This is a genomic window from uncultured Sunxiuqinia sp., from assembly GCF_947495665.1.
GTDB classification, from domain to species: Bacteria; Bacteroidota; Bacteroidia; order Bacteroidales; family Prolixibacteraceae; genus Sunxiuqinia; species Sunxiuqinia rutila.
The window spans coordinates 518,792-571,237 of the sequence record NZ_CANLZV010000002.1; the positions used below are offsets into that span (position 1 = coordinate 518,792).

47 protein-coding genes and 2 tRNA genes (1 of these 49 running past the window's edge) are annotated in these 52,446 nt (G+C 44.6%); 26 read left to right on the top strand and 23 right to left on the bottom strand.

Features of this window, described 5'->3' with window-relative positions:
- The 10 genes from Q1A18_RS04940 to Q1A18_RS04985 all read right to left on the bottom strand — a co-directional run.
- Positions 1-1,039, bottom strand: the 5' portion of a protein-coding gene (locus tag Q1A18_RS04940) for a PQQ-binding-like beta-propeller repeat protein (protein ID WP_299577816.1). Its footprint begins 836 nt before the window's first position; 1,039 of the gene's 1,875 nt are visible here — the first part of the coding sequence; its start codon is at positions 1,037-1,039; its stop codon lies beyond the left edge, outside the window.
- 10 nt (positions 1,040-1,049) lie between these two features.
- Entirely contained in the window at positions 1,050-2,303 is a 1,254-nt protein-coding gene (locus Q1A18_RS04945; protein ID WP_299577817.1) for a 4Fe-4S binding protein, read from the bottom strand.
- Between the two features lie 14 nt (positions 2,304-2,317).
- Entirely contained in the window at positions 2,318-2,914 is a 597-nt protein-coding gene (locus Q1A18_RS04950; RefSeq protein WP_299577818.1) for a hypothetical protein, read from the bottom strand.
- A 180-nt stretch (positions 2,915-3,094) separates the two neighbouring features.
- On the bottom strand, positions 3,095-4,066 hold the full coding sequence (locus Q1A18_RS04955; RefSeq protein ID WP_299577819.1) for a hypothetical protein: 972 nt from the start codon (positions 4,064-4,066) through the stop codon (positions 3,095-3,097).
- A gap of 42 nt (positions 4,067-4,108) precedes the next feature.
- Positions 4,109-5,530, bottom strand: coding sequence for a PQQ-binding-like beta-propeller repeat protein (locus Q1A18_RS04960; RefSeq protein ID WP_299577820.1), 1,422 nt, complete (start codon positions 5,528-5,530; stop codon positions 4,109-4,111).
- A gap of 1 nt (position 5,531) precedes the next feature.
- On the bottom strand, positions 5,532-6,773 hold the full coding sequence (locus tag Q1A18_RS04965) for a PQQ-binding-like beta-propeller repeat protein (protein ID WP_299577821.1): 1,242 nt from the start codon (positions 6,771-6,773) through the stop codon (positions 5,532-5,534).
- Between the two features lie 50 nt (positions 6,774-6,823).
- Positions 6,824-8,038: a PQQ-binding-like beta-propeller repeat protein gene (locus Q1A18_RS04970; protein ID WP_299577822.1), complete on the bottom strand. Its 1,215-nt coding sequence runs from the start codon at positions 8,036-8,038 to the stop codon at positions 6,824-6,826.
- 401 nt (positions 8,039-8,439) lie between these two features.
- Entirely contained in the window at positions 8,440-9,786 is a 1,347-nt protein-coding gene (locus Q1A18_RS04975) for a Gfo/Idh/MocA family oxidoreductase (RefSeq protein ID WP_299577823.1), read from the bottom strand.
- 27 nt (positions 9,787-9,813) lie between these two features.
- The gene (locus Q1A18_RS04980; RefSeq protein ID WP_299577824.1) at positions 9,814-10,653 is read right to left on the bottom strand and encodes a sugar phosphate isomerase/epimerase; all 840 of its coding nucleotides are present in this window, start codon (positions 10,651-10,653) and stop codon (positions 9,814-9,816) included.
- Positions 10,654-10,665: 12 nt separating this feature from the next.
- A complete protein-coding gene (locus Q1A18_RS04985) occupies positions 10,666-12,000 on the bottom strand; it encodes a DUF1080 domain-containing protein (RefSeq protein ID WP_299577825.1) in 1,335 nt (444 codons plus the stop codon).
- A gap of 134 nt (positions 12,001-12,134) precedes the next feature.
- Between Q1A18_RS04985 and Q1A18_RS04990 the strand changes: the two genes are divergently transcribed.
- From Q1A18_RS04990 to Q1A18_RS05015, 6 genes are all read left to right on the top strand, one after another.
- Positions 12,135-13,307 (top strand): hypothetical protein, encoded by a 1,173-nt coding sequence (locus Q1A18_RS04990; RefSeq protein ID WP_299577826.1) that lies wholly within the window; start codon positions 12,135-12,137, stop codon positions 13,305-13,307.
- A 2-nt stretch (positions 13,308-13,309) separates the two neighbouring features.
- Positions 13,310-14,659, top strand: coding sequence for a sodium:solute symporter family protein (locus Q1A18_RS04995; protein WP_299577827.1), 1,350 nt, complete (start codon positions 13,310-13,312; stop codon positions 14,657-14,659).
- Positions 14,660-14,964: 305 nt separating this feature from the next.
- Complete coding sequence (gene dapB / locus Q1A18_RS05000) at positions 14,965-15,681, top strand: 4-hydroxy-tetrahydrodipicolinate reductase (RefSeq protein WP_299577828.1); 717 nt, start codon at positions 14,965-14,967, stop codon at positions 15,679-15,681.
- A gap of 15 nt (positions 15,682-15,696) precedes the next feature.
- Positions 15,697-17,037 carry a signal peptidase I gene (gene lepB, locus Q1A18_RS05005; protein ID WP_299577829.1) on the top strand — a complete coding sequence of 447 codons (1,341 nt, stop codon included), beginning with the start codon at positions 15,697-15,699 and terminating at the stop codon, positions 17,035-17,037.
- Positions 17,038-17,120: 83 nt separating this feature from the next.
- Positions 17,121-17,450: a LapA family protein gene (locus Q1A18_RS05010; protein ID WP_299577830.1), complete on the top strand. Its 330-nt coding sequence runs from the start codon at positions 17,121-17,123 to the stop codon at positions 17,448-17,450.
- Positions 17,451-17,455: 5 nt separating this feature from the next.
- Positions 17,456-18,100 (top strand): WbqC family protein, encoded by a 645-nt coding sequence (locus Q1A18_RS05015; RefSeq protein WP_299577831.1) that lies wholly within the window; start codon positions 17,456-17,458, stop codon positions 18,098-18,100.
- On the opposite strand, the gene Q1A18_RS05020 is transcribed toward Q1A18_RS05015, so the two are convergent.
- Together Q1A18_RS05020 and Q1A18_RS05025 are read right to left on the bottom strand one after the other, a co-directional pair.
- Positions 18,088-18,525 (bottom strand): NUDIX hydrolase, encoded by a 438-nt coding sequence (locus tag Q1A18_RS05020; protein ID WP_299577832.1) that lies wholly within the window; start codon positions 18,523-18,525, stop codon positions 18,088-18,090. The genes Q1A18_RS05015 and Q1A18_RS05020 overlap by 13 nt on opposite strands.
- Before the next feature lie 51 nt (positions 18,526-18,576).
- Entirely contained in the window at positions 18,577-19,383 is an 807-nt protein-coding gene (locus Q1A18_RS05025; RefSeq protein ID WP_299577833.1) for a C40 family peptidase, read from the bottom strand.
- 163 nt (positions 19,384-19,546) lie between these two features.
- On the opposite strand from Q1A18_RS05025, the gene Q1A18_RS05030 reads away from it, so the two are divergent.
- The 12 genes from Q1A18_RS05030 to Q1A18_RS05075 all read left to right on the top strand — a co-directional run bounded on the left by Q1A18_RS05030 (position 19,547) and on the right by Q1A18_RS05075 (position 33,007).
- A complete protein-coding gene (locus tag Q1A18_RS05030) occupies positions 19,547-21,613 on the top strand; it encodes an HDIG domain-containing metalloprotein (protein ID WP_299577834.1) in 2,067 nt (688 codons plus the stop codon).
- 32 nt (positions 21,614-21,645) lie between these two features.
- Positions 21,646-22,020, top strand: a complete 375-nt coding sequence (locus tag Q1A18_RS05035; RefSeq protein WP_299577835.1) for a sigma-70 family RNA polymerase sigma factor — start codon at positions 21,646-21,648, stop codon at positions 22,018-22,020.
- A 12-nt stretch (positions 22,021-22,032) separates the two neighbouring features.
- Positions 22,033-22,239 carry a sigma factor-like helix-turn-helix DNA-binding protein gene (locus tag Q1A18_RS19095; protein ID WP_363322877.1) on the top strand — a complete coding sequence of 69 codons (207 nt, stop codon included), beginning with the start codon at positions 22,033-22,035 and terminating at the stop codon, positions 22,237-22,239.
- Positions 22,240-22,362: 123 nt separating this feature from the next.
- Entirely contained in the window at positions 22,363-22,488 is a 126-nt protein-coding gene (locus Q1A18_RS19100) for a RagB/SusD family nutrient uptake outer membrane protein (protein WP_363322874.1), read from the top strand.
- 89 nt (positions 22,489-22,577) lie between these two features.
- On the top strand, positions 22,578-24,290 hold the full coding sequence (locus Q1A18_RS05040) for an FAD-dependent oxidoreductase (RefSeq protein ID WP_299577836.1): 1,713 nt from the start codon (positions 22,578-22,580) through the stop codon (positions 24,288-24,290).
- 118 nt (positions 24,291-24,408) lie between these two features.
- On the top strand, positions 24,409-26,061 hold the full coding sequence (locus Q1A18_RS05045) for an FAD-dependent oxidoreductase (protein WP_299577837.1): 1,653 nt from the start codon (positions 24,409-24,411) through the stop codon (positions 26,059-26,061).
- A gap of 130 nt (positions 26,062-26,191) precedes the next feature.
- Positions 26,192-27,646 carry a carbon starvation protein A gene (locus Q1A18_RS05050; RefSeq protein WP_299577838.1) on the top strand — a complete coding sequence of 485 codons (1,455 nt, stop codon included), beginning with the start codon at positions 26,192-26,194 and terminating at the stop codon, positions 27,644-27,646.
- Positions 27,647-27,718: 72 nt separating this feature from the next.
- Positions 27,719-28,390: a DUF1080 domain-containing protein gene (locus tag Q1A18_RS05055; protein ID WP_299577839.1), complete on the top strand. Its 672-nt coding sequence runs from the start codon at positions 27,719-27,721 to the stop codon at positions 28,388-28,390.
- Between the two features lie 501 nt (positions 28,391-28,891).
- The gene (locus Q1A18_RS05060; RefSeq protein WP_299577840.1) at positions 28,892-30,082 is read left to right on the top strand and encodes a hypothetical protein; all 1,191 of its coding nucleotides are present in this window, start codon (positions 28,892-28,894) and stop codon (positions 30,080-30,082) included.
- Between the two features lie 9 nt (positions 30,083-30,091).
- Positions 30,092-31,318: a glycine betaine/L-proline ABC transporter ATP-binding protein gene (locus Q1A18_RS05065; RefSeq protein ID WP_299577841.1), complete on the top strand. Its 1,227-nt coding sequence runs from the start codon at positions 30,092-30,094 to the stop codon at positions 31,316-31,318.
- Entirely contained in the window at positions 31,315-32,136 is an 822-nt protein-coding gene (locus Q1A18_RS05070) for a proline/glycine betaine ABC transporter permease (RefSeq protein WP_299577842.1), read from the top strand. The genes Q1A18_RS05065 and Q1A18_RS05070 overlap by 4 nt, the downstream gene beginning before the upstream one ends.
- A gap of 1 nt (position 32,137) precedes the next feature.
- The gene (locus Q1A18_RS05075) at positions 32,138-33,007 is read left to right on the top strand and encodes a glycine betaine ABC transporter substrate-binding protein (RefSeq protein WP_299577843.1); all 870 of its coding nucleotides are present in this window, start codon (positions 32,138-32,140) and stop codon (positions 33,005-33,007) included.
- 89 nt (positions 33,008-33,096) lie between these two features.
- On the opposite strand, the gene Q1A18_RS05080 is transcribed toward Q1A18_RS05075, so the two are convergent.
- The gene (locus Q1A18_RS05080) at positions 33,097-33,279 is read right to left on the bottom strand and encodes a hypothetical protein (RefSeq protein ID WP_299577844.1); all 183 of its coding nucleotides are present in this window, start codon (positions 33,277-33,279) and stop codon (positions 33,097-33,099) included.
- 376 nt (positions 33,280-33,655) lie between these two features.
- On the opposite strand from Q1A18_RS05080, the gene Q1A18_RS05085 reads away from it, so the two are divergent.
- Both Q1A18_RS05085 and Q1A18_RS05090 read left to right on the top strand, forming a co-directional pair.
- The gene (locus Q1A18_RS05085) at positions 33,656-33,817 is read left to right on the top strand and encodes a hypothetical protein (RefSeq protein WP_299577845.1); all 162 of its coding nucleotides are present in this window, start codon (positions 33,656-33,658) and stop codon (positions 33,815-33,817) included.
- A 127-nt stretch (positions 33,818-33,944) separates the two neighbouring features.
- Positions 33,945-34,661: a DUF6261 family protein gene (locus Q1A18_RS05090; protein WP_299577846.1), complete on the top strand. Its 717-nt coding sequence runs from the start codon at positions 33,945-33,947 to the stop codon at positions 34,659-34,661.
- Positions 34,662-35,166: 505 nt separating this feature from the next.
- Here the strand turns inward: Q1A18_RS05090 and Q1A18_RS05095 are convergent.
- The 5 genes from Q1A18_RS05095 to Q1A18_RS05115 form a co-directional block, all read right to left on the bottom strand.
- Positions 35,167-35,718 (bottom strand): 1-acyl-sn-glycerol-3-phosphate acyltransferase, encoded by a 552-nt coding sequence (locus Q1A18_RS05095; RefSeq protein ID WP_299577847.1) that lies wholly within the window; start codon positions 35,716-35,718, stop codon positions 35,167-35,169.
- A 1-nt stretch (position 35,719) separates the two neighbouring features.
- The gene (locus Q1A18_RS05100; protein ID WP_299577848.1) at positions 35,720-36,385 is read right to left on the bottom strand and encodes a phenylalanine--tRNA ligase beta subunit-related protein; all 666 of its coding nucleotides are present in this window, start codon (positions 36,383-36,385) and stop codon (positions 35,720-35,722) included.
- Positions 36,386-36,476: 91 nt separating this feature from the next.
- The gene (locus tag Q1A18_RS05105) at positions 36,477-37,127 is read right to left on the bottom strand and encodes an FAD-binding oxidoreductase (protein ID WP_299577849.1); all 651 of its coding nucleotides are present in this window, start codon (positions 37,125-37,127) and stop codon (positions 36,477-36,479) included.
- 11 nt (positions 37,128-37,138) lie between these two features.
- Complete coding sequence (gene lipA / locus Q1A18_RS05110) at positions 37,139-38,002, bottom strand: lipoyl synthase (RefSeq protein ID WP_299577850.1); 864 nt, start codon at positions 38,000-38,002, stop codon at positions 37,139-37,141.
- A 202-nt stretch (positions 38,003-38,204) separates the two neighbouring features.
- A complete protein-coding gene (locus Q1A18_RS05115; RefSeq protein ID WP_299577851.1) occupies positions 38,205-39,494 on the bottom strand; it encodes a hypothetical protein in 1,290 nt (429 codons plus the stop codon).
- 238 nt (positions 39,495-39,732) lie between these two features.
- Between Q1A18_RS05115 and Q1A18_RS05120 the strand changes: the two genes are divergently transcribed.
- The 6 genes from Q1A18_RS05120 (at position 39,733) to nspC (ending at position 47,383) form a co-directional block, all read left to right on the top strand.
- Complete coding sequence (locus tag Q1A18_RS05120) at positions 39,733-40,578, top strand: DUF4349 domain-containing protein (protein ID WP_299577852.1); 846 nt, start codon at positions 39,733-39,735, stop codon at positions 40,576-40,578.
- Between the two features lie 209 nt (positions 40,579-40,787).
- Complete coding sequence (locus Q1A18_RS05125) at positions 40,788-42,269, top strand: alpha-L-fucosidase (protein WP_299577853.1); 1,482 nt, start codon at positions 40,788-40,790, stop codon at positions 42,267-42,269.
- Between the two features lie 199 nt (positions 42,270-42,468).
- The gene (locus Q1A18_RS05130; RefSeq protein ID WP_299577854.1) at positions 42,469-43,299 is read left to right on the top strand and encodes an EFR1 family ferrodoxin; all 831 of its coding nucleotides are present in this window, start codon (positions 42,469-42,471) and stop codon (positions 43,297-43,299) included.
- Between the two features lie 544 nt (positions 43,300-43,843).
- Positions 43,844-45,541, top strand: coding sequence for an arylsulfatase (locus Q1A18_RS05135; RefSeq protein ID WP_299577855.1), 1,698 nt, complete (start codon positions 43,844-43,846; stop codon positions 45,539-45,541).
- Between the two features lie 73 nt (positions 45,542-45,614).
- Positions 45,615-46,052 (top strand): VanZ family protein, encoded by a 438-nt coding sequence (locus tag Q1A18_RS05140; RefSeq protein ID WP_299577856.1) that lies wholly within the window; start codon positions 45,615-45,617, stop codon positions 46,050-46,052.
- 188 nt (positions 46,053-46,240) lie between these two features.
- Entirely contained in the window at positions 46,241-47,383 is a 1,143-nt protein-coding gene (gene nspC, locus Q1A18_RS05145; RefSeq protein ID WP_299577857.1) for a carboxynorspermidine decarboxylase, read from the top strand.
- An 86-nt stretch (positions 47,384-47,469) separates the two neighbouring features.
- Here the strand turns inward: nspC and Q1A18_RS05150 are convergent, their stop codons facing one another.
- The 5 genes from Q1A18_RS05150 to Q1A18_RS05170 all read right to left on the bottom strand — a co-directional run bounded on the left by Q1A18_RS05150 (position 47,470) and on the right by Q1A18_RS05170 (position 52,446).
- The gene (locus tag Q1A18_RS05150) at positions 47,470-49,086 is read right to left on the bottom strand and encodes an ATP-binding cassette domain-containing protein (protein WP_299577858.1); all 1,617 of its coding nucleotides are present in this window, start codon (positions 49,084-49,086) and stop codon (positions 47,470-47,472) included.
- 272 nt (positions 49,087-49,358) lie between these two features.
- Positions 49,359-50,213 (bottom strand): pirin family protein, encoded by an 855-nt coding sequence (locus Q1A18_RS05155; protein WP_299577859.1) that lies wholly within the window; start codon positions 50,211-50,213, stop codon positions 49,359-49,361.
- A gap of 152 nt (positions 50,214-50,365) precedes the next feature.
- Entirely contained in the window at positions 50,366-51,895 is a 1,530-nt protein-coding gene (locus Q1A18_RS05160; protein ID WP_299577860.1) for a SulP family inorganic anion transporter, read from the bottom strand.
- 330 nt (positions 51,896-52,225) lie between these two features.
- Positions 52,226-52,299 (bottom strand) — tRNA-Asp (locus Q1A18_RS05165).
- Between the two features lie 73 nt (positions 52,300-52,372).
- Positions 52,373-52,446, bottom strand: a tRNA-Asp gene (locus Q1A18_RS05170).

The window sequence follows — 52,446 nt, forward strand, 5'->3', positions numbered from 1 at the left end:
CTGCCAGTCCGGTATCTTCTGTCACTTTAGGCAATTTCGCGGGTGAACCCGGAATCTGGTCGGCTTTGGCTTGCCAGAGTAATTCTCCTGTTGATGCCTGATAGCAATAAACTTCCCGGGCCTCATTGTCAGCTCCGGAAACAAACAGCTTGTCATTCCACACAATGGGTGAATTATAGCCATGCTTGGGTATTTTCACTTGCCACAATACACCATTTCCCGAAGCGATGTCGAACTGTTCAGGCGTGTTTGCTTTAAAGGCAATGCCATCGGCTTGTGGCCCTCTGAAAAACGGGTAATTGGCCCGCCACTGCTCCTGACTGGGAATAGCCGCATTGGCTTTGGCCGGAGCCTTAACCGGCTCTGTTTTTGGTTCGTCCACTTTTTCAGCCGCAGGTTCCGTTTTCTGAATATCTTCAGAAGCTGCTTGCTCTTTCGTATTCAGGTCTTCCGGACTTGTGTTTTCAACAGCCACTTCTGCCGGTTTTTCAGCAACGGGAAGCACTTCAATCACTTCAACATCGGATGGTGACTGGGTTTCGGCAACGACAGCCGGCTCATAGCTATCCAGTACATTATTCGACAAAAAACCTGCACCCAAAGCCAGAATAAACAGGCCCATTCCGGAGTAAACAAGCCACTTTCGTGCCAGCTGCTTATCCAGAAAAGCATCCTTTTCAATGCTCTCCATTTCCTCCAGCCCCGGACGAAGTGATTTCAGGTAGCGAACAGCCAGCACAAATAGCAGTAAACCAAAAATCAACAAATACGCACCGGTTCGAATTTGCCACTGGCTGGTGAAATACGCTTTCCGAATCAACAAATCGAGCGAACGAATATTTTCTTTCAGCACCTCATCATTCGGATTGTCGTGCAAGCGCTCGACCAACGATTGCAAGGCCGGACTTTCCAGCGGATCAACTGATTTTAGCTGCAAATAGTTCGCAATCAGCATCACACTAACAATCAGGCTAAAAAGGGCAGCAAACCAGGCCAAGCCTCTGGCCAGACTCATTTTATCTTTTAGGGTCAGGTTCATCTTTTTCATTTTATTTCTTCACCGGACAATAATCCATGCATCGTCCGCAGCTTAAACAGTTCGTTTTATCAGGTTCGTAATCGTTTCGGGTTCGGTGCGATGCCAGTTTCAGCAAGGTCAGGCCAACCACCAGGCCCATGAAACCTCCCAGTATCCAGCCTCCCCAGTAAAACTGACTCCGGATTTCTTTGGCTTCAGTAACCAGTTGATCCATCGACTTCCCGGACTGCATGAATGCCCGGGCATCAATGTGTTCGGTATCTTGTTTTAGTTCCGGATGTGCGACCAATTGTTCGGCCAGGTAAACCGTTTTATTGAACTTAGCCAAAGGCACATGCAGCATTGAACCGGCCAAACCCCCAATACCAATCCACAAGGGAATGAAAATCAAATAAGTCATCAGGCGTTGTACATTCGAACGCCGGCTTCCCTGCTCTTCTACAGGCTCATCAATAGCCCCAAACGGACAGGAGTTGGCACACAGTTTACATTGAATGCAATTGCTGGGTGTAATTTTCATGTGCTTGGTTGAGAAGGCAGACATCCACCCCAACAAAACACCGTAAGGGCAAAAGAAGCGGCAATATGGCCGTGCTACAAAAATGCCGACCAGCAGAAATAAACCGCCCAACAACAACATTTGAAATTCGGCATCGAAGCGGAACAGCCCAACAAACGGATCGTAGCGACAAATCAGAAATTCCGACTTGGTGGCTGCGTACAACACGGCTAAAGCCAAATACAGGTAAGGAATCATTCCCAGTACCTTTTGCAGCCATTTGGGGATTTCGATGGGGCGAAAGGCAACCAAGTCCTGAATAGCGCCCAGGGGACAAACTCCGGCACAAAAAGTCCGTCCGTAGAAAAGAGTTACCACCAAAGGGATAACGAAGAAAGCCAGTGCAGTAAATGGCAACACATAAGCAGGGTCGAACAACGCTAAAGTAATATTCTGAATGGAGCCGATAGCACAAATGCAGCCCTCGCGGAAAAACCCAAAATAAAGCAAGGCAAACACAGAGGTCCACATCACCCCTCGGCGCGAGCGCTTTTTCACCACAAACCACGTGGCGATCGCCAAGGTGGCAATAAGCATAAAAACATCCAGGTATTCTAAAAACAAGGCACGCGGTGCAGCTTGCAAAGTGATTGGCTGCAAATAACCCGTTTCAAATTCAGGCTTGGGAAACCGCTGTTGTGCCCAGGCAGGCAGGCTGAGCAGCAAAGCTGTAAGAGTAAATAGTATTTTAGAGATTCGGTTCATTGGTTTTTCATTCTTTAGGCCGGGTTGGACGAGGCTGTTCCTTGCGAAAAATCGCCCTTAATTTTATAGGGATTACTTGCCGGCACGCGTTCAAAAGCATCTGCCGGACAAACGCGTGCGATGGAACATTCGTTGCAATTCACACACAAATCATGGCGTACCTGCAGGTGCAAGGAGCCGTTGCCAAAAGAGGTACAGCCTTCCACACATTTCGCGCATCCGAAACATAATTCTTCGTCAATTTCATATTCGAAATAAGGATCTTCAACAAACTTTCGTTTGATGGCTGCTGTGGGGCACAATTGGTTCTCTGCCGCAGTTGACCGGGCATTCGCATCGGGTTTGAGGTAACCACCACACAAATCGCAGTACCCGCACAGATCGTAGGCATGCACACATTTTACAGCCGAAGGTGTTACCACACAATAGTCGGCACAACGCCCACAGTACACACACTTGAACGGATCGAGCTGCCATACGTAATCATCGGCACTAACCTTGAGGGCAGCAAAACCGGCAACACCTGCCAACGACGCGCCCAAAGTCAGTCTCATCCCTTTTTGGATGAACTCACGCCGATTCGGTTTCTGATGTTCTTGCTTATCGCTCATCGTTTTTGCTTTGTTTGGCTTTATCTAAATCACACCCATTATACAAGGAGCAAGATTTGCACCCGCCCTCTGCAGAACAGCTAAAATCGACCTTGTTGCGTTTAACTAGAAACAGCGTTCCTCCAACCATCCCGATTAATATCCCCAGCTGTAACCCCTTTGTTATAAACTCTTTTCGATTCATTCCTCGTTTTCTTTAGGTTGAAAGATACGCACTTGTTTGCGACTGAAGTCCAGTAAGATCACTCGTCCGTTGTCATCCACACATACGTCCGGAGCCGGAGAATCTTCATCAAACTGGTTGGGAGCAGCCACCACACCAAGGTATTCCCCGTGCTGATCGTAAACTTTTACCCGCACAATTCCTTTTTCGCTGGTAACAAACCGATCTTCGGTCATCATGGCCATATGTGCCGGATTGCAACATCCGCTAAACCCCTCGGTTTGAACCGATGAAACGGTCCATGAGCTGCGCATGGAGCCATCAGCATTGAAATTTTCCAGACTATGCCTTCCCGGGTCAACCGCCCACAGGTAATCTTCTTCATTCAGGTCAATGTCGAAATACGGGCTTGGAATAACGAATCCGGGCACTGCTTTCTGCTCGTTTTCAGCCCCAATTTCCTGAATCAACTCACCCGTTGGCGAACATTGGTAAATAAGCCGGTTTCCGGCATCAGCCACATACACATACCGGGGTGAAACAGCTAGCGAGGTAATTACCGAGCGGTCATTGTATGCCGGCCAGCGTTGGAGCTCCTGTCCTTTCTGATCTAGGGAAACAACTTGATTGTTCAAGGCCAGCCAAAGCTGATCTGCCACCGCAATGGCAGTAGGTTCAGCATCCAGCTGTATATTTTGCAGTAGTTGCCCCTGTTCATTCAGAAGAATCAGGCTGCTGTCGGCAATCACATAAATAACCCCATCTTTATAAGCAATTCCTTTGGGCTGATTGACCTTGAGTTGCAAAACTTTTTGTTCCTTGTAAATAATTGCCGAAGGATCAACGGTTGTGTATTCACTAACATCAAAGGCATAGGGATTCTCAATGTGCTTGCCACTTCGATTAACCACAAAATCACGCGCAATAATAATCGCAATGCCTGCAGCCATCAACACTAAAATCAAATTAACCAGCTTTTTGTATTTCATGTGTCCTTAGTTGTTTCAATTTCTAAATCCCCCAACCCCTTATTATTTACTAATATCCAGGCAAACCATCTTTTTTGAATCACGCATCAAAAGCCGCCCGTCGGCAATAGCCAAGGGGCCCCAGGCATCGTGTCCATCCAGTATCTTTTTTTGTGCCAACTGGATGTATCTGTTCGTATCCGGTTTGATCATTGTCAAGGTGCCATCATCATCCAATATGTACATTTTATCATCTGCAATGATATAGGGTCCCAGGCCAAAACGGGCCTCCTTTCCCGATGTCCAAACCATCGTCTGCACATCATCCGGACTGACGCAAACCAACTGGTTCCGGTTGGCTCCCCCATCCTTGGGCAAAATACCAAACAGGTGTCCTTTCCAGAAAATGGGTGTTTGTTGTTCACAAGCCAATCCCTCCTTGGGTTTATACTCTGTCAGCACTTCAACAGCAAATCCATCATCTTCCGGCACCAGTTGAATCATCATGCTACCGGCCCCGTAGCCCGCCGTTAGAAAGACTCGTCCATCGTCGAAAATAACCGGCGAAGGGGCCACCACTGAATGGTTCCAGGCATTGGATTCCCAAAGCACTTTGCCCTCGTTTTCCCCATCGGCAGCTATTCCACAAACGCCGCCATCGGCACTATACACATACATTTTACGTCCATTGAAATCCATAGGCAAAATGGACGAATGCGACATTTTCCACTGCATGGTGTTGGGGCATTCCCATAAAATCTCACCCGAATGAATGTCGACCGCCATCATGATTGTACTTCCGCCCGGCGCTAAAATTACCTTGTCGCCATCCACCAAGGGGCATTGTGCGGTGTACCACTGCGGAATTTCCGTTCCATAGTTTTTTACCATATCCAGCCCCCACACCAAATCGCCGGATTTGCGTTCGACACACATCACATGACAACGCGGACCAATAGAAACCACATAATCTTCGGTAACTGTTGGAACTGTTCGCGACATCCCATGATTCCGCTTAACATGTACGCCATACGACCGACGCCAGATTTCCTGTCCATCGATCAGTGAAAAGCAGCGCAAAGCATCTTCACGGGTCTCTTCGTCGTAATCAAGCACATACACCTCACCCTTGTAGATCGCAGGGCCGGCGTGCCCTTCGCCCAATTCTACCGACCATAAAATCTCCGGCTCATTGGGCGTCCAACTGTCTTTCAGGTTTTGTTTTTCAGAAACAATGTTGTCAAAATTCTCCCCCCGAAACCGGGACCAGGTTCCCTCCATTTCCGGAGCCTGATGATCAAATAAATTGAAGTTTTCACCAATCTGAATGATCTCCTGCACCAGGTTTCCCTCCTGCCGGTTGTCGGCCCCTGGTAAGCTTACCTGCAAGTTTTCGGTTGGGTCTTTCGACAACCAAAAAAACAGAGCGGCCAATCCCGCAAGAACAGCTAATCCAACAACTGAATGTATAAGCGATTTCTTCACACTAAGCCTTTATATTATATACCATCAGCACATCGCCATGCCTTAGGAATAGTTTGCCATCATAAATGTATGGGTGCGCCCAGTGCGGACCTGCCCCTTTTTCAATTCGGAATGAGCTGATCACCTCGAAGCCTGCAGGATCGGGTTTTACCAAAGCAACATTTCCACGTTGCTCCTCATAGATGTAAAATAGTCCGTCAGCATAAACCATTGCTCCCTTGGTATTCCAAGGCGTATCGTAAGCAATTTCGCCTGTTTCCCAATTTTTACACAGCCAGTTTCCTTTGCGATTGTTTTCCCAGTTCGATCCATAGATGTAACCATCCAATTCAATCATTCCATGGTGGTGATTGTCAAAAACAGTGTCGGTATACACTTCTTCAAAAGCCATTTTATCACCGTTTATCTTCAGCATTTTGGCCGGATAATCATATCCCATCGACAAGAATATTTCGTCGTCCTTGCACAAGGGCACGTTGGTCCAGATCAGGCCGGGCTGGTCCGACCACTTGTCATGCTCATAGTATTGATAAGTCATTTTTACTTCGCCGTTTGCCGGGTCCAGCGCAATGAGATGGGTGGCTGTAACCGCCAAAACATAGTGTTTCCCTTGGTAATTGAGGGTTGTTGCCGAAGCATAAGCCCGTTGTCCGCCAACGCTTGTTGTTTTCCAGATTTCTTCACCGGTTAGCTTATCAAAGGCCACCACGGAAGTTTCCTGGCCGCCAGGCGTGCAAATCACCTTGTTATCAACAATCAGTGGCGATTCTGAAACACCCCAAATATGCCACTCCGATTTGTAATCCCGATCGACATTCACTTTCCAGTTAATCGCTCCGGTCTCCGCATTCAAACAAACCAATTCTCCAATTCCGCTGATGATGTAAATCCGGTCATTTTCAATGGTTGGCGTGCTTCGGGTGTCCGGAAACGACTTTTTCCAGGATTCGCCATAAGCCACTTGCCATTTCTGATTGCCTTCAAAATCGAAGCAAGTCAGGTAATCCAAGGTATCAATCATACCCGATGCGTAAATGTAATCGCCATTGGTAATTACCGATGAATAGCCTTTCCCAATACCTTCAAGCTGCAACAAGAGCTCAGGTCCGGTTTCGGGCCATTCCTTTAATAAACCGGATTCCGGAAACTTGCCATCGCGATTGGGCCCACGAAATTGGTAAACTTGTGCTTCAACAAACACACTTAAACATAGCGCCAGCTGGAGAATCAGTATCTTTTTCATTTGTTAGTTTTTTATTGGGTTTAGGCCAGATCTTCCGTATATTTTGAAAACTAAGCGGATATTTTGTAAGCAATCAGAGACTTTCCATGACGGACATACAGCACGCCGTTATGAACTACCGGATGTGCCCAGTGCTGAGCCGTTCCGTATTGCACTTTGGTTGCTGAGATAATATCCAGTTTCTCCGGATTTGGATTCACCAAAACCAACTCTCCCCGATCGGAATAAATGATAAACTTATCTGCTGCCATGATGATTGCGCCATTGCCAATTTCTTTCGAGTTCCACATTTCCTGTCCGGTTGCATAATCGAAGCAAAACCAGCCACGTGACTTGTGACCAGAGGCGTAAACGTAACCGTCAACAATTTCGGCTCCTCCCATTTGGTTGTCCATTTTTTCGGTACTCCAAACTTTTGTTATTGCCGAACCATCCTCGTTTAAAGCCAGTTTCACGCATCCCTGCCCGTAACCGGTAATGAAGAACAAGGCACCATCTTCAAAAATGGGCGTATTGGGATGAATGTTGTATTGATTTGGAAAGGGATAATTCCATAGCAGCTTTCCATCTTCGGTGTCTACAGCAATAATCTGATCGCCCGTGTGTGTTACCAGCAGCTGGCGCTGAGGCAGTTTAACCAGCTTTGGAGTACAATATGCTGAAAGTTGTCCTTTACCGGCACTCTTCCAAATTAAGTCTCCATTCATGCGGTTCAAAGCCACAACATTGTATTCCTTACCCCCTGGCGTAAAATATACTTTCTCGCCGTCAACAACCACCGACTCGGTAAAGCCAAAGCGAATGTTCTCGGCACCAAAATCAGCTCCCAGTTCTTTATTCCATAAAATTTTTCCGGTTTGCCAGTTCAAGCAAACCAATTCGCCATACCCGGTTGAGATATAGACCAAATCTCCGACAATCGTTGGCGTTGGTCGTGCTCCGGGATAGCTGACTTCAAACTCTTTTCCATATTGAACCTTCTTTTCAAAGTTTCCTTTTTCATCGAAAATGTTCAGATACCCCATTTCATCCTCCATGCCTGTGCAGTAGATTTTACTGTTGGCAAAGGCCGGTGTGGAGTAACCAGTGCCCAGCGCATCATAGTGCCAAAGCACTTCAGGGCCATCAGCAGGCCATGATGCCAGTAAATTGGGGGCAGGGTATTTGGCTTCCGAGTTTTCGCCCCGCCATTGAGTAGGTTGTTGGGCAAGGGCACTTAAGGAAAAAAGTACACAAAAGAGTAAGGTTGTCAAGCGGTTTCTCATGGTTTTTCTGTTAGTTAAATCAAACGCTCTCAAATTTATTAAGGAAAGACCAAACCGCATAGCCACCTTGCAAATTTAACAAGGTTCTAAATAGTTACATTTATTAACAAGTATTATGATACCTAAAGAATCAACAAAAGACTGGAATACTGACAAGTACGAAAAAATCATTTCTGCAAAAAAGTAGATAACAAACGATTCTTACACCCTGTTTGAGAAACATCAACGACTCAACTTCTGTAAAACCAGGAGGGAAGGTGCCCATCCGCTATCTTTCTGAAATGAAAAAAGCAGCCAGAATATAAACTATAGTTATTCGGAAATTCAATAACTCTTTTTCAGCAAGACACAAAAAAAGCTCCCGGATAACCGGAAGCTTTCAAAACAATTCGTTTTTCTATTTATAATTTGGGTTCCCAACCAGGCTGGTATTCCCGATCCCATAATTTCATGGCATCACGGTCATAAATATGTCCGTTTTGCGTGTTGACATCAAATGATTTTCCAGTGCGATAAGCAATATTGGCGTAGTGAGTCAGCATTTGGCTTTTCGCTCCCATATCAATCGGTGAATTTAACAAGCTGGATTTTCCCCGGATGTTATCGAAAAAATTAAGAATATGCATGTCAGTCATGTCGCCTCCGCCACCAAGGGCTGTACCGGCTTCATTACTGGCCGATTTGCTGTCGCGCACCAGTTTGCCGCCACGATCAAACAATTTGTAGCCACCACGATCGACATAAACAGAACCTTCAGTACCGTAAATGATGGTTCCGCGCCCTGAGCCATAGGTGCTGTAGCTATTACGACTTTTGCCATCCCACACAATTATCTTGTTTCCGGGGAAACGGAAGCTGGCATCCATGGTATCATACATTTCCCAGCCATCGTTCAGGAAATGACGTTTGGCTGCCTGCACATCAACATGCTCAGGATAGTCAACCTGCAACGCCCAGCGGGCAATATCCAATTCGTGAGTGGCATTGTTCCCCGTTTCAGCTGTTCCCCAGTTCCATCCGTACCAGTGCCAGTTATAGTCCCAGGTGTCGTGTCGATAAGCTTCATGCGGTGCCGGTCCTTGCCACAAATCCCAATCCAACCCTTCGGGAACGGGAGCTTTTTTAGGAACCGGAACTTCGCCCCGCTGGTTCGAATAGAAAGCAACAGCGCGGTAAACGTCACCAATTTCACCATCATGAATTGCTTTTATAATGGCAATTGATTCGCGAGCTGAACGCTGCTGGTTCCCCATTTGTACCACCTTGTTGTACTTCTTTTGAAAATGCACCAGTAACTCACCCTCACGCGGACTATGGCTACAAGGTTTTTCAATATACACATGTTTGCCTGCCTCCATGGCCATCCATGTTCCGGGAGCATGCCAATGATCGGGTGTTGCATTGAAAATGGCATCTACTTTCTGATCAGCAAACACTTCACGAATATCGCTGACCAGCTTGGCTTTACCACTTACTTTGCCATTCAGGTCTTTGGCTACCTTTTCGCGCTGACTTTTCATGACATCGCAAATGTAAGCCAGATCAATATTGTTGTTTTTATCTTTTACCGCATTGTAATACGCGCCAACCCGGCGACCACAGCCCATGTAGGCTACTTGTAACCGGTCGTTGGCTCCAATAATCCGGGAGTAGCTTTTAGCTGACATTCCCATGGCTGATCCACCCAGTGTAATTCCCGCAGCTCCTACTGCTGCTTTTCGTAAAAAGTCTCTTCTGTTTGAACTCATTTTCTTTTGATTTATTTGTGATTAGGTTTATTGTATCGTTGCTAAAATTCCTTTGACATAGCCCATTGATTCGGCCATACCTACAAACGGATCATCGCCATCTTTTTCATATTCAAGCGCGACAACGCCATCGTAACCCAAATCGACCAAGTCATTCAAAAACTGATCGAAGTCGATGACTCCATGCCCAATTTCGCAGGTTGAACCATCATGGTTCGCCTTGGTAACATCTTTAATATGAATGTCCAGCACCCGGTCATAAAAGTCTTTGACATCTTGCGAAGGACTACGACCAATACGCTTGGTGTGGCCAATATCAATACACAAGCCCATGCGTGGATCCATGTCTTTAATCAATACATAAGCGCTTTCAGCACTTGGATACAGCTTATCGCCAGGCCCATGGTTGTGAATGGCCAATTTGATGTCGTATTCTTTCACTTTATTTTCAACATAGGGAAGCAATTCATGCAAAGGAACACCAACAATCATGTCCATTTCAGCTTTCTTAGCATATTCAAATGCCTGATCTACTTCAGCCTCCGTTTTCATATAAATAACGCCTCCAGCGTATAAATCCACGCCTGCTGCTTTGCTTTTCTGAATGGCTTCAGCAATTTCGGCATCTGTAGCGTCCAACTTTAAATGAAAGCTTTTAAAAGCGATGTAGTCAGCCCCCAATTGCTTGGTAAACGCCAGTGTTTTGTCGGTATCAAATTTTCGGAGCGAATAGGAAGCCACGCCCAACTTAAATTTGATTTCTTTTTTCACTTCCTCGGTTGCCGGTTTTTGTGCCGATTGACAGGAAACCCCTAGAGTCATCACGGCAATCAATAGGACAAGTAGTCCACTTGTTCGTTTAGTCATTGTTTATATGATTTATAGTTTTCGAATTTTCAGACTTCTGAAATGCACTTCATCCTGGTGATCCTGCAGTAGAATCGGGCTTTCTTCCACCAAGCCAAAATCCTTGTATTCTGCATATTTACTGCGGGCAACCAAGGCGCGAAAAATATTGGAATCAATGGTGTACTCCACAACTTTAATTCCGTTGAGCCAATGCTCCACCCGATTGTCGGGATAAACTACCAGGCGACCACGGTTCCACTGACCAACCGGTTTCACAAAACGGCCCTCGGTTTCTGAAGGAATTAAATCATACAACGAAGCCATTTTCCGGTTTCCAACTGCTCCCTGATTGGCATCAGGATGATTGGCATCGTCCAAAATCTGGTACTCCAGTCCAATGCTTGGTCCGTTGTTTCCGGTGCGGTATTTAATTCCGCTATTGGCCGCTTTGGTCAGTTTAAACTCAAACTGAAAATCAAACGCCTTGAATTTTTCGGTAGTAACAATGTCGCCCGGACGTTTTGCCACTTCATTTTTTGACAAAATGACCAACTCACCATCTTTCACTACCCAGCCTTTATCGGGGAATTGATCGGCCGAAGCGCTTTTCCATCCGTCTGTTGTCTGGCCATCGAACAACAATTCGAATCCTTGCTTTTTCTCAGTTTCAGAAAGCTGGTTAGGCAACATGTTTACCACAAACACATCGTCCATGGGCGTCAGTTTCACATCTTTTGTTTTGATGCGTACATTCCGCCATTTAATCTGACGGCCGGCCTGGTCGGCTTTATTGATGGAGTGAACCTGCAAAGCAATGAACCCTTTTGAGGTCATGTCATCAATTAAGTGCGCAACAGGCTTGCCATTTAAAAAGGTACGCATATCGTTTCCTACACATTCAATCCGATACAGGTTCCATTCGCCATTGCGAAAAGCCTTTCCTCCTTCCGGATTAAAAGTACAAGGATATAGCCAGCCACGGCGGGCTTCATCGTAAATACCCCCACTCCATGCCCGTGCCGAAGGATCAACTTCGCATTGGTAGCCATGCACGCGTCCATTGTTGTAATCCGCCTTGCTCAAGCTCCGGAACTGAATTCCGGAATTCATCCGGTCATCAACTTTAAGCTCCACTTCTAAAATAAAGTCGCCATAATCCTTTTCTGTTGTTAGAAACGAATTGGGCGTATTGGCAACAGTGGTGCCTACAATTACACCATTAACCACTTCGTACTTTGCTTTTCCATTCAGCTGTTTCCAGCCCGACAGGTCTTTCCCGTTAAAGAGGTACTCCCATCCGTCTGCCTGACCGGCAAACAAAAAGGAACTCATAAAAACCAAAAGTGTTGTCAATCGAATTTTCATAACTGTATTATTGATTTAATTTCTTGTAAATTGTCGTGAACGATAACGAATTTATAAAAATAGATATATTTCAGGTATATTTGCTGATCCAAAACGGGTTTTATAACAGTTATAACTTAGCTATAACACCACCAATGACAACCAACAGACCTCTCATAAACAAATACTTAAAAAAGATCACCAGCAGCAGACATTTTGTGAAGTCGAAGATCAGCTGTGACTTACTAAATTACCTGACTGAAGCTACGCTGGAGGGTAAAAATCCGAAGGAATTTACCATTGGTGTTGAACTTTTTGGCAAAAAGTACGACGATAATGACAAGCAGGATTCCAACATCCGTGTTTACATTCATAATGTTCGCAAAAAACTAAAAGACTATTACGCCCATGAGGGTAGCAAGGATTCTCTGATCTTTGTAGTCGAAAAAGGAAAATACCGGGTTCGTTTTGACTCGCGAAAAGACCACCGTAAACCCGTCAAGTATGTTTTTCTGACCCCTTTCCTGATTTGCCTGACGGCATTGATTGTCCTGAGTTACTTCTTTATGAAACAAAAAGGGCAAAACACCAATCCGTGGAAGGAACTTCCGATTTGGCAAACCTTTGCTGAAAACGAAAAGCCAACCTTGCTGGTATTGGGCGACTACTTTGTTTTTTCAGGCCAGCTACCCACCGGAAATGTTGGCGTTTATCGTGATTTCAGCATCAACTCCGAAGTTGAATTTGAACATCTTTTGGATAAAAATCCGGACTTGGTTTTTAGCCTGTCCAAATCGCACCTGACCTACTTATCAAAAATGGCCGCCTTTTGCCAAAGCCACATCTACAAGGTTTTTGCGCAAACGGATGCCTCCATTCAGGTCAAGCTTTCATCGGATTTACAGCCTGATGATTTGAAAAATAACAACATTATTTTTGTAGGTAACTATAAAAACATGGGCTTATTCGAAAACATTATAAACGACATCAACTTCTCGTTTGGTGTTGGCAGCACGACGAAACAGTTTATTTTTTCCAGTGATCCCTGTGCTGAGATTTACCAGCCCAACAACAGCAGCAGCAAGGAGAAGGATTATGCCCTGGTTATCAACACCGAAGGTTATGCCGGCAACCGCTTACTGCTTTTTCTTTCCACCCAGGATATCGGCAATATTTCGGTGGTTGACCAGCTGACTGACCCGGATTATTTGGGACAACTGGTGGCTGAAAAGCCAGAACACGTTGATCCGGAAAACTTTAAAGCCCTTTACCAGGTAGAAGGCATTAATAAAACAGATTTGTCGTTTGAATTAATTCGAATGGAATAACTATGAAAGTGGCCATCCTCATTATCTATTTCGCTTTTATTATCGGCTTAGGCATTTATTCCTGGCTCAAAATCAAACAACCTACCGATTACTTCATTGCCGGGAAACGCTCCGGATTCTGGCAGGTATCCGGAAGCTTGCTGGCTACTGTTCTTGGAGGATCGGCTATTTTAGGCACCGTCAACCTGACCAAGGATCAAAGCTGGGCCGCTGCCTGGTATTTAGTGGCAGCCTCCTTGGGGCTGTGGCTTTTGGTGCCTTTGGTAGGCAAAGTCAACCGGCTGGGTAAATACACGCTCACCAACCTGGTTGGGCAGTTTTATGGCGAAACCGCCCGAAAAACGGCCTCAGTCATCATCCCCATCGCCTGGGTTGGAATTGTAGCTGCACAAATCATTGCATCGGCCAAAATACTGTTTAGCTTTTTCAACCTGCCCTACGAAACCGGGGTATTGCTTTCTGGTACTGTTTTTATCTTATACACCTTGATTGGCGGACAAATCTCCATCATTAAAACCGACCTGTTCCAATCGTTCATCATTCTTTTTGGTGTTATCCTAACTGCTTTCCTTTTATGGAATGCGCCCGAACAGGTTCCGGCCTTTAGTCAATCCTTTCCTTTCAACCCTCAATTTTCTCCAATTGACCTGCTGATTTTAGTCCTGACTTTTTCCAGCACGTTTGTCGTTGGCCCCGACATTTATTCACGTGTTTTCTGTGCCAAAGATGAAAAAACAGCGCGAAAAAGCGTTCGGATTGTTGCCGCCGTCTTGCTTCCATTTGCTTTCATTCTTGCGTATATCGGGGTCTTCGCATTCAGTCACCTCCCCAAAGGACAGCTGGAAGAGTCGGCAGCCTTGATTGAAATCATTAACTTGTATTTGCCCGACTGGATTGCCGGCGTGATGGCGGCAGCCCTATTGTCAGCCGTCCTTTCATCGGCCGATACCACCTTGCTTACTTCTTCCATGATTTTAAGCGAACTGATTCACCCTGACATCAACAACGCGCGCTCTCTGAAAAACACACGCTTTTTCATCTTGCTTTGTGGCATCATCAGTATCCTGCTGGCCCTCAAGGTTACTTCCATCATTGGTACCTTGCTATTGGCGCTGGCCTTTTATTCAGGGGCTTTTATTGTTCCCCTGGTTGCGGCGCTCACCAATCTTAAAGTTAACAAGCGGCTCAGTATCTGGGCCATGATTATTGGCGGCCTTGTTGCGCTAAGCGGAAAACTGGCCATTGGGTTCTGGGAAAATAACTATGGAAACTGGATTATCATATCAGCCTTTGCCGTAAACGCCCTTATTTTGGCTATTCCTGAGAACAAGCAAATTTCCGCTAATAAGTAAGTTTTTTTGCCGGCTGCTGCTCAAAAGCTTAAACCATTATTTCATCTTGCAATTGGGCTTGTTTCTCCCTTCAATTCTGATTGTTTGACGAAAATTGTTTTATCCAGCCGGTGAGAATTATACATTTATCGTGTAATTTATATCTTTGTATGCTTTCAAAATATGGCGGGGTAAAAGCCTGACGATTTTAATCATCTTAAAAAACACCCCGGCTACACAATGAAAACAAAGCACATTCAAAGCTTACAAAGCACCAGAAGATCAAACTGTTTTGAAGTTATTTTGACAACAAAAAATACAGACAAATGAAAATTGCATTAATTGGTTACGGAAGAATGGGTAAAGCGATTGAAGCCATTGCCAAAGAGCGTGGACACGAAATTGTTTTAACCATTGATATGGACAACCAAGACGAGCTCACGGTAGAAAATCTAAAAAAAGCTGATGCCGCGATTGAATTTACCATTCCGGCTTCGGCGCTCAATAATTATAAAACTTGTTTTGCCAGTGGAATTCCCGTTGTTAGCGGAACAACAGGCTGGCTGGACAAAAAAGCCGAAGTGCTGGAAGAAATGAAAAAGCAGGACGGAACCTTCTTTTATGCTTCTAACTTCAGCCTTGGGGTTAACTTGTTTTTTGCCCTGAACAAGAAGTTGGCTGAACTCATGAAAAACCGTACTGAATACGATGTTAGTATGGAAGAAGTTCACCATACAAAAAAACTGGATGCTCCAAGCGGAACTGCCATTACTCTGGCTGAAGACCTGTTTGAAGCCTATCCTGGAAAAGACAGCTGGACCCTGGACGCTCCTCAATCGGCTAATGAATTGCATATTGAAGCCATTCGGGAAGGTGACGTTCCTGGAATTCACCGGGTGAAATATGAATCCGAGATTGACTATATTGAAATTGAGCACAGTGCGAAAAGCCGGCATGGTTTTGCCTTAGGGGCCGTGTTAGCTGCCGAATTCAGTGTCGGCAAGAAAGGGCTGGTCAGCATGAATGATCTTTTAAACCTCTAACATACCTAAAAACTGATGAGAGAAATTTTAACGAACAAATGGTTCAAGTTCATCGTGGTTGCCCTGCTTTACAGTCTCTGGGTGATTTGGATGACAAGCTACTGGTGGCTTATAGGCCTGGTGATTATTTTTGATATATACATCACCAAAAAGGTACATTGGGCCTTTTGGAAAAAGAAAAACCCGCCTGACGGGAAACAAACAAAAGTGGTTGAATGGGTTGATGCCATCATTTTTGCAGTGATAGCTGCCACTTTTATCCGCATGTTTTTTATTGAAGCTTACACCATCCCAACTTCATCCATGGAAAAATCGATGCTTGTTGGCGATTTCCTTTTTGTAAGTAAAACATCGTACGGGCCCAAACTGCCCAATACGCCCCTCTCGTTTCCGTTTGTGCATCACACCATGCCGCTTTCAAAAACGAAAAAATCCTACGTTGAATGGATTCAGAATCCATACAAGCGTATGGCAGGATTTGGCGATGTAAAGAACAACGACGTTGTTGTTTTCAACTTTCCGCATGGCGATACAGTGGCGCTAAACATGCCTACTCAGGATTATTACCAACTGATACGCAGCTATGGTCGCGACCGGATTTGGAATGATGAGCGTACGTTTGGGAAAATCATCAGCCGACCAGTAGACAAGCGTGAAAATTACATCAAACGCTGTGTTGGAATTCCTGGCGATGTATTGGAACTGAAAGAGGGTGAGTTGTATGTAAATGGCAAACCTCAAACCGATTTCCCCGGCGTGCAATACGATTACATCATTACCACAAACGGAACTCCGATTAATCCACGGGTACTTGAGGATATTGGCATTTCCAAAGCCGACCAACAGGTTTTTTCCGGTTCGCAATACCTTTATCCTTTAACGGATGAATACCTTGAGAAACTGGAAAAACTAAACAACATAACTTCCATTAAACGGGTAAATATGCCTGCAGGCAACTGGGACCAGAATATTTTCCCGCACAGTGCCAACTTCAAGTGGAATGTGGACAATTTTGGGCCACTGACCATTCCCCAAAAAGGAGCAACGGTTAACCTGACCATCGAAAACCTGCCCCTTTACGAACGGATTATTGGTCTGTATGAAAATCACGACCTCAGCGTAAAAGACAGTACCATTTACATTGACGGCGTAGCCACAGACAACTATACGTTTGAAATGGATTACTACTGGATGATGGGCGACAACCGACACAATTCGGCAGATTCCCGCTACTGGGGATTTGTTCCTGAAGATCACGTTGTTGGAAAAGCTGTTTTCATCTGGCTTTCGCTGGACAAGGAAAAGAGTTTGCCAGGAAGTATTCGCTGGAAAAGACTATTTTCGTTTGTACATTAAACAAAACGTTTAGGACTAAAAAAGGATAGTGAAGATTTGCTTCATTATCCTTTTTTTTCGTAATTTCCCTCAAAACAAAGCATATGTCTGCAGGAATTATTTTTTTATTGATACTAGCTTTATTGCTGGTCATTTTCACCTTACAGAATCCAACAACCATCGATCTGCATGTCTTTTTCTGGAATGTACAGGAGGTTTCTTTGGTACTGGCACTAATCGTTTGTTTAATACTGGGGGTTGTTCTGGCCTTTCTGCTCAGCTATCCTAAAATATGGAAGCTGAAAAGCCAACTGAAAGAAAAACAAAAAAGAATCAAGGAACTGGAGCAAAATGTGTCAGCACCGGCCGAAAAACCGCACATTGAAGGCATTGAGATGACCGACGATAACAACGAAAGTTTCTTTAAGGAGTAAGGGGAATGATAACACCTGATATTTTACTAAGCACAGCGTATTTTCCACCTGTGCAGTACCTTTCTAAATTGATAGCGCATCCAACCATTTGGATTGAAACAGCTGAAAACTTTACCAAGCAAACCTATCGGAATCGGACTGTGATTTTAGCTGCGAATGGACCGGAATCATTGATCTTTCCGGTTGAAAAAGGACGAAGCCGAAAGCAGTTGATTAAAGATATTCGGATTTCGTACGACACCAATTGGCAGCATATCCATTGGCAAGCTATTGTTTCGGCTTACCAGTCGTCGCCATTTTTTGAAGTGCTTCAGGATGATTTTCGACCCTTTTTTGAAAAGCAATATGACTTTCTGCTCGATTTTAACCAGGAGATTCTTAAAACTGTACTCGATATTCTGGAGTTGAATCCAAACCTAAAACTAACGGAAGATTTTGAGGAAGTGCCAGACAACTACCTGAATTTCCGGGAAGGCATTCACCCTAAACCACAAAAGGCCCTTCCCGACCCGCAATTTAAGGCGCAAACCTACACCCAGGTTTTTGATGACAAATTTGGGTTTACACCCAACCTTAGCTGTTTAGACTTGCTTTTTAACTGTGGATCAGAAAGCTACGAAGTGTTGCTCAAAAGTATTCAGACCGACTGACCCAGTAAGCGCAAAAAGTCGAGAATAATATCAGCATGATCAAAAGCCAGTTCCGGCAATTGATCCAGCTTAAACCAGGCGGCTTCGGCAGCATCATCGCCGCCTTTAACCTCGGCATCAGGCTCTACAAATCCATAAAAAATAACAGAAAGCGTACGTCCTCTCGGATCGCGATCTACCCGATCGTATACCCGGAATTGCTCCAAAAGCCCCACCTCCAGGCCAGTTTCTTCCTTCAGCTCCCGCTTACAGGCATCCGCCAGCAATTCATCCATTTCCACAAAACCGCCCGGTAAAGCCCAGTGGTTTCGATACGGATCGATTGCCCGACGAACAAGTAAAATTTCTGCGGTTTTCTTTTTCAGAATAAGTGCATCAGTAGTAACTGATGGCCTCGGGTATTTGTAAGTATAACTTGCTGTCATTTTTTATGAAATTGGTCAAGACCAAGCTGTCCATCGACAGGCCTTGATTGGTTAGTCAATTATCCGTTTCATTACGCGCATTTTGTGCGAATAGCGCTTGGTCTCTACGTTGAAGATGCCAAACTGGTCTACATTATCAATCCGGACTTTCCCGGAAGAGTGAATGATTTTGTTCTTTTCCCAGATAATTCCCACATGAATAATGTTGCCTTCTTCGTCATCAAAAAACGCCAAATCGCCAGGCAGAGCTTCTTCCACAAACGAAAAAGCCGTTCCACAATGAACTTGCTGACTGGCATCGCGGGGCAACTGGATGCCGGCTTGTTTGTAAATTATCTGAATCAAGCCGGAGCAATCAATTCCAAAAGGCGAACGCCCGCCCCATAAATAAGGCACATTAAAATACATTAAGGCTTGCTGAATGATCAACTTTCGCTCATCAGCTGGTTGTTGATACATGAATTTTCCATTCATCTGATAAACATCCCGATTAATCGAAAATTCTTTTTTGTAGGGCCGCCAGCAGGGCAAAGTACTACCTGCCACAATCATCATGTTTTGTTCGCCCTCTGTTGGAATGAGGTTGAAAATGTCAGTGCAAATAGCAAAAGGAGAGTTAATTACCTTCAGGTAGGCCCGCTCATTTAACTCGGTAATCATTTTTTGGTCAACCCATCCTTCATAGCCATCATAGCCCATGGTAATCCGACACCAGCCCATAAATTGTTCATGTACTTCAAAATGTTCCCCAAACAATACCTGGCTGGTCATTTCACTTCGTTCGGAGGGGTCTTTGCGCAAGGGTATGATACTTAGTCCGGAAATTCCGTAATTCATTTGTTTTTTATTACTTTTCATACCAACATGTTACCTGCCAATCCGAAGTGTACCGGACTCTTTGTGGAGGAGAAATATTTTCTCATGGCAAGTTTCATGAAAGAAATTACTAATTTTAAGAGTTCAAATATAACTCTTCAAGACTAGTTTTGGGTAGTCTTTGAAAGCCTTTAAAAAAGTATTTATGAAAAAGTTATTAACGCGCCTGGCCCGCTATTACCACTTTTTTTACATCGCCTTCGTATTTATCGCAACTGTTTTTCTGCTTTATTTAATTATTCCCGGTGAAAGTCGGTTTAAATATGAGTTTCAGAAAAATGCTCCCTGGCGACATGAAACCTTGGTAGCTCCGTTTAACTTTGCGATTTTAAAGGGTGAAGAAGAGGTAAAACTTGAGCAGGACTCCGTTAAACGCCAATACATTCCTTATTTAAAGGTTGATACCCTGCAGGGCATTGCCCAAACAAACAACCTGGCCAAGGTGCTAAAGAATTACCAGGTTGATTCTACCGCAATTCAAAATCTGACCCAATTTTTATCGGACCTTTACCAGACCGGGCTGATTGAACAGGCACCGGCAAATCATCCGGCGCTAACCAATAAACAGGAAGTCATTTTAATTCAGGATAAGGTTGCCACGCGGGTGCCCATCTCCGAACTTTATACGCTAAAATCGGCCTACCAAGGACTGAGCGACACCGTTCGCGCCAGCATTGGTGATCGCTTTGAAACCTTTAATCAGGCTGTTAACCTGAGTGACTTTCTCATTGCGAATGCAACCTATGATGAAGCACTAAATACCAGCGAACTACAAAAACAACTGAATGAAGTTTCCATCACACAAGGCATGGTTCAAACCGGTGAACGAATTATTTTTAAAGGAGATATTGTTACGCCTGACAAATTTGTGATTCTGGATTCATTGAAGAAGACCTACGAAACCAAGCGCGGACAAAATATTGAACGCTACCTTTTAATAATTGGAAAGGTAATCCTGATTATTTCCTGCTTGCTGGTTCTTATTTTCTATCTCTACCATTTCAGGCCCGAGATCTTTAATCAGAAACGACGCCTGAGTTTTATTCTTGTCATGATCGTACTGATGGTTTTCACTTCGCGTTTTGTGAACGACCGCGATTTTATTGACTTGTATCTAGTTCCTTTGGCTATTCTACCAATCCTACTACGCATTTTCTTCGATTCGCGGACGGCCATTTTCGCCCTGCTGGTAACCTCGCTCCTGATCGGTTATTTCGCCCCCAATAATTTCGAGTATATTTTCTTGAATCAAGTTGCCGGCATTATTGCTGTTTTTAGTTTGGATAAACTGCATCGCCGATCACATTTGATCCTCACTGCCATCTGGGTGTTTTTCAGCTATGCTGTGGTTTTCTTGGCTCTTAGCATGATTCAGGAAGGCAATATTGAGTCTATCCCCTGGCAAGAATTGCAGTGGTTTGGCGGCAATGCACTACTTATTTTATTAGCTTATCCGTTGATTTACATTTTTGAAAAGTTATTTGGCTTTGTATCGGATGTAACACTTATGGAGCTTTCAGACACCAATCAGCCTTTGTTGCGTAAACTGGCCCAGGAAGCTCCGGGAACCTTTCAGCATTCCATGCAAATTGCTAATCTGGCTGAAGAAGTGATTTTACGAATTGGCGGAAATCCGTTTCTGGTTCGCGCTGGTGCGTTGTACCATGACATTGGGAAAACCAACCAACCTGCCTTTTTTGTTGAGAATCAGGTGGCAGGAATGAGTCCGCACAGTGGTCTTGACAATAAAGAGAGTGCCAAAATTATTATCGATCATGTTACCCATGGGGTGAAAATTGCCCGCCGTCATAAGCTTCCTGAAATGATTATTGATTTTATCAGTAGTCATCATGGCACCACACAAGCCAAGTATTTTTATACCACGTATAAGAACGATCACCCTGACGAAGATGTTGACCCACGCGAGTTTACTTACCCAGGTCCACCGCCCAAAAGTAAAGAAACCAGCGTGGTTATGCTTACCGATGGTATTGAAGCAGCAGCAAGGGCCTTAAAGGAAAAAACACAGGACAACCTTCGCGAGTTAATTGAGAAAATGGTTAAGGATAAACTTGAGGCTGGTCAGCTGGAAAACGCTGATTTAACCTTACGAGATATTCGTATTTTTAAAGATACAATTCTTGAAAAATTGATGAACATTTACCATGTTCGTATTGAATATCCGGAAGAAAAAACTCCGAACAAAAAGTAATTCAACCAAACACACTTTTCCAACTCCTAAACTTGAAAGAGCTGCATGAACATACTGAAAAAGAACTGTTATACGAACTAAAAAATGGCAGTGCTAAAGCTTTTGATACTTTATTTAATACCTACGGCAAACGACTCTACTTTTTTGCGTTGGGCTATTTAAAGTCCGAGATGGAGGCCGAAGAAGTGGTACAGGAAGTCTTTTACAAAATCTGGAAGAAGCGTGAATTGATTAACCCGGAGCTTTCCTTCAAAGCCTATATCTTCAAAATTGCCTTCAACCACATTCGCGAGCTTTTCCAGAAACTCAATTTGCAACGCGCCTATCAGCACGAAATCATCAATCAAGCAAGCGGATTCAGTAATCGGCTGGATGAGCAAACCAACTACCAATCCTTACTGAACTAATTCAATCAAATTATCAATCAACTACCTCCTCGGCAAAAAGAGAGTTTTATCCGAAAGCGTCAACAAGAACAATCCATTAAGAAAATTGCCGCTGATTTAGAGCTATCGCCCAAAACGGTTGAAAATCATCTGACACAGGCCTTAAAAAAAATTCGGGAAGCCCTTGAAAATCGAAACATTGGAGGAGAACTCTATTATCTCTTATTCATAAAAAACTAATAAACAGACATATCTGTTTATTTCATTTTTTTACAGGCCAACTAGGGGATCAGCCTGAGTTATCCCTATTACTTATACAGCAAAGCCAACAATACCTGTCGGTTTTCTTAAGCTGGGAAAACAATGAAAAAAATAGGGGTTGTCGAGTTACGCTTTTTCAATAAAAACAGAGATTATCTCTGGCCAATTCCTTATATTGAATTAGATACGAATACCGCAATGGAGCAAAACCCCGGTTACGGGAATTAACTTAACAGTTCTAATCATTGCGACTTCTGTAAAATAGATGTCGCAATTTTAACAACCTTTACATAAATGTCTAACTAAATTTTTCAATCATGAATCCAGGAAAAAAAATATTCCACTTTTTAATCATTTTCATCTTATTCGCCTCCTTATCAGGAAATAGTTTTGCAAAAAAACGGAGCTATGACATCGTCATCTACGGAGGGACTTCGGCTGGAGTATCGGCTGCCATCCAAAGTTCCAGGATGGGAAAATCAGTTCTGCTGATTGAACCGACCAACCGAATTGGAGGCCTAACCACAGGAGGCTTGGGCGCGACTGACATCGGCAACAAACAAGTGATTGGTGGCATCTCTCGCGAGTTCTATCAAAACATCAAAGAGTATTATTCGGAACCGGCAAACTGGAGATGGCAACGTGCTGAAGATTATGAACAAGCACGAAACAAAAAGAATGAAGATGCCATGTGGACCTTTGAACCTTCTGCTGCTATAAAAGTATACCACGAAATGCTCAAGTCAGAAAAGGTAGATATCGTCTACAACCAGCGACTAAATCGTGAAACTGGTGTCAAGAAAGAAGGCACCAGGATTGTGGCTATTGAAATGGAAAACGGAGCTAGCTACAAAGCGCAAATGTTTATTGATGCAACCTACGAGGGCGATTTAATGGCTGCAGCTGGTGTTAACTACACCTACGGACGCGAATCGAACAAACAGTATGGTGAAACTCTAAACGGAGTGCAGGCAAATAACTTCAATGTAACACTAAGAGGAACAGTATCTATAAACTCTAGACATCACAACTTCATCAGCCGCGTTGATCCCTACATCGTAAAAGGCGATCCTTCAAGCGGACTTCTTCCCTTTATAAACGAAGGCGGGCCAGGCGTTGAAGGAGATGCAGACAAAGGCATACAGGCATATTGCTTTCGCATGACCCTGACAGATCATCCTGAAAACAGAATCCCTTTCAAAAAACCAGAAGGATATGATGAATTGGAGTATGAGTTGCTCTTCCGGAACTATGAAGCTGCTGATGGGCCAATCGAAGAAATGTATTCCTATGGCGATCCCTTGGTTCCGTGGATCAACTCTCAAATGCCCAATCGAAAAACAGATACCAATAATCAGAAAGGTTTTTCAACTGACTTTATTGGACAAAACTACGATTATCCGGAAGCCTCCTACGCTGAACGCGAAAAGATTGTAGAACGTCACCGAAGCTACCAGCAGGGGCTTATGTGGACTTTGGCTTATCATCCACGCATCCCCAAAAAAGTACGCGATGCGGTATCGCAATGGGGAACCTGTAAAGATGAGTACGAGCGTGAAGACGGCTGGCAACAGCAACTTTACGTGCGCGAAGCCCGTCGCATGATTAGTGACTACATTATGACTCAGCACAACTGTGAGGGTTTTGAAACAGCTGAAGATGCTATTGGAATGGCAGCCTACGGTATGGATTCACATCAAGTACAACGTTACGTTGATGCCAATGGCTATGTTCAAAACGAAGGTAATGTTGAAGCTCATGGCTTTAAGCCCTACCCAATCAGTTACCGTAGCATTGTTCCTTCGCAAAACGAGTGCTCTAACCTCGTGGTTCCTGTTTGTGTCAGCTCAACCCACATTGCTTTTGGCTCCATCCGCATGGAACCTGTTTTTATGGTGTTAGGACAATCGGCAGCAACAGCAGCCTCCCTGGCAATCGATGCGAATTGCGCTATTCAGCAGGTGAATTACACTGACCTGAAAGCAAAACTACTAAGCGACAAGCAAGTGCTTCAGCACGTCAGCAAATAACGCTCAAATAGCAGGGGATAGCTCCCCTGCTCTATTCAATTAGATACCAACGACCACATACTTATTCACTTTTCCGCATTAACCACACAACCAACATCAACCTCAAACAAATCATGAAATGAAATATGCATTACTTACATTCTTATCATCCGCCCTTCTTTGGAGTTGCCAACCAAAGCAATCAACGGCTCCAGTTTATGAAGCCGATGTGATCATCTATGGAGGTACTTCGGCAGCAGTCATTGCCGCAGTCGAAGTCAGCCAATCCGGCAAGTCTGTCTTAATCATTTCTCCCGACACCCACTTAGGCGGATTAACTTCAGGAGGTTTGGGCTATACCGATACGGGCAACAAATCAGTCATTGGAGGACTTGCGCGTCAATTTTATCACAAAGTTTGGCTCCACTATAACGACTCCGCAGCCTGGGTTTGGCAAAAGCATTCGGAGTATGGAAACAAAGGACAAGGCACGGTAGCCATGGATGGAGAAAACCGCACGATGTGGATTTTTGAACCTCATGTAGCAGAACAAGTATTTGAAGATTTTGTCAAAGAAAACAACTTAACCGTCTATCGGGATGAATGGCTTGACCGGGAAAATGGCGTAAACAAAGACGGCCAGCAAATCATCAGCTTTAAAACCTTATCCGGGAAAACGTTTCAAGGGAAAATGTTTATTGATGCCACCTACGAAGGCGATCTGATAGCTGAATCCGGAGTGAGTTATCATGTTGGCCGCGAAAGCAAAGACACTTACAACGAGCAATGGAACGGCGTTCAAACAGGAGTCTTACACCACCAGCACTGGTTTAAAGCCAACATTTCGCCCTACAAAATTCCGGATGATCCAAACAGTGGCGTGCTTCCCCGCATTTCAACAGAGCCGCCCGGAGAATATGGAGCGGGTGATGATAAAATCCAAGCCTACTGTTTTAGAATGTGTATGACGAACCATGACGAAAACCGCCTCCCTTTTCCTAAACCAGACAACTACGATCCAAGCCAATATGAACTGCTCCTGCGTGTTTTTGAAACGGGGCGTAAGGATTGGTTCAACAAGTTCGATCCCATTCCAAACAAAAAAACCGACACCAACAACCACGGTCCTTTTAGCAGCGATAATATTGGTATGAACTATGATTATCCGGAAGGAAGCTACGAGCGTCGCCGTGAAATCATCCAGGAACACAAAGACTACCAAATGGGCTTACTATGGTTTGTTGCTAATGATCCTCGCGTCCCTGAAGCAATACGGACAGAAATGGCAAGCTGGGGATTGGCTAAAGATGAATTCACAGACAACGACAACTGGCCACATCAGCTTTATATTCGGGAAGCCCGCCGGATGATTGGAGAATATGTAACCACCGAGAATGACGTGCTCCTAAAACGAGAAGTCCCCAAGCCTGTAGGGATGGGCTCTTACGCCATGGATTCGCACAATGTGCAGCGGTACATTACACCGGAAGGCTTTGTTCAAAACGAAGGCGACATTGGCGTTCATCCTCCAGGTCCCTACTCCATTGCCTACGGCTCACTTACTCCCAAGTATGAAGAGTGCACCAACTTGTTGGTTCCGGTTTGTGTGTCTTCCAGCCACATTGCTTTTGGCTCCATCCGTATGGAACCGGTCTTTATGATCCTGGGACAGTCGGCTGCAGTCGCTGCCGTAATGGCTATCGACGGAAACCACGCAGTCCAAGAAGTTCCTTACGCCGAATTAGAAAAACGATTGCTTGCGAAGAAACAGGTATTAACAAAAGCTCCTTAATCCTGCATGGAGTATTGCTGCTTCATAGGTTTCGAAACTCCTTGTTAAAACAGGATGGACAGCAGATGAGGCAGCAATATTTTTGCTAATTTTGGCAGTTGATAATACAAGAACCTAACTAACAATTTCTATGATTACCTTTTTTATCTCCTTGGCAGTCCTGCTCATTGGCTATTTCTTTTATTCCAAACTAATTGAACGAATTGCAGGTATTGATCCGCAACGGAAAACGCCTGCATACACCATGAATGATGGTGTTGATTACATGCCGCTTCCCTGGTGGCGAATATTCCTGATTCAATTTTTGAACATTGCCGGACTTGGGCCCATCTTTGGAGCTGTTGCCGGGGCCATGTGGGGACCTGTTGCGTTCATCTGGATTGTGTTAGGTTCTGTTTTCGCCGGAGCCGTTCATGATTATTTTTCAGGCATGCTTTCGATCAAACACAAAGGATTAAGCATTACCGAAATTGTTGGCATCTACATGGGAAAAGGCACCAAGCAATTCATGCGCATGTTTACAGTCTTCCTCATGATAATTGTAGGTGCTGTTTTCATTATGGGACCAGCTAAGATTCTGGCGGATATCACCCCCGACATCGCAACCATGACCTTCTGGGTATGGGTGGTCTTTGCCTATTACTTGCTAGCCACCATGCTGCCCATCGATAAAGTCATTGGACGGATCTATCCCGTATTTGGTTTTGCCTTGGTTTTCATGGCTGTTGGACTCATTATTGCACTTTTTGTCAAAGGATATCATATACCGGAACTCAATACAGCCAACCTTCAAAACTTTCATGTTAAGGCCGATGATTTCCCCATTTTCCCAATGCTGTTTATTACCATTGCATGTGGTGCAATATCCGGCTTTCACGCAACACAGTCTCCCTTAATGGCTCGCTGTGTCACTAATGAAAAATACGGACGCCGCGTATTTTACGGCGCCATGATTACCGAAGGGGTTGTCGCTTTAATCTGGGCAGCTATCAGCATGAGTTTCTTTGGAGGTATTAGGGAACTGAATGAAGTTATGACCGCAAATCAAGGCAATGCTGCTTTTATCGTCAATGAAATATCCAATTCTCTTTTAGGCACCTTGGGAGGTCTGCTAGCCCTCTTAGGGGTTGTTGCTGCTCCGATTACATCAGGTGACACAGCTTTTCGAAGCGCACGCTTAATTGTTGCCGACTTTATGAATTTCAAACAGGGGCCCATCAAAAACAGACTGCTAGTAAGTGTTCCGCTATTTGCCATTGGTTTTTTGCTTACTCAAATTGATTTCAGCATCATCTGGCGTTACTTTGCCTGGGCTAACCAAACCCTGGCAACGGTTGTTTTGTGGACCATCTCCATCTACCTTTTACAGGAACGCAAATTATACTGGATAACACTGATCCCCGCTATTTTCATGACCGCTGTAATTGTAACCTATTTATTACTTGCTCCTGAAGGTTTTTCGTTATCAAAAACAATTTCATACACCACGGGATTAACTGCAGCTGTTTTGTCTGCCCTTGGATTTTTTATTTACCAAAACAAATACGTTACGCGTGAACTGTCCCGAGTTCGTGTGCGCGACTAGATCATTTTCAGCTGTTTAAAACTGTTGGTTTGAATTATAATCCTTAATTTAGGGATCAAAATAATGAAACGTATGAATACTAAACACCTGATCTTACTTTTTCTCGTTATAGCTTTTGGAGCCTGCAATCAACCCCAGCAACTTTTTAACGGCACTAGCCTGGACGGTTGGCATATGGATGTACCGGCCATGGATACCAACCCCGATACCATTGCTCCATTCATCGTGCGCGATGGCTTGCTGGTTAGTCTTGGCGATCCGCGCGGACACCTGATAAGCGATGACGAATATGCCGATTATCAATTAGACGTTGAATACCGTTTTGCCGGCAAGCCCGGTAATTGTGGCATATTGGTTCATGCATCCACGCCACGGGCCTTGTATGGAATGTTCCCTCAATCGATGGAAGTACAAATGCAGCACGGCGATGCCGGAGATTTTTGGTGCATTGTTGAAGACATTACTGTTCCGGACATGGAAAGTCGAAGGGGCCCCAAAGCAAACTGGGGGATTACGGAAGGAAAAGAACGAAGAATCAAAAACCTGACCGATGATTCGGAACTCCCTTTGGGTGAATGGAACCAAATGACGATCGAGTGCAAGGGAGACAGCATTCGGGTGTGGGTGAACGGCGACTTGGTGAATGAAGGTTACCACTGCACAGCCCAAAAAGGACATTTGGCCATTCAGGCAGAAGGTGCCGAAGTCGAATTCCGTAAATTGACATTACGTTCGCTCAAATAGTCCAAAACGCACATTTCTTTTCTTTTTAAATCAGGCCATGCCGGGTAGTTCCCAAAAAGCGAATTACCTGGCATTGTTATATATGTCCTCGCTGTACGATTTCACCAATCAAAACCGAACTCATCGTAAACCGCTCATATCCTTTAATGAAGCAATATTTCAACAAAAATCCATACCTGCAGAAATATCGTTTCTATAGAACCAATTAACCCCAATCTTAATTTCATATTAAGATTACAAAAGCATTTTTTCGGATAACTCCGCCTAAGGCTTTACAAATCTATTATCACAAACACCTGATCATCCGATCAAAACAAAAGCTTCAAAAAACAAAAAGCTAGTAAAAACAAAGGCTCTGCATAAGAAGATCAACTTGTCCTACCTCCCATTTGGTTTGCTAAACTGCCTATTTTTTATACTTTTGTCGTGCAGAAACAATCCCCAACGAATTCGACTTACAATTATTATAAAAATCAAAAATCATTTTTATTCAAATTAGTTATGGAGATATCATTTAAGTCTGTGATGAAGTTAAGTGCTTTATTATTATGTCTTTTTGCGTTTAGTTTTTCAGGTCAGGCACAAGAAAAAGAATCCTACTTTAAGGTAGGTGGAGCTGTTCGCTTCAACGTGTTTGCCAAAAGCTGGGTTGAAAACAAAACACAACCTGAGTTTACCTGGGACACTTGGCGCTTAAACGTGGATGGTTCAGCAGGAGGTATTGATCTGAGCTTTGAGTATCGGTTCTACCCAACCTTCGGAACACACTTCATCCACCATGGCTACCTGGGCTATGAAATCAACGAAGATTTATACATGAAGTTAGGTGTTAATCAAGTCCCCTTTGGTATTACCAAGTATGCATCACACTCTTGGTGGTTTCAGGGTCAATACTATGTTGGTCTGGAAGATGACTACGACATGGGAATCAAATTTGACTACACGGGGATAGATAAACTTGACCTGAGTTTTGCTTACTACCGTCAGGCTGAGCCCGAAGGCCCAACTGCTGGCGGAGCGGTAACTTACGGAAATTCAGGACCAGGACGTTATTCTTATGACATTATTCCCGGTGCCGGTAGAATTGGTGTGACTGCAGTAGATGCCCACATCCGTGAGTTGAACCAGGTAAACGTGCGTGCAGCCTACCACATCAGCGATCAGGTTGAAGTGGGACTATCCGGACAAGCTGGAGGTATTTACAACAGCGTGCTGGACGAAGCCGAATTAAGTACTGCCTTTGCCGCTCACGTGTTAGCTGGCTGGGGAAAAGGATGGAGCTTCAAAGGAACCTACATCAACTACAACTACGCTGCGAAAGCGGACAACGGCGAGAAACTGGACATCGTTCAAATGGGAGCTTATGGTACCCCTTATGATGTAGCCGCCAAAGCCAATGCCTATGCCGTTGGTATTGCAAAAAGCTTCCCGGTGGACTTTGGACCAATCAACAGCATTCAAGCCCACGTAGACTATACACTTATCGACAAAGTCAATGAAGACTATGCCGACATGCACCACCTGATTCCTGGAATCTTGATTTCTGCCGGACCGCTTTACACGTACATCGACTACGCTATGGGAAAAAACCAACCTTGGTTAACTCCAAACTTTGGAGAAGGTCTGGGAGTTGGCGATGCTGATGCTGAATGGATGAAGCGTCTTAACATCAACTTTGGATATTATTTCTAAAAGAAAAGTATGGAAAAAATTAAAATTGAAAAACTCTCGCTGGTTTTCGGAAAGGGAAAAGCCAAAGCGCTGAAGATGCTCGACCAAGGGAAGAGCAAAGCCGAGATTCTGGATGCTACCGGATGTAATGTGGCTGTGCGCGATGCCAACCTGACCATTAACGAGGGTGAAATATTTGTAATCATGGGGCTTTCGGGGAGCGGGAAATCAACCCTGCTCCGTTGCATCAACCGATTGATCAACCCCACCACGGGTAAAATCTTTGTTAACAACGAAGAAATTACCAACATGTCCGACAAAGAGTTGCTGAATATTCGCCGCAAAGAACTGGCGATGGTCTTTCAGCACTTTGGCCTGCTGCCCCACCGAACCGTATTAAGCAACGTGGCTTTTGGTTTGGAGTTGCAGGGAATTGAGAAGGACGAACGCGAAGTAAAAGCACAGGAAACCATTGACCTGGTTGGCCTGAAGGGCTACGAAAACCAAAAGGTAAGTGAGCTTTCCGGAGGTATGCAGCAGCGCGTTGGTTTGGCCCGTGGATTGGCCAACTCACCGGAGGTTTTGCTGATGGATGAGGCTTTCTCGGCGCTTGACCCGCTGATTCGTTCGCAGATGCAGGATGAATTGCTCTTGTTGCAGGAGAAGATGCAAAAAACCATTCTCTTCATCACCCACGATTTGGAAGAAGCCATTAAGCTGGGCGACCGCATTGCCATTATGAAAGATGGTGAGATCGTTCAGGTAGGTACTTCCGAAGAGATCATCACCAACCCGGCTGATGACTACGTGGAGTCGTTTGTGGAGAATGTGGACCGCAGTAAAATTGTTACCGCTGGTTCCATCATGTTTAAAAAACCAAAGGTGGCTCGTCTGAAAAAAGATGGCCCGGCCGTGGTTTTACGCACCATGCGCGACCTGGGCTTATCATCCATGCCCGTCGTTCGTACCAACCGGACTTTCCTGGGCTTCGTAAAGCTTGAAGATGTGGTTGACCTCAAGAAAAAAGAGATCAAAACCATTGAATCCATCATTCGCGACTCAGTCATGACGGTTAACCCGGATGAAACTGTGGAAGACATGCTTCCGCTGTTAAGTAAAACGAATCTGCCCATTCCGGTTGTCAACGAAGAAAATCACCTGCTTGGAGTTGTTTCTCCAACTTCGCTGATTGCAGAGACCACCGGAAAGGATAAGGGAGAAATTAACGAGATCATCCAAAAAGCAATTGAATTATGATTATAGGACAATACATTGAAAGTGGGGTCAACTGGCTAACGGATAATTTCTCAGGGCTTTTTGATGGCATTAACACCGGTATGAGCTCACTAATTGAGCTGATTGAAGCCTTCTGGACCGGTATTCCGTTCTACATTACCATTGCCTTGTTTACGGCCCTGGCGCTTTGGAAAGCCGGTCGCAAAAACGCCGTCCTCACCTTGGTGGGACTGGTATTTATCTATTTCACCGGCTTTTGGGAAGAAACCATGCAAACCTTCTCGCTGGTGCTGGCTTCAGCCATTATTGCACTAGCTATTGGTATTCCGCTTGGAATTTGGAGTGCCAAAAACAAAACGGCCAACAGCATTATCCGGCCTATTCTGGACTTTATGCAAACCATGCCGGCCTTTGTTTACCTGATTCCGGCCGTGCTATTTTTCGGATTGGGAACCGTGCCCGGAGCTTTTGCAACCATCATCTTTGCCATGCCTCCGGTGGTACGACTCACCTCTTTGGGGATCCAGCAAGTGCCTGAAGACATTGTTGAAGCCACCAAAGCTTTTGGGGCTACCCCTCGCCAGTTACTGGTAAAGGTGCAATTACCCCTGGCTATGCCAACCATTTTGGCGGGTGTTAACCAAACCATTATGATGTCGCTTTCCATGGTGGTTATTGCCAGTATGATTGGAGCGAAAGGACTTGGAGAAATCGTTCTTCAGGGAATTAGCCAACTACGCATTGGTCTTGGATTTGAAGGCGGACTGGCAGTGGTACTGCTGGCAATCATCCTCGACCGTATTACACAAAATTTAGGTCAAAATCAAAAAAAGAAATAATATGAAACAGACTAGTTTATTCGGATTTATTCTTGCATTAGCCGTATTTTTCACCAGCTGTACTGGCGGAAGTAAAAATAACGCCAGCGAAGAAGACAACAAAGAAGTAACCATTGCCATGGTGAACTGGATTGAGTGTATTGCCAACACTCACCTGGCCAAAGTGGTGCTGGAAGAAAAAGGGTACGAAGTGGAACTCATCACTGCCGATGTAGCTCCGGTGTTTGCCGCAGTGGCCAAAGGCGATGCCGATTTGTTTATGGAAGTGTGGGAACCCATTACCCACAAAAGCTACATGGAAAAATTTGGCGACAAAGTGGAGCACCTAGGTGCGGTTTACGACGACGGTCGTCTGGGATTAGTCGTTCCTCAGTATGTTGAAATCAACTCGCTGGACGAGCTGAACAGCGTAAAAGAAAAATTCGATGGTAAAATCATTGGTATTGACCCCGGAGCCGGAATTATGGGCATCACGAAAAACGTGATTGAAGACTATAACCTGGATTTCGAGTTGGTGACTTCAAGTGAAGCCGGTATGTTGGCCTCGCTGAAAAGAGCTTACGACAAAGGCGAATGGATTGCTGTAACCGGATGGAAACCTCATACTAAATTTGCCCGCTACGATCTGAAAATTCTGGAAGATCCGAAAGGAACCATGGGACAAGCAGAATCCATTTCGGTAATTGCTACCAAAGGATGGGCAGCAGCCAATCCGGAACTGGCCACTTTCTTCGGCAATTTCAAAATGAGCGATGACTTGCTGGGAACCTTGATGGTAGCTATTGAAAGCAACCCGGGACAGGAAGACGAAGCAGCCCTGGCTTGGTACAACGAACACAAAGAGTTGGTTGACGGCTGGTTTAACAACTAAGTCCGACACCACACCATAACAAGTAATAAAGAGCCTCGCCTAGCGGGGCTTTTTTTATGCCTGCTCATTCAAGCCCAATAAAACCTTCCTTACTTGAGCTTTTCTACAATCAACAGAAAATCAATTTTCGAGGTAGCCCCCATTGGCTGAAATGTTGGACGCACATTGGGAAACACCGAAACAAGCTCACCCTCCATTTGATTGAGGAACTGCTCCAGCTTTTCCTGCATGTTGCTGCTCTTTACCTCCAACCGATGCACCCGGTACTTCATACTGACTCCTTTCTTGCTTTAACCTGTTCCAATTCCTGTAAAACCATGCATTACGAGTAACGAAAACCGTGTTCTTTTGTTGCAGCTCCCCCGGCTTTGAAGCCTCGGGTAATAGCGGAAACAGAGGTGTCGGAACATACGAGCTTAAAACGTTTAATGATCGGACGACTTGAAGTAATCCGATCAATAGCCTAGCCACTTTCATTCTCAAGCACCCCTTCTCCAAAGGCCGTTTCAGACTTGGGTGAGCGTATGGATAAACGTAAAATGCCCCAACCAGCAAAAAGAAAGCTTTGGACGTTTATCCAAAGATAGAAACAAGAAGCAAGCAAGAAATGGATAAACATCCATTTCCTCACCGGAGCCAAATCGACCTATGGATGTTTATCTAAAGAAAGAAACACCGCGCAGGAAACGCATGGATGTTTATCCACGCACCCACCCCATTTTTGGGGCATGGATGCCGGTTACCCAAGGCATTTTGGGGCACAAAAAGCTTGTGAACACTCATTTAATGCTGAAAAACACCTCATTATAATGAGATGCAATAATGATTTTTATTGTAACTTTTTATTAGAAAAAAATTCAGTAGGGTGTTTTTACCCGAAATAAATCCCGAGGAAAAGACAGCCGAAAGCAAGCATGGACCACCAAAAGAGCAACTTATGATTAAAAAACTAATCTATCAAAGTCGCGCTACCGAAGTAAGTGACGCCAGTTCACGCATGATTAGCATGTATCAAAATGCTGGTCTTACTCAAGATACTCACCTGGCTACAATTTTTGGCGACCTGCAAACCGAATCCGATCGGCTTATAAGGGCCATTAAACGCATGAAAACCGAATCGGAACTGGAAGGACTGGATGAAATTCGCGACGGGAATATCCGCTCGCTTCACTACCTGGTACTGGGGCTGGTTCATCACCCCAATCCGGAGATCAACCAGCCAGCATCGGTCGTTTACGAGGTGTTGGAACACTACGGACTCACATCGCTTATTACCGAAAACTACGGGTCGGAATCAAGCCTGATTCAATCGCTTTTGGGTGATTTGGCAAAACCCGAAATTCAGGAAGCCGCGGCCAAACTGTCGGGCTTTGACCAATGTGTTGCACGCCTAAGCGATTCGCAAGCCAATTTTGAAACAGCCCGCGTAGCCTATGAATTCGAAAAAGCACGCGAATCAAACGAGGTCAATGCCACCACCCTCAAGTTGCAGGTTATTGAGCTGATTAACCAGAAACTGGTTACCTACTTGCGGGCCATGCAAGCCGTTGATGCCAGCACTTACGGCAATTTTGTCAACAGCATTGCCGAGGTGATTGAAACGACCAACGAAGCGGTGAAACGACGTCGAAAGAAAAAGAAAGCCACGGCTTAAAAACATAGTGTTGTGCATAGGAAGAGGATGATTAGAGGAGAGATTGCACGTTTGGGAAAGGATTTGTCCGGTTCGTCCGGCAAATCCTTTATTTTTTAATGGTGTCTTTACATTTATTAGAACTTTATAGGGCACTTCACTAATTGGTTCATCAATTTTTTTTGACAAAGTCTTATCAGACGGATTTTACGCTGCCGTCTTGAAACAAAGAGTAAACAGAAAATTCAAGGCTGATTTTTATCTTCATCCTCCATCTTTCTAAAAGCTAAGTTTAACGAGTGATTTCCTCCTTCGTCGGAACTTCTCGTTTGCACTAAGCTTTCAGTTTGATTCCGGCTTTGATAAAAATAGGCCGATCAACTTCACAAAAAAATCAACGCCAATTAACAAGTGCGCTATAAGCAACTTTCAATCCTGTTTCGCAATTATTGCAAAGAATATTAGTTGTTGGTGTTACCTCAATTCCGTCAACCGACAACTGAAAACTGACAACCGCCCTCGCCCTCTACTCTTCGGCCGTAAACAGTTCGGGGTATTTGGCAACAACTCCGCGCTGGCGGTAATACGCTTTCATACGCTGAATATCCGCCTGAGCGTCATCGGTTAAAGGCAGGGTTTCCAGCCAGCCAATCTCTTTCCGTCCAAAATCAAAAAAGCCCAGGTATACGGTTGCTCCCGTTGCACGCGCAATGGTATGAAAACCGGCTTTCCACCGTTTGTTCAGCTGCCGGGTGCCTTCGGGCGTAATGGCCAGGTGCATCTCTTCGCGGCTGTTCATTTCATGAATCACCTGCTTAACCACTGTCGCCCCCTTGGACCGGTCGATGGGCAAAGCCCCCATCTTGCGGAGGAAAAAGCCCAATGGCCAAAAGAAAAACTCTTTTTTAATCATCACATGCGCCACACCCCCAACAGAGGTGTAGTACAAATAGGAAATCACAAAATCCCAGGCACTGGTGTGCGGTACGCCAATAATGATGGCTTTTTTGTGGGGCATTATGCCATTCACGGCTTTCCAGCCCCACAATTTCAACAAGAACTTACAAATGTATTTCATCTCACAACGAAATCAGGGTGTTTTCAATTGCTTTACCTTCGGCAAAATCGGCTAAAAAGGCCTGCGCCATTTCACTGGCTTCCTGCAGCTTCGCATTGGTGTCGTACGAAACCAGCACCATCAGAAAATGCTTGGTCTGCTCGGTCACTCCGGTACGTTCCGAATCGGAGGTCGAGCTTCCAAAAGCCCCGATATCATCACGAAAAACAGGCATTCCTTCAATGTTCAACACGCCCCTTCCCAGTCCTTCATAGGGTTCGCCGGCCTGGCCAATTCCCATCCGAATGGCTCCGCTAATCCGATCGGCATCGTAACCACCAATGGAAAATCCGGTTCGAATAGACACCAGGTTCAACAAGTCAACCACATTGTTGATCCGGTACAGTCCTTTGCCACTAAGCACCCGGCGCAACAAGGCTTCGGCCGACAAACGGTAACGCGCCGGATCTTTCCCACAGGCTTTGTACGCCTGACGCGCCGCCGCAATAGCCGGCAAATGCCGGATTTCTTCGGTTTTCATTTGCGCAGCCAGCTCTTCACAGGTCTGGTCAATTAGCTGCCACAAGGCCTGGTTTTGCGCATGCACAATCACCTCGCTGTAAATGCAAGCCAGCTGAATAGCCGGACAAGCTTGCCTCAGCGAATCATCTATTGAAATGTTTATCATGAATACTTGCTAAAGGATTTCACGCTAACAAAAATAGAAAATAGCTGCCAGCAAGCGAATGAAAATGGCTTAAAGTAAGCCAACAATCTTATCAGAAGAAGACTTCGGTGCGAATATTTTCGGGCGAAATACCGTGTGTTTCCAGCATATTGGTCACTTCTTCAATCATATCCGAATTTCCGCAGAGATAGCAAATCAGCTCTTTATCAACCGGTTTTTCTTTCAGGTAGTAGCTTACCCGGCCAAAGTAATCGCCCTTATCCTCGCGCGAAGTACACAAGCAAAACCGATCTTCGGCAAAAGCGCTCCGGCCATAAGCTTCATCGGCAAAATGAACGCCGTGCAACACCTGGTAGTTCAGCTTGTCGTAGCTGTTTACGAACGAATGAAACGGACTGATCCCCGTTCCGGTGGCAATAAACAGCAGCGGATGCCCATTGAGTGATTGCTCGTCGAGGATAAAAAAACCACGGGGGCCTTCTACCATCAAGGAACTACCCGGTTTCAGGTGTTTCAGAAAACGGGAAAAATCGCCGTCTTTAATCTCCCGAACCAGAAAGGATAGCCGGTCTTCCCTGGTGGAACTGTAGATTGAATACTCCCGGCCTTCACCGGTCTCCGGATTACGCAAAATGACGTATTGCCCGGGTTTAAACTCAAAGTTTTGTCGATCCAAATGGATGAGGAAGGTCTCCGGAGTCAGCTGTTCGATCTCCCGGACCTGGTGTAGATTTTTTTCCATAAACTAATTTTTCAGGCATTGACGTGCCTTTCTGCGTGATAGGAAGAGCGGACCAGCGGACTGCTCTCCACATAACGAAAACCTCGTTTATAAGCTTCTTTTCTATAGGTTTCAAATTGTTCGGGGGTAATGTACTCCACCACTTTCATCAGGTTGGGCGCTGGTTGCAGGTATTGGCCCAAGGTCAGCACCTTGCATCCGGCGGCTTTCAAATCATCCATGGCTTCCAGCACTTCATCCGGTGTTTCGCCCAGTCCCAGCATAATTCCCGACTTAGCCACCAAACCGGCCTCAGCAATGTAAGCAATCACCTTCAGGCTCCGATCATAACGGGCGGTACTCCTGATTTTCGGGGTGAGTCGTTTCACGGTTTCCAGGTTGTGCGAAATCACTTCGGGGCCGGCATCAATCACTTGTTGTACCAGCTCTTTCTTCGCATGAAAATCCGGAATCAACGTTTCAATTGTGGTTCCCGGGCTTGTTTGTTTTATGGCCGAAATGGTTGTTGCCCAGAATTTAGCGCCCCCATCGGGCAAGTCATCCCGGTCAACCGAAGTAATCACACAATGTTTTAAGCCCAGGGTTTTAATGGTTTCTGCCAGGCGTTGTGGTTCCTCCCAATCCACCGGATCAGGAATCAGGTTTTTCACATAGCAAAACCGGCAGTTTCGGGTACACTTGTCCCCTAAAATCATAAAACTGGCGGTTCCGGCATTCCAGCATTCCCCTTTGTTCGGGCAATTTCCGCTGGTACATATGGTGTTTAATTTATGCTCTGCAATTAATCGCTTTACTTTTGAGTAGTTCTCACCACTGGGAAGCGGCGACTTCATCCAGCGGGGTAAACGTTCCCTCCGATCCTTAATATCTGCCATCTCAAAATAAGTTTAAACCTAATTAACATGGAAAGTGCGGGCTTGTTCAAAAAAAGAAGTTGGGATGATTGCAGGAGAAAGGCAGAAGGGAGTTGATGGTCATTAGTCGTCATTAATTGTCATTGGGGGTCATTTAATTGCATCGCATGCGGCGACCATTCATGAAATTTGAAACTTGAAATTTGGAACTTGAAACCTCCCCTCAATCCTTCTTTTTAAAAGGAGAAAAGCGGTATTGAAAGCTGAACTGAATATCCGGCGCATTATTCACCGAAAACAGGTCTTCGCCGCAATACACCGTAAAGGCGTTGCCATTCTTATGAAAGCCGAGCATAAAATAGGTTTTCAGCGAGTAATAGTAAAGGGCTGCCGGCGTGGTTTTCGACAAGTAGAATTCCTGTTCAATGGGCTCTCCCTCCCAAACATCGCCCTCCTTCAGCACATCTATCCCAATTTCCTCATAATCCGTCTGATCCCAGGAATAAGAGCCTCCCTTCATCAGCGCATCCTGGTAATTTACCAGCAAGCCAATGACCAGGGTGTTTTTCTTTTTCGACATCAGATTTAAAGCCAGGTAATTATGCCAGTGCTTGCGGTACTGGTTATCAATAGCCCGGACTCCCTCGCCCAATTTAAATGAAGTCTGGTCCGTTAAGCCCCCTTGCACCGCATAGCTCAGCGAGCTTTTCAGGCCCAGCCGAAGGTCCATGCGCACAGCAGCCGAAAGCCCCGGAATCAGGTAGGGATGAAACTCGTTTAAAGGGATCGATACGTGAGCGCCAAGCTGCGAATCAAAGCGCCAATGCTCGTTTGCACGGCTGAATAGCTGCCGGTAATAATGGGCATCCACCACACTGGCAAACACATCGCCCTTATCGATTCGAAACGACCTTCCGGTTTCATCATCAAACTGAATGGAAGCCCGGTTGAAAGGATATAAGCGCCTTCCGTAGTTATCTTCGATGGCCACATTGGAATGAAATTCTTCAATAAAACCATCGCTAACGAAAAAGTTAATGGGCGACCGCCCTCCGGTTAGCTGATGAATGTTGAAATTAACAACCAGGCTGTGCTTGTTGGTCCAGGTGGTCAGGTACGTCAGTTTAAGATGATTCAAGACCCCATCCGATTGAAACAACTTATCATCGGTTTCAATGCCCATAAGCTCGAAGTACTCGGGCCGCTGAGACATGTAAATCTCTTCCAGGTCTTGCTGGTGTCTTGGCGTCAAATTTTTGGGATACATAAAGCGAGCTTGCGGATGCCAGCTGTTGGCCATGGTAAAAGCTGCCGACAACTCATGTTTCGCAGTTATTTTAGAAGAGAAATACATCGGAAGGTCCAGGGAAAAAATGCCCACCGGACTCTCTGGATTCATTTCCGAATAGAAAAGAGGAATGTCCAGTACCTCGTTAAAATCGTCTGCCGATTGACTAAGCGCAGACACCGTAAAGCAAACAACCGACAACAACAGCAGGAAACGCAGCCTCATGAACCTTGATTTTCAAGTTTTAGCTAGCTAAAATAGAATTTTACCCACAAAGGAACAAGCTAATTAGCCTCCGTTCTTTCCTTAAAATAAGGAATGCTTATCCTAACAGAACGAAAATTGAAGGTGGTTCAAATTTATAAGCCACAATTCGCTATTTTAGTATAAAAAAAGCAAGTCCCCGAATTTAAAACAACGGTTTTGGGCCACAAAAACGAACAACAACTTAAAACGATACCCAATGAAAACCTTTATGTCATTCACCTTTCTGCTTCTTTTCATGATTTCCTGTAACCTTCAGCAACATGATCAGGCCGTGTACGAACTTGCGGATACCGAACAGGCCATCATGCCGGTAGCCAAACAAGAATTGAACAGTTCGCCTGCGACTCCCCTGCCCGAACAGGCTACGCAGGAAGTCGTTAAAAAGCGAATCATTAAAGATGGTCGCCTGGGCCTGAAGGTTAACGACCTGGAAGCGGCCAAAACACGCACTGACACTACGGTAAAAGCATTTGGCGGTTACTACGCCAATGAGCGCTTTAACAATTCCGAGTGGGAATCGTCGTACAATCTGACCATCCGTATTCCGAGCGCACATTTTGAGGACTTCATTGCTGCCCTTGAGCAAGGTAATGGCGAGGTTCAATACAAAGCCATTGATGCCCGTGATGTAACAGCCCGCTTCATTGATCTGGAAACGCGCTTGGAAAACAAGCAAAATTACCTTAATCGTTACCAGGACTTGTTGAAACAAGCACAAAACGTCAAAGAAATTCTGGAGATTGAAGAAAAGATACGTGGCTTGGAGGAAGAAATTGAAAGTACAACCGGCCAGCTGAAGTACTTAAATGACCAGGTGGATTACAGTACCCTTGACTTGGAGCTTACCAAGCAAAGGGCCTATAAATACACACCGGCCAACCGCGATAAGTTTTTCGAACGCTTCAAACAATCGCTGTCCAAGGGCTGGTACGTATTTGTTGATTTCACCCTGCTTATGATCAAGTTGTGGCCATTCTGGATCATCGTGTTTGTCTTTCGTCATTTCTGGAAGAAGTTCCGAAAGAACCGGAAGGAAAAGTAAACGACTGCATTTGTTTCCGGCTTCGGTCACTGAAAAGATTGACCGCAGCCGGAAGCCATGCTAACGATAATTCCAGACAACTTCCAGCCCCTATCGATTAATAGTTGAATACTCAAATTTTAAAATTCAGGACAGAGCAGCATAGCAAAATGGCCGTTATTTTATACCTTGTCCGCCACTATTAATCAATTCATCTAACGATTTTCATTATGTCGAAATTCAGAAGCTTTTTAAAACGTTGTCAACAGCTCTCATTAGGGGCTTTAATTGTCCTTACAACCAATGCTTTTGCCCAGGAAGAAAAACAAAAATACATCCCTGAAACAGATCCGCTGGTACTTCAAAAACTGGAAGAATGGCAGGATTTGAAGTTTGGGTTGATGATGCACTGGGGCACATACAGCCAGTGGGGTATCATCGAATCCTGGTCAATTTGTGGCGAGGATGAAGAATGGATCAAACGCTTTCGCAACAACGACAATTACGAAGAATACAAAAAGGACTATCACAATCTTCAAACGACCTTCAACCCCGTAAAATTCAACCCCAAGCGATGGGCGCAAAAGGCCAAACAAGCCGGAATGAAGTATGTGGTTTTCACCACTAAGCACCATGACGGCTTTGCCATGTATGACACCCAATATTCGGATTACAAAATCACAGATACCAAAACGCCTTTTCACACCAACCCCAAGGCCGATGTTACTCAGGAAATCTTCAAGGAATTTGGTGCCGAAGGATTTATGATTGGCGCCTATTTTTCAAAACCTGACTGGAATTCGCCTTATTTCTGGTGGCCGGAGAATGCCACAGCCGACCGCAACCCAAACTATAGCATTGCCCGCTATCCGGAACGCTGGGAAAACTTTGTTCAATACACCCACAACCAGATTGACGAGTTAATGACAAACTACGGGCCTATCGACATCCTTTGGCTTGATGGTGGCTGGGTGCAGCCTTATACCGAACAGCAATTGTGGGCCTACCGCTCAATGAAAGGCTTTAAGCAGTTCAACCTGCAGAGCCAGGACCTTCGGATGGGAGAAATTGCAGCCAAAGCACGAAAAAAACAACCGGGGTTGATTGTTGTTGACCGCGCAGTAGAAGGACCTCACCAGAATTACATTACTCCTGAGAACAAAGTTCCGGAAGAAGCTTTATTGGTGCCTTGGGAAACTTGCCTGACAGCCTCAGCAGATGGCTGGTCGTGGCGCGAAAGCCGGGAATATAAATCCATCAATCAGGTAATCCACACCATGGTCGATATTGTTTCAAAAGGGGGAAACCTCTTGCTAAATATTGCCCCAAACCCGGAAGGAGAATTTGATCCTGAAGCTTATGAATTGTTGGAACAAATTGGCCAATGGATGACCATCAACGGAGAGGCAATTTATAGTTCGCGCGCCATTGCTCCTTACAAAGAGGGCAAAGTAGCGCTGACCCAAAACCGGCACACCAAAGCCGTATATGCCATTTATCTGGCCGACGAGGATGAACCATCACTCCCTTCTAAAATCTGGATGTCCACCATTGCTCCTGCCAAACAGGCAACCATCAGCTTACTGGGCAGTAAAGAAAAGCTTAAATGGGAGAAAGTGGGCAAAGGTTTTGTGGTTGAAATCCCGGAATCAATCCGAAAGAAACAAACCCACAGCGAAGCCTGGGTATTAAAAATTGACAAAATTGAATAGCAGCATAACTAAAGAATCCTTTTGAAAATATACAGTTATACTGAGATGAGCTGAAAGAGATTTGATCTCAAAAGCTAAATAGAGAAATGACCGAAGAAAAGATCTTCGGTCATTTTTTAGTTAATAATCCGGCCAGGTCAACCCTGGCAGTTCATAATGGATCACTTCAAGGGAAACTATCCTTAAACCTACATAAGCAATGAAAACAGTTAACTTTGGCAAAAAAATCAATTGTACAATGGTAACCCAAATTCATACCCTCTTCTTTAGTCCAACCGGAACAACGGCTAAAGTAGCCAAACAAATTACTGCAGGTCTGGACGTTCCCGCACTTACTTACAACTTAACCACTCAAAAGGATCGCAACCAACACCGTAAACTCAGCTTTAACAGCGATGACTTGCTCTTGGTAGCTGTGCCGGTTTATGCGGGCCGTATTCCAGAATTTATGGAGGAGCTTTTTTCAACATTTGAAGGGCAGAATACCCCTGCTATTTTCACCGTTGTTTATGGTAACCGTGACTACGATGATGCACTGCTCGAACTGAAAGATCTCTTTGAAGGAAGGGGGTTTAAAGGTATTGCTGCAGGAGCTTTTATTGGCGAACATTCCTATACCGAAAAAGTGGCTACCAACCGGCCTGATGCTGAAGACCTAAGCGCGGCCTTTCAATTTGGACAAAAAATCAAAGCCACATTAGACGAGCTGCCTAAGCTCAAGAATCATCGGCTAACGGTAAAGGGAAACGTTCCCTACAAAGAACGAAAACCAATGCCCCTAATGGCTCCGGAAACGAATGAAAAATGTACAGACTGTGGTGTTTGTGTTGAAATTTGTCCCATGGAAGCGATTGATCAAACAGACAACAGAACGATTCATGCTGAAAAATGCATTCGCTGTAACAGTTGTGTGAAGCACTGTCCGGAAAAGGCAAAATCATTCACACACCAAATCTTCATCGAATTTTCTGAGCGATTAATCCAGAATTGCAGCTCCGTGCGAAAAGAACCGGAATTGTTTTTTCTATAAGTCCGGTGTTGCTTTATTTTAAGCACTACTTCATACTGCTTAAAAATAATCTCTAAAGCAGTACGCAGTAGTTTTATTCTGGCGCCAACACTTAATTGGTAAGTTTCAAAATAATACTGCGCTTTCCGCTTCTGGAGGCTATTTCCAATTGGGAACTTCCGTCAAGCAATGCTATCAAATACGATTGATAGGCTCTGTAAGCAAGCCTAACTCTAAATGAGAGCCCCGGCGATACCCTTTAAAGTAGCTGGTAAAAAACGAACAACGTCAATTCGGGAACAGCAAAATTCGTTACCTTAGTAAATAGAAAAAACAACGAACACAATGCCAAAACGAAGTTCCCAACTACTTGTCGCTCTTAACACCAACAAAAATTCTTCACTTTCCGTTGAATTATCTCCCCATAGCAATCTAAAATGCTTTTGGAGCAGCTACCATGACATTCAAATAGCCAACAAGTAACCGTAAATAAAATCAAACGATGGAAATTACGAATTTTCTTTTAACCACATCCTTTTGTTTGTCCCTACTTCATACAGTTAGTATGGCTCAGGAGAATCCACAACCCAATATTATCCTAATCATAACCGATGATCAGGGATATGGCGACCTAGGCATCACCGGGAATCCTCACGTTAAAACGCCCGTAATTGATCAATTGGCTCAAGAAAGTATTTGCTTCAACAACTTTTATGTTTCCCCTGTATGTGCGCCAACCCGATCAAGTTTGATGACCGGACGCTATTCATTACGAACCGGTGTAAGAGATACTTACAATGGCGGAGCAATCATGGCATCAAGCGAGTTCACCATTGCTGAAATGCTGAAACAAGCCAATTATAAAACCGGGATATTTGGGAAGTGGCACTTGGGCGATAATTACCCCAGTCGACCAAGCGATCAAGGTTTTGATGAATCATTGATTCATCTTTCAGGAGGAATGGGACAAGTTGGTGATATTACCACTTACTTCAAAGGCGATAGAAGTTATTTCGACCCTGTGCTTTGGCACAACAATAAACAAGAAGCTTACGAAGGCTATTGCTCCGATATCTTTACAAAACAAGCCATCAATTTCATTGAACAAAACAAAGAATCACCTTTTTTCTGCTACCTATCTTTTAATGCACCACATACGCCTTTACAGGTTCCTGAAGCATATTACTTGCAATACAAAGACATTGATCCCTCTGCTAATTTTGAAGACGACAAACGGCCTTTTTTGCCAATGAGTGAGCAAAATAAGGAAGATGCCCGTAAAGTATATGCCATGGTCACCAACATCGATGATAATATTGGCAGGCTTCTGCAAAAACTGGATGACTTAGGTATTTCAGATAATACGCTAATTATTTTCATGACTGACAATGGGCCGCAGCAAAGAAGATATGTTGCTGGCATGCGAGGTCGTAAAGGCGATGTTTACCAAGGAGGCGTCCGAGTGCCGTTTTTCATTCGTTATCCTTCAATGTTTGAAAAAAACAAGGAGATTGAAACCATGGCCGCTCATATTGATATCTTGCCTACCCTGGCACAGCTATGCCAGGTTGATTTGCCTCCAGAAAAAGTTATTGATGGGAAAAGCCTGCTTCCTCTCATTATGGGTAACGAATCCAACTGGGAAGAAAGGCCTTTATTTTTTTACTGGACAAGACGCTACCCCGAGCCTTACTACAATATGGCCTTACGACAAGGAAATTACAAACTGGTTGGAAAAACAGGTTATAACGCCACCATTAACAATTTTGAGCTGTTCAACCTTGAAGAAAATCCCTATGAGCAAAATAACATCATTGGGAAAAATGAAAGTATCGCAAAGCAGCTTAAAACGGAACTTGACAAAACGTATCAAGAATTGATTCGCTCTGAGAACCTTCTAAACCAGCCACGAATTATTGTTGGAAGTGAACAAGAAAATCCAATAATCCTCAATCGGAATGATGCGTCGGGGCAGCGGGGCATTTGGGCGCAGGAAGAAATATATGGCAAATGGAGAGTTAGCATCAAGCAAGGATATTATGATATAAAATTCAAATTTATTAAACCGGTTAAAGCCAATGGGAGGATGTACCTGGAAGCAAATACAATAGTCAAGCAAATGCACAATGAAAGGGAGGATACAGATATCATCGAGATGAAAAACGTCTTCCTTTCAGAAATGGATTGCGATTTGATCCCATTTTACGCTATTGGTTCAAAAAACATATTCCCTTTTTGGGTTGAAATGAAAAAGATTGATTAAAACATGCTTTTCGATTTGCCGTACACCTGTTTTTATCGATTATACAATCATGTTGGAACGTTAAAATTGCGTCATGAAATCAAAGGATAATTACTTCATCGACTACGAAAAAATTAAGACCTTAGACACGCACCGAATTGCCTGTTTCATGGCTTTTTTGCTGGTCTTTGCAATTACTGAAATTGGACGTGAAATATACCGGCCATACATTTATGAAAACAACATCAATGATTTTGGACTGGCAGATTCTATTGGAAATTTAGGAGGAATAATCGTTCAAATTTTTTTTGGGCTGGCCATCTTCAATCCACCTCAAAAGAAAGGGCTGCGACTAATTGCCTTTTTTACACTGGGATATATCCTTTATGAGATTGTGCAACCCATCCTACCCAGAGGTGTTTTCGACTGGAAAGACATTCTCGGAACAATTGTTGGCGGAGCAATTGGAACTCTCCTATTTCTATTGATGCACAAAGTCATTCGAAGAAACAAGCTTTTTTATCGGTTCTAAGAATCAACAACCGAAGGCTCCTCTGCCCGGATTTAAGCCGATGCTTCCAAAAGTTGGTCAGCCATTCTTCCGCATTGGTATTTTTCCTTATTGCCTAAGTTTCTTTTTAAGTACTGTGCAATAAAAAGCCTTGAAGAATCCCCTAAAAAATTACTTATTTTACAGCCGATAACCATTGATTGTTTGACATGACTCAATTTAAAAATATACCCTCCCCATGCTTTGTGTTGGAAGAGCAGTTGCTTCGTCAAAACCTGAAGCTAATTCGCTCAGTTGCGGATGCTGCCGGCGTTGAAATTATCCTGGCATTCAAAGGGTTTGCCATGTGGAGCGCCTTTCCTGTAGTTAAAGAATACATTGCAGGGGCCACTGCCAGCTCGCTGAGTGAAGCTCGTTTGTGCCTTGAACACATGAACAGCCGGGCACACACGTATGCTCCGGTGTACGATCCGGCTGAGTTTACTGAGCTGATGAATTGCTCCAGCCACATCACCTTTAATTCGCAGAGCCAGTTGAAACGTTTTCAGCCTCAGTTGGCACAAGCCGGACATAAAATTTCAGCCGGACTACGCATCAATCCCGAATTTTCAGAAGTAGAAACAGAACTGTATAACCCCTGTGCTCCAGGATCACGACTGGGCGTAATTGCCGAACAACTGCCCGATCAGCTTCCGGAAGGACTGGAAGGACTGCACTTTCATACTTTGTGCGAATCGGGACCCTATGATCTGCAAAAAACGCTGGCTGCCGTGGAAGAAAAATTTAGCAAATACCTGAAGCAAGTCAAATGGCTGAACATGGGCGGCGGACACCTGATGACCCGCAAGGATTACGACACCAAGCACTTAATTGAGCTACTAAAAGGCTTTAAAAGCCGCTACCCGCATCTGCATGTTATACTGGAACCCGGTAGCGCTTTTGCATGGGAAACCGGATTTTTGAAAGCTTCGGTGCTAGATGTAGTTGAAAATAAAGGGATACAAACGGCCATGCTTAATGTTTCGTTTGCCGCACACATGCCCGATTGCCTGGAAATGCCTTACCAGCCCCGAATTCGCCACGCCAGCTTTGGTCCGGTAGGCAACAAGCCCACCTATCGCATGGGAGGCAACAGCTGCCTGAGTGGCGACTATATGGGCTACTGGTCTTTTGATCAGGAACTGCAGGTTGGCGATTCCATTCTGTTTGAAGATATGATTCACTACACCATGGTGAAAACAACTTTTTTCAATGGCGTGCAACACCCATCCATCGGAATTATCCGGGAAAATGGCGAATTTGAATTGATCCGCCAGTTCGGCTATGACGACTATAAAAATAAGCTGAGCTAATTATAGAAAATCGTTAGCTCCACCTTAACAAGAAGCACAAAAAAAGCCCCGCAATTGCGAGGCTTTTTTTGTGATCCCGAAGGATTTTATTTCTTGTACATTTCTGCTCTTCTCTCTTTGATTTCTTCACTGGTAATGTAATCATCGTATTCCATTTGCTTATCGATGATTCCGTTTGGAGTCAATTCAATGATCCGGTTACACACCGTATGAATGAACTCGTGGTCATGCGACGACATCAGGATATTTCCTTTAAACTGAGTCAAACGGTTATTAAATGCCTGAATCGACTCCAGGTCAAGGTGGTTGGTTGGCGTATCCAACATCATCAGGTTGGCATTGGCCAGCATCATGCGGGCAATCATACAACGCATCTTCTCACCTCCCGACAACACTTTGGTATTTTTAAAGATTTCTTCGCCTGAGAACAACATTTTGCCCAAATAACCACGCAAGTACTGCTCGCTGGTGTCAGAGCTGTATTGGCCTAACCAGTCCACTAAGGACAAATCTTTCTCAAAGAATTGTGAGTTATCCAAAGGCAAATACGCTTTAGTAATGGTTACTCCCCAGTCAAAGTCTCCAGTATCTGGTTGGTCATTGCCATTCAGAATTTCAAAAATGGCAGTCATCGCACGCGGGTCACGCGAAAGGAACACGATCTTTTCGTCTTTCTCCACCACAAAGCTCACATCTTTAAAAAGCACATCGCCTCCCAAAGATTTGCTCAAATTACGCACTTCCAAGATGGTATTTCCAGGCTCGCGTTCGGGTGTAAAGATAATGCCGGGGTACTTTCGGGTAGAAGGTTTAATTTCATCCACGTTTAGCTTTTCCAACATCTTTTTACGGCTGGTCGTTTGTTTCGACTTCGCCACGTTAGCTGAGAAGCGGGCAATAAATTCCTGCAACTCTTTCTTCTTCTCTTCTGCTTTCTTATTCTGTGCAGCCTGCTGTCTTAAGGCCAACTGACTTGATTCGTACCAGAAGCTGTAGTTCCCGGCAAACAACTGCACTTTTCCAAAGTCAATATCGACAGTATGTGTACAAATAGCATCCAAAAAGTGACGGTCGTGAGAAACCACCAATACTGTTTGGTCAATATTCGACAGGTAATTTTCCAGCCACGAAACAGTGTCCAAATCTAGATCATTGGTAGGCTCATCCAGCAACAGGTTGTCGGGTTTGCCAAACAAAGCCTGAGCCAGCAATACTTTCACTTTTTCTTTACCACTCAACTCCTTCATCAACTTGTAATGAAGCGATTCATCAATGCCCAGTCCACTTAGTAAGCTGGCGGCATCGCTTTCAGCATTCCAGCCATCCATTTCGGCAAATTGATCTTCCAGCTCAGAAGCTTTCATGCCATCTTCTTCCGTAAAATCCTCCTTCATGTAAAGCTGATCCTTCTCCTCCTTGATACGCCAAAGCTTCTCATGTCCCATCATCACGGTGTCCAACACGGGCACATCATCAAATTCCTGGTGATCCTGCTTAAGTACTGAAAGGCGCTCTCCGGAAGCAATGCTCACATGTCCGAAAGTCGGATCCTGAGCTCCGTAAAGCATTTTTAAGAAGGTTGATTTTCCGGCGCCGTTAGCCCCGATTATGCCATAGCAGTTGCCAGCAGTAAATTTCAGGTTTACATCCTGAAACAAAACACGCTTACCAAATTGAATTCCTAAGTTTGATACTGTAATCATTGATACTATCCTCGTTTTCTGTTAAGAGCCCGCAAAAGTACACTTTAAAACAAGAGTATAGCCATGCCGGACAGGAACTTGATAGTAATTTAACCTTGTGAAGAATTGCACCTTCCTGAAAAACTCTGATAATGTTACCATTAGCCTATCACTATGTAATCCGCAAACCTTCCTCCTTATCCCAATAGGCCCTCCATTCGTGCGGAAATACAGGCTTTTCCGGCCGCGATCACAGCTTGGTACGACTTAGCAAAAGTCAATTTTCAGATGTCTTAATGCACCCAGCGTCCAAACTTCCCATTTTGGTAATCTTCATAGGCCTGCTCAATTTCTTCGCGGGTATTCATCACAAACGGCCCTTGCGAAACAACCGGCTCATTTAATGGAGGCGCATATCCCAGCAGCAGGACACTTGCCTTGTTCGCCACAAGCTTTAACTGCTGTCCCTCCCTTTCAAACTCCACCAGGCTTCTTTCCTGAATTACCTGCCCATTCACATTCAATTCACCTTGGATAAGGTAGAAAAAGATGTTGTTGGACTCTGGAATGTCCGCCTGCCAATGACCACCAGACTTGAAGTTGACGGTAGCCAACTGCGCGCCAATCCCGGAGTGAAAGGGACCTTGCTTTCCATGCCATTCCCCGGAAACCAAATTTACCTGAACACGATCTTCATCCAGTTTCACCGTTGGAATGGCTTCTTTGTGCAATCCCTTGTAGAATGGTTCATTCATTTTCGATTGTGCCGGCAAATTAATCCATAGCTGTAGAATTTCAAGCGGGCCACCCTTCTGCTTAAACTCGTCAGACGAAACTTCCGCATGAATCAAGCCACGACCAGCAGTCATCCATTGCACCCCACCAGCTTCAATCACGCTTTTACCGCCACTACTATCAAAATGAGCAATATCGCCTTCCAAAATGAACGTAACCGTTTCCATGCCCCGATGTGGATGTGGGCCAAAAGGCAAACCTGAATTATTCGGAGCATAGGTTTGTGGCCCATGATGATTCAAAAACAAAAACGGATCGAGGTAATTGATCGAAGGTGTTGGGATAGCCCGGTAAGTCACCAGGTCCTGAATAGGCTCATAAACGGGTTGATGGATCTTTTTTATGCTTTTCATAAGCGTGTTTTCAGTATTGTTAAACAAGTAATTTCAACAAATACAACAAGTACATCCTGCATGATGTTTACAAGGCTACAAAAACACAAAAGCGGATTTGACTATCCGTCCAATCCGCTTTGCATACTATTTTTAAATGAACGAGGTTCAGGCTAAATTTTGTCTACCGCAACTTTATAGGTTGGATCTTCAATGATATTGACATCAATGATCTCATTGGCATTGTGAAGCAACTGCCGGCAGTCGGGACTCAGGTGCTTCAGGTGCAACTTCTTCCCTACCTTCAGGTATCGTTCAGTCAATTTATTCAGTGCTTCAATCCCCGACATATCTACCACCCGACTTTCAGCAAAGTCAATAATCACTTCTTCGGGATCATTCAATACATCAAATTTCTCGTTGAAAACAGTTACTGAGCCAAAAAACAAGGGCCCGTAAATTTCGTAATGCTTAATGCCGTTTTTATCAATGTGCTTTCGGGCCCGAATTCGTTTGGCGTTGTCCCAGGCGAAAACCAGCGCTGAAATAACCACACCAATCACAACAGCCAAAGCCAGGTTGTGTAAGAAAATCGTAACCAAGGTAACCAGCACCATGACAAAAATGTCGGATTTGGGCATGCGGTTAAAGGTTTTCAGGCTGGCCCACTCAAAGGTTCCAACGGCTACCATAATCATCAGTCCGGTTAATGCTGCCATCGGCATTTTTTCAATCAGGCCCGAACCAAACATGATAAACACCAAAAGCATGACAGCAGCCACAATACCAGACAAACGGGCACGGGCTCCGGAAGATATATTAATCAGACTTTGCCCGATCATAGCACATCCTCCCATTCCGGAGAAAAATCCAGACAAGATATTGGCTGTTCCCTGGGCTACCGCTTCCTTATTGCCACGCCCACGGGTCTCTGTAATTTCGTCCACAATATTCAAAGTCAACAAGCTCTCAATCAAGCCTACACCAGCCATAATTGCGGCATAGGGAAAAATAAGCACAAAAGACTCCCAGGTAAAAGGAACTGCGGGAATATGAAAAGGTGGAAACCCGCCGTTGATAGAAGCAATGTCCCCTACGGTTCGGGTGTCAATTCCCCAGTAGCTTACCAAGCCAAAAATCACCAAAATAGCCGTTAATGAAGCAGGTACAGCTTTGGTAATTTTAGGCAATCCCCAAATGATGAGCATGGTAAGTAAAACCAAGCCCAGTAAAATATAAAGAGGCTGGCCAGTCAGCCAACTTCCCGAACCATCTTTAAACTGATCCAGCTGTGCCATAAAAATGATGATGGCCAAGCCGTTGACAAAACCAAAAATAACCGGATGAGGAACTAAACGCATCAGTTTTCCTAACTTCAATACACCGGCCGATACCTGAATCAATCCCGCCAGGATTACTGTGGCAAAAATATATTCGGGACCATGCGACAAAGCCAAGGCAGCAATAACCACAGCCACTGCTCCGGTTGCACCGGAAATCATGCCTGGGCGTCCACCCAAGATAGAAGTTACCAAGCCCATGACAAAAGCGGCATATAGACCTGTCAGAGGTGACAAGCCTGCAATCATGGCAAATGCGATGGCTTCGGGCACCAAGGCCAGTGCCACGGTCAATCCTGAAAGAATCTCCGTTTTGTAATCAACTTGTTGTTTTAAATCAAATAAATTAAAAATCTTCCTCATCAAAATTATTTTTAAATGGATCAATTATTTACCAAACCTTTGCCTGGCAAAATGGCTACTATTTTTTTTGGTGATTATTCTTTCCGGTTGATGGCGATCCATCGGTATGGAAACAGGTTTTCAATTTTTAGTTCGGGGCGGCAAAAATAGACGATCAGGTCAGATGTACAAATTTTTAAGCCAAACTGATCCCCTCTCTGGATTGAAACTTGACATTAAATTGATGTTGGAATGGGATTTGAAGGTTCGCTAAGCTGAATCAGTCATGTAAACATAACACATATTCCAAAACACAAAAAAAGCCACTCATTGCTGAGCAGCTTTTTTGTGCGGTGACGACGAGACTCGAACTCGCGACCCTCGGCGTGACAGGCCGATATTCTAACCAACTGAACTACGCCACCTTGTTTTTCAGCCTGAATAAAACGAATCTATTCAAACTAAATACGATAATAAATTATTTAAAGAACTTTTGTGCGGTGACGACGAGACTCGAACTCGCGACCCTCGGCGTGACAGGCCGATATTCTAACCAACTGAACTACGCCACC

Bases quoted from the DNA above. Each gene is read 5' to 3' on its own strand.
- Q1A18_RS05040 (WP_299577836.1), top strand. From the start codon at position 22,578: ATGAATCCAGGAAAAAAAATATTCCACTTTTTAATCATTTTCATCTTA.
- Q1A18_RS05140 (WP_299577856.1), top strand. From the start codon at position 45,615: ATGAAATCAAAGGATAATTACTTCATCGACTACGAAAAAATTAAGACC.
- Q1A18_RS05030 (WP_299577834.1), top strand. From the start codon at position 19,547: ATGAAAAAGTTATTAACGCGCCTGGCCCGCTATTACCACTTTTTTTAC.
- Q1A18_RS05150 (WP_299577858.1), bottom strand. From the start codon at position 49,086: ATGATTACAGTATCAAACTTAGGAATTCAATTTGGTAAGCGTGTTTTG.
- Q1A18_RS05060 (WP_299577840.1), top strand. From the start codon at position 28,892: ATGGAGATATCATTTAAGTCTGTGATGAAGTTAAGTGCTTTATTATTA.
- Q1A18_RS05160 (WP_299577860.1), bottom strand. From the start codon at position 51,895: ATGAGGAAGATTTTTAATTTATTTGATTTAAAACAACAAGTTGATTAC.
- lepB (WP_299577829.1), top strand. From the start codon at position 15,697: ATGAGAGAAATTTTAACGAACAAATGGTTCAAGTTCATCGTGGTTGCC.
- Q1A18_RS05010 (WP_299577830.1), top strand. From the start codon at position 17,121: ATGTCTGCAGGAATTATTTTTTTATTGATACTAGCTTTATTGCTGGTC.
- Q1A18_RS05070 (WP_299577842.1), top strand. From the start codon at position 31,315: ATGATTATAGGACAATACATTGAAAGTGGGGTCAACTGGCTAACGGAT.
- Q1A18_RS05045 (WP_299577837.1), top strand. From the start codon at position 24,409: ATGAAATATGCATTACTTACATTCTTATCATCCGCCCTTCTTTGGAGT.
- Q1A18_RS05130 (WP_299577854.1), top strand. From the start codon at position 42,469: ATGAAAACAGTTAACTTTGGCAAAAAAATCAATTGTACAATGGTAACC.
- Q1A18_RS05015 (WP_299577831.1), top strand. From the start codon at position 17,456: ATGATAACACCTGATATTTTACTAAGCACAGCGTATTTTCCACCTGTG.
- Q1A18_RS05105 (WP_299577849.1), bottom strand. From the start codon at position 37,127: ATGGAAAAAAATCTACACCAGGTCCGGGAGATCGAACAGCTGACTCCG.
- Q1A18_RS05075 (WP_299577843.1), top strand. From the start codon at position 32,138: ATGAAACAGACTAGTTTATTCGGATTTATTCTTGCATTAGCCGTATTT.
- Q1A18_RS05050 (WP_299577838.1), top strand. From the start codon at position 26,192: ATGATTACCTTTTTTATCTCCTTGGCAGTCCTGCTCATTGGCTATTTC.
- Q1A18_RS05100 (WP_299577848.1), bottom strand. From the start codon at position 36,385: ATGATAAACATTTCAATAGATGATTCGCTGAGGCAAGCTTGTCCGGCT.
- Q1A18_RS05065 (WP_299577841.1), top strand. From the start codon at position 30,092: ATGGAAAAAATTAAAATTGAAAAACTCTCGCTGGTTTTCGGAAAGGGA.
- Q1A18_RS19100 (WP_363322874.1), top strand. From the start codon at position 22,363: ATGAAAAAAATAGGGGTTGTCGAGTTACGCTTTTTCAATAAAAACAGA.
- Q1A18_RS05055 (WP_299577839.1), top strand. From the start codon at position 27,719: ATGAATACTAAACACCTGATCTTACTTTTTCTCGTTATAGCTTTTGGA.
- Q1A18_RS04985 (WP_299577825.1), bottom strand. From the start codon at position 12,000: ATGAAAATTCGATTGACAACACTTTTGGTTTTTATGAGTTCCTTTTTG.
- Q1A18_RS05080 (WP_299577844.1), bottom strand. From the start codon at position 33,279: ATGAAGTACCGGGTGCATCGGTTGGAGGTAAAGAGCAGCAACATGCAG.
- Q1A18_RS05155 (WP_299577859.1), bottom strand. From the start codon at position 50,213: ATGAAAAGCATAAAAAAGATCCATCAACCCGTTTATGAGCCTATTCAG.
- Q1A18_RS05135 (WP_299577855.1), top strand. From the start codon at position 43,844: ATGGCTCAGGAGAATCCACAACCCAATATTATCCTAATCATAACCGAT.
- lipA (WP_299577850.1), bottom strand. From the start codon at position 38,002: ATGGCAGATATTAAGGATCGGAGGGAACGTTTACCCCGCTGGATGAAG.
- Q1A18_RS04980 (WP_299577824.1), bottom strand. From the start codon at position 10,653: ATGACTAAACGAACAAGTGGACTACTTGTCCTATTGATTGCCGTGATG.
- Q1A18_RS05115 (WP_299577851.1), bottom strand. From the start codon at position 39,494: ATGAGGCTGCGTTTCCTGCTGTTGTTGTCGGTTGTTTGCTTTACGGTG.
- Q1A18_RS04990 (WP_299577826.1), top strand. From the start codon at position 12,135: ATGACAACCAACAGACCTCTCATAAACAAATACTTAAAAAAGATCACC.
- Q1A18_RS05090 (WP_299577846.1), top strand. From the start codon at position 33,945: ATGATTAAAAAACTAATCTATCAAAGTCGCGCTACCGAAGTAAGTGAC.
- Q1A18_RS05095 (WP_299577847.1), bottom strand. From the start codon at position 35,718: ATGAAATACATTTGTAAGTTCTTGTTGAAATTGTGGGGCTGGAAAGCC.
- Q1A18_RS04955 (WP_299577819.1), bottom strand. From the start codon at position 4,066: ATGAAATACAAAAAGCTGGTTAATTTGATTTTAGTGTTGATGGCTGCA.
- Q1A18_RS05025 (WP_299577833.1), bottom strand. From the start codon at position 19,383: ATGAAAAGTAATAAAAAACAAATGAATTACGGAATTTCCGGACTAAGT.
- Q1A18_RS04965 (WP_299577821.1), bottom strand. From the start codon at position 6,773: ATGAAAAAGATACTGATTCTCCAGCTGGCGCTATGTTTAAGTGTGTTT.
- Q1A18_RS05120 (WP_299577852.1), top strand. From the start codon at position 39,733: ATGAAAACCTTTATGTCATTCACCTTTCTGCTTCTTTTCATGATTTCC.
- dapB (WP_299577828.1), top strand. From the start codon at position 14,965: ATGAAAATTGCATTAATTGGTTACGGAAGAATGGGTAAAGCGATTGAA.
- Q1A18_RS04975 (WP_299577823.1), bottom strand. From the start codon at position 9,786: ATGAGTTCAAACAGAAGAGACTTTTTACGAAAAGCAGCAGTAGGAGCT.
- Q1A18_RS05020 (WP_299577832.1), bottom strand. From the start codon at position 18,525: ATGACAGCAAGTTATACTTACAAATACCCGAGGCCATCAGTTACTACT.
- Q1A18_RS05085 (WP_299577845.1), top strand. From the start codon at position 33,656: ATGGATGTTTATCTAAAGAAAGAAACACCGCGCAGGAAACGCATGGAT.
- nspC (WP_299577857.1), top strand. From the start codon at position 46,241: ATGACTCAATTTAAAAATATACCCTCCCCATGCTTTGTGTTGGAAGAG.
- Q1A18_RS04950 (WP_299577818.1), bottom strand. From the start codon at position 2,914: ATGAGCGATAAGCAAGAACATCAGAAACCGAATCGGCGTGAGTTCATC.
- Q1A18_RS04945 (WP_299577817.1), bottom strand. From the start codon at position 2,303: ATGAACCGAATCTCTAAAATACTATTTACTCTTACAGCTTTGCTGCTC.
- Q1A18_RS04970 (WP_299577822.1), bottom strand. From the start codon at position 8,038: ATGAGAAACCGCTTGACAACCTTACTCTTTTGTGTACTTTTTTCCTTA.
- Q1A18_RS04995 (WP_299577827.1), top strand. From the start codon at position 13,310: ATGAAAGTGGCCATCCTCATTATCTATTTCGCTTTTATTATCGGCTTA.
- Q1A18_RS05125 (WP_299577853.1), top strand. From the start codon at position 40,788: ATGTCGAAATTCAGAAGCTTTTTAAAACGTTGTCAACAGCTCTCATTA.